Raw genomic sequence first — 45223 nt, 5'->3', positions numbered from 1 at the left:
CTATTTCCTTGTCCACGATGATTGTTTCCTGTTCCCTGAACGTTGCGGAGCGGTCGATTGGGACCATAAAAAGACCGCTCCAAAAATGAAGCGGTCCCGCGAGTTAAAAAAATTGATAACCCTCTGGAAAACTTGTGGGATAAGAGTGCAATTGCTTTTCTCAAAAAGTAAAACAGCACCGAATAGCGTATTTCCTAAAAATTAAGAACTTGATTTTTAACTGCTAAAAGGATATTGTTATCTTTGCCGAGCTTTTTAAAAGGAAATCAGGCAAATGGCACATAAATCAGGATTTGTAAACATCATTGGAAACCCGAATGTCGGGAAGTCAACCATCATGAATTCGCTGGTTGGCGAGCGGTTATCGATCATTACTAAGAAGATGCAAACGACTCGTCACCGAATAAAGGGGATTGTGAGTGGAGAGGATTTTCAAATCGTATATTCAGACACTCCAGGCATTTTGAAGCCCAATTACAAGCTTCAGGAATCGATGATGAAGTTTGTAAACACGGCATTGTCTGACGCTGACGTGATCATATACGTGACAGATGTGGTTGAGAAACCCGATAAAAATGCGGAGTATCTGGAAAAAGTTCGCAAGTCGAACGCCCCGGTAATTGTTTTGGTCAACAAAATTGATTTGTCGAACCAAGGTGATGTCATGAAGTTGTATGAATACTGGAAAGATCTTTTGCCGGCTGCTGATGTGTTTGCTGTTTCGGCTACCGAGCGTTTCAACATCGGACCTATTTTTGACCGCATTATTGAGTTGTTGCCCGAAGCACCTCCGTATTTCCCAAAAGATGAGTTGACGGATCGGAATGATCGGTTTTTTGTCTCTGAAATTATTCGGGAGAAAATACTGTTGTACTATCAAAAGGAAGTTCCCTATTCGGTTGAAATTGAGGTGGAAGAGTTTAAGGAAGAAGAGAAATTACTGCGCTTACGATGTGTGATTAATGTTGCACGCGACAGCCAAAAAGGTATTCTTATTGGGCACAAGGGAGCTGCCTTGAAGAAAGTAGGTACGCAGGCTCGGAAAGACATGGAAGAGTTTTTCCAGAAAAAAGTATTTATGGAGTTGTATGTTAAAGTATCTAAAGACTGGCGGGATAAAGATCGTATGTTGGGTAACTTTGGATATGATTTTCAGTAAAGAAGGAAGAGTGAAGCTGAAAGTGGAAACTCACCAAGGTAGGGTACTTGGAATTTGAAATTTATAAATGGAACAAAAGGAAGAATGGGCAATATAGTCGCTATAGTAGGAAGACCGAATGTCGGTAAATCAACCTTGTTTAATCGGTTGGTTGAAAGTAGGAAAGCCATTGTTGATGGTATTTCGGGTGTTACCCGCGACCGCAACTACGGTAAGGCGGTATGGAATGGTAAAGAGTTTTCGGTGATTGACACAGGCGGTTACGTTATTAACTCAGAAGATGTTTTTGAAGAAGAAATTCGCAAGCAAGTACACCTGGCAATTGATGAGGCTGATGTGATTTTATTTGCTGTTGATGTAGAAGGAGGAATTACCGATCTGGATCAGAATGTGGCTCATCTATTGCGTCGTTCTAAAAAGCCGGTTTTCCTTGCTGTCAACAAAGTTGATAACCACGAACGTATTATCGATTCGCACGAATTTTATGGCCTGGGCTTAGGCGAACTGTATTGTATTTCGGCCATGACTGGTAGCGGAACCGGCGAGCTGTTGGATGCCGTGGTAAATAGCTTTGTCAAAAAAGAGCCCTTGCCCGATGAGGAAGGCGTTCCGCGTTTTGCTGTTGTTGGCCGTCCTAACGTGGGGAAATCGTCATTCATTAATGCATTGACTGGCGTTGACCGGAATATTGTAACTGATGTTGCGGGAACAACACGAGATGCGATTAACACCCGCTACACAAAATATGGACACGATTTTTACCTGGTAGATACCGCAGGGCTTCGAAAGAAAGCTAAAGTTCACGAGGATTTGGAGTTTTATTCGGTGCTTCGGTCGGTTCGTTCTATCGAAGATTCTGATGTTTGTATGTTGTTAATTGATGCCACCCGTGGCGTCGAAGGTCAGGATTTGAGCATTTTCAACCTGATGATTAAAAACCGAAAAGGAGTAGTCATTTTGGTAAACAAATGGGATTTGGTTGAAAAGGACAATGCTTCGGTGAAGAAGTTTACCGAACAAATCCACGAACGCATTGCCCCGTTTGTCGATGTGCCAATCGTTTTTATGTCGGCATTAACCAAACAGCGTATTTTTAAAGCACTGGAACTGGCGATTGAAGTGTATGAGAACCGCCAACAAAAGTTGAAAACTTCAAAATTGAATGAAATCCTTTTAGAAGCTGTTGAAAAATACCCACCTCCATCAGTTAAAGGGAAATACATTAAAATTAAGTATGTGACTCAGTTGCCAAGTCCAACGCCTTCGTTTGCCTTGTTTGCCAACTTGCCACAATACATCAAGGATCCGTATCGTCGGTATATCGAAAACAAGATTCGCGACAGTTTTAACTTTAGCGGTGTGCCTTTGCAAATCTTTTTCAGGAAGAAATAGAGTCTGTAAACCGAACGCTTCATTTTACATTAAGGCATCATTAACAGATTGTCAAAGGACATGCTGTAGAGCATAGTTCAAGATTTAAAGTCTATTTTTGCGCGCTGACAAAGTATACGCGTATGAAGTTGAAGTATGATTTTAAGTTTATTGACAAGAAGCAGGGAACTGTTAAAGATGATATTCTCTCAGGATTAACCGTTTCATTAGCCTTGGTGCCAGAGGCCGTAGCATTTGCCTTTGTGGCAGGTGTCTCTCCTGTTATTGGTTTGTATGGAGCTTTTATGATGGGGCTTATAACTTCTATGATAGGAGGTCGTCCGGGAATGATTTCCGGAGCAACAGGAGCTATGGCCGTTGTAATGGTCAGTCTGGTGAAAGACGGAACTGCCATGGGAGGAGCCGGCGAAATGATGGGCTTACAGTATTTGTTTGCCACCCTTGTTTTAGTTGGGATAATACAAATGACGGTTGGATTTTTGCGATTGGGTAAGTTTATTCGATTGGTGCCTCACTCAGTAATGATGGGTTTTGTAAACGGACTGGCTATTGTTATCTTTCTTTCTCAACTCAATATGTTTAAAGTAGGCGGAGAATGGTTGAGTGGTGCGCCGCTTTTCACGATGCTCGGTTTGGTGGGTGGTACCATGCTTATTATGACTTTTCTACCTAAAATTAGCAAAGCGATACCAGCAGCCTTAGTTGGTATTTTGGTGATTTCGGCAATTGTGATATTTGGAGGAATTGAAACGGAAACCGTGAAAAGCTTTATTCAAGCTCGCGGAGGAACAGGTATAAAGGCAGGATTGCCGAGCTTTAATGTTCCAATGATTCCGTTGAATTTTGAAACCTTGAAATTTATTTTCCCATATGCGATAATTTTGGCTGCTGTTGGTTTGATTGAATCGCTGATGACCTTGAGTCTGGTTGATGAGCTGACCGAAACACGGGGGAGCGGAAACCGGGAATGTGCTGCACAGGGTGCTGCGAATCTGGTCAATGGTTTCTTTGGTGGTATGGGTGGATGTGCCATGATTGGTCAAAGTATTATCAATATAAAATCAGGTGGACGAAACAGATTATCCGGTATTGTGGCAGCCTTGTCATTGCTGGCGTTTATTTTGTTTGCTTCTGATTATATTGAAATGGTGCCAATTGCCGCTTTAGTTGGGGTGATGTTTATGGTGGTAATCGGAACATTTGCCTGGAGTACATTCAACGTCATTAATAAAATTCCGGTGGCAGACTTGATTGTTATCGTTTTGGTAACAGCATTGACTGTCATTTTTGATTTAGCCATTGCCGTGTTGGCAGGAGTTATTGTATCCGCGTTGGTGTTTGCCTGGGAAAATGCAGTTCGTATTCGTGCCAATACAAAGATTGATGAGCATGGAATCAAGCATTACGAGATTGTTGGTCCTCTTTTTTTCGGCTCTACAACTTTTTTTAACGGTAGGTTCGATGTGCAAAATGATCCTCAGGAAGTAGTTATTGACTTTAGAGAATCGCGAATTATGGATCAATCGGCTATTGAAGCAATCAACAAGCTGGATGAACGGTATCAAAAAGAAGGAAAAACCATTCACTTACGCCACTTGAGCAAAGACTGTATCAAGTTGATTAAAAGAGCCGAAAAGATTTGCGATGTGAATATTGTTGAAGATCCGAACTATCGTGTAGCGATTGATAACTATCGAAAACATTTAGAAACAACGTCATAAACAAAATAACAGATAACAAAAAAGCCGGTTTAAACCGGCTTTTTTGTTATCTGTATTGGTTAGTCTTGCAAAAACTGATTTAGTAAACCTCCGGATTCTTTCCGTTGGTTTCCACCTCTTGGTGATAGTTGGGCAATCAGTTTTCGGATTGGCATGGATTGCAACCAAACTTTCCCGGTTCCACGGAGGGAGGCCAGGAATATTCCTTCACCACCAAATACCATGGAGCGCAAACCGCCCGATTGTTCTACACTAAAATCAACAGTAGGTTCGTAAGCCACAATGCAGCCGGTGTCAACGCGTAAAACTTCGTTATTCAACTGCCGCTCAATGACTGTTCCGCCGGCATGAACGAAAGCGCTTCCATCACCGATAAGCTCTTGCATAATAAAACCTTCGCCGCCAAAAAAACCGGCTCCCAATCGTTTGTTAAAGGTGATCGAGATTTTGGTGCCCAACGCAGCACAAAGGAATGCGTCTTTTTGAACAATGATTCGGCCTCCCATGGATGCTAAATTAAGCGGGATGATTGTACCGGGATAAGGGGCAGAAAAGGCGACATGCTTTTTACCCCAGCCTTGATTGGCAAAGTGTGTCAGAAAAAGCGATTCGCCTGTAATAATGCGGGACCCGGCCGATAAAATTTTGTCGAAAAAGCCTGCTCTCGGATTGGAACCATCGCCTAACTTAGCTTCAAAGCTAATCCCGTCTTCCATGTAAATCATGGCACCAGCTTCCGCAATGACAGTTTCTCCCGGGTCGAGTTCCACTTCCACCAATTGGACATCGTGCCCGATAATTTTGTAATCAATTTCGTGTGATTGCATATCTGTTCAATTTTGAATTTATTTCTGAATCTAAATTTACAAATCGTTTTGCTTGATGAGTTAGATTTTCGACGAAATGATGATTTTTGGAGGTAAACTTAGTCTTCCTGCGCTTGTTGATGAGCTTCGTTTATGCTGGCGTTGAGCTCAAATCCAACTAGCAAAATTAATGACATTAAATAAAAAAGAAGTAGGATAACCAGCAGAGTTCCGATGGAACCGTAAAGTTTGTTGTACTGCCCAAAGTTGGTGATGTAATAGCTGAAGCCTATCATCACGAAAATACTTAAAAAAGTGGCTAGTGTTCCTCCAGGAGAAATGAAACGCCACTCGGTTTTCTTGGCCGGAGCAAAATAGTACAGAAAAGCAAAGGCAAAGAAAAACAAGGTGACGGTAATAATCCACTTTCCGATGGTGAGCAAATAGTAGGTGAACTTATCATTCAATAAACCCACTTTTAGCATGTAATCAATGGCAAATTGTCCTCCTGTAATTAGGGCAATGGAAAGCGTAATTAAAATGGAGAGAATAAATAAAAGCACCACTGCTGTTATCCGTTGACTTAGCCAACTCCTTCTTTTAAAGGTGTGTAGCGAGCCGTCAAAGGCACTCATCATGCTAGCCAGGCCATTGGTTGAAAAAATAAGAGCCATGAAAAAACCAAGTGAGAGTAAGTCTCCCCGCTGACGGGTTAAAATATCCTGAATGGTTTCTTCCACGGTCGAAAATGCATCGGGAGGAAGAAATTCCTGAATCAGTAAAAATAATTCCTGCTGAAAATTCTTGATTGGGATGTATGGAATTAGGGTAAACAGGAAAATAATGGCCGGAAAAAGTGCCAGAAAAAAACTAAAAGCAATTGCCGAAGCTCTGGTGGTGATGGATCCGTTGACAATACTGTGCCAAAAAAAGAGCCCAACATCATAAAGCGCAATATCATCAAAACCAGGCAAACTCGCCTTTCGGGCCCAAATTAAAAGCCGTTGAAAGAAACGCTTAATTTTATGCCTCCGTTTGCTGATGTTCATTCAGCTACTGTTTTTCAATTCGTAATTGGTGAATATATACTTGTGATCCTTTTTCTTTCAGTAAAAAATACACTCTGTAAACGCCGGATTGGGTTGTCAGGTTTCCAATGGCGTAACGCGCACCTTCTTTTCCTCCTTGGTGAATAATTGCAAAACGCTGTGCAGTGTTGGTTGAAAAGAAGTTGGCAACAATTTGTTTTGCCTGATCTTTGCTGTAAACATCATCTTTTTCGAGAACCACTAACTCAATATTGTCGTTGAAATAGTCTGACAAGGTTGAGGCATTTCCTGTTTTCAGGCTTAATATCACTTCGTCAGGAACTTGAGCAAAGCTAACAACAGTCGCAATTGTAAAAATAAGTCCCAGTATGATTGTTTTAATGCTTTGATTTTCCATCGTTTATCAAATTTAATGCGTTGTTTGTATGCATAAATTGTACCAAAATAAGAGTATGCATAGAACACGGTATATAACTTTGTAAAGTTAACAAATTTAAGATTGTATCTATCAAGAGATGGCCTGCTTGATTTTTTGTTGTCGTAATGATACAAACTTTTCAGGAAGAATGCTGATATTTATAGATTACATTTTTAGAGTGAAAAAAGCAGAACGTTGTTTTAAAAGAGAATAGAGTGAAGATTAAATTGATTGTAATTGGAAAAACTGACCAACCTTATTTGCAAAATGGAATTGAAATTTATCATCAGCGAATCCCTCATTACCTCCCGTTCGATTATGTGGTGATTCCGGATATAAAAAATACGAGAAAGTTGTCGGAAGATCAGCAAAAAGAAAAGGAGGGGAGCTTAATTCTCGATCAATTGAAGGCTGGCGATGAGTTGATTTTGCTTGATGAAAAGGGGAAGACTTTTCGGTCAACTGAATTTGCACGATTTTTGGAGAAGAAGATGCTTGGTGGAATTAAGAACCTTGTTTTTGTCATTGGAGGACCTTATGGATTCTCAGATACCGTATATCAAAAAGCCACTGGTAAAGTAAGCTTGTCAAAAATGACCTTTTCTCATCAGTTGATTCGATTGATTTTTAGCGAGCAACTGTACCGAGGGTTAACGATTTTGAAAGGCGAGCCTTACCATCACGAATAGTTGCATTGAAACTGATTTATGAGATACAACACAAAATATAATTACCTGTTTTTTTCGCTTTTGTTATTTGTCGGGGCCTTTTTGTTGGAACACCATGTGTTGTATCATAATCCGGAGGTCAAGTTGGTGCAGACTTTTGAAAAGAAACTGCATGATCAAAAAGATATTTTAAATGCTCAGTTGGATGAAATTGAGCAAACGCTGAACAACCCTGATTTTGATGGCCATTTTCAGAATGCATTTATCGATTATTCAACCATTTTCCATGATCAAGGACTTGGGTTCGTTATTTTGAAAGGCGACCAGTTGCTGTATTGGTCGCATAATCATTTTGCATTTACCAGCCGCTATTCAAGCAAAATGAAAGATCAGCAGTTGCTGGCTTTACCAAATGGCACCTATCTGGGGCTTAACCGTAAAGTGGATTCTTTGAATGTTGTTGGACTAATTCAAATCAAGGATGTGTTCAGCATTGAAAATCAATTTATAAACAATCAATTCGTCAAACCATTTGATTTGCCTGATGGGTTTGTAATTCAGCGTGAAAAGTCAGATTACAACCTGCCTGTTCGCGATGAGAATGGGAATTACCTGTTTTCGATTATGCCGACAGGGAAAATAAAATGCAGTGTTGATCAACTTTATTTCCCGGCCTTGGTCTTTGTGCTGGCTTTTATATTTCTACTGATTTTTGTTCGAAGGTTTTTTAAACTGTTTCGGCACGAGAATTTTGTAGCTCGTGTTATTGTTCTGGCCTTATCGCTTATCGGATTCTATTGGATTCATATTTTGTTTCGTATTCCCGAGTTTTTGTACGCGTTCGATTTATTTGGACCATCGCTGTACGCTTATTCTTTTTGGCTTCCGTCTTTGGGCGATTTACTCCTTTTTGCCATGCTATTTTTCTTTTGGAGCATGAATTTTGTGAAAGATTTTTCGTACTCAAAAAATGCCAAATGGACTGAGCTTCTTACGGTATATTCGTTTAGTTTGCTTGTTTACCTTTTTGCCAATTACCTGATTGAAAACCTGATTGAAAACAGTAGTATTTCGTTTCAGCTGAACCAAATTGACGATATTAACCTGGATAGCATTATCGGATATTTCATTGTAGCGCTACTTTTCTTTTCTGCTTTTTTAATCAATTTAAAGATCGTAGAACTAAGTGGTCGATATATTTCTAAAAAACGATTTTTACAGATTCATCTGCTGCTAATTATCATTAGTGTTAGCTCGGCTATTGTTGCAGGAAATGGTTACGTGTACATGGTTAGTTTGTTTTTGCTGACCAATTTTTCGGTCTTTGCCTTGCAGAATACCCAGTTTGAGCGGTATTCACTTTCTTATCTGATTTATTTTGTTTCGCTTTTTGCATTTTTCACCTTGATTACCATCCAGCATTACAGCGAGATTCGCCGGATTGAAAGCCAGAAGTTGATGAGCATAACACTTAACTCGGAGCATGATCCGGCGGCTGAGATCTTTTTAACAGAGATTTACGAAGAGTTGAGTGTTGATTCGGTCATTCCGTATCTATTGTCGACGACTTATCAAGAGCTGGAGAGTTATATTGAACGTCAGTATTTTGGTGGTTATTTTCGAAAATATGACGTGGATATTATTCTATGTCGTGGCTCGGATAGCTTACTGGTAGAACCCGATAATCAATGGGTTCCCTGTTTTCCGTTTTTCGAAAATATGATTGATGAATCAGGTATTCAGATTCCGGGTACAAATTTTTACTTTATGGATAATCTGAATGGTCGGATTTCCTATTTGGGAAAGATTTTCTATCCACTATCTGCCGATTCGTTGGGTACGTCTATCTTCTTTGAACTTAATTCGCGTTTGCTTCCTGAAGGCGCGGGGTTTCCTGAGCTCTTGCTGGATCATTCAATGACCAAGCCAGACCGCTATCGACATTTTTCATATTCAAAATATTTCGACAAGGAGCTGGTGCATTTAAGTGGCGACTACCAGTATAATTACTATATCGATAGTTACGATATTGAGAACGATGGTGGAGAGTTTACGCTCAAAAAATGGGATGGTTACGATCATCTGATTCATAATCTGGGAAATAAGAACTACATCATTGTCAGCGGTAAATCATTCGAATTACTGGATTACTTAATTTCGTTCCCATACCTTTTTGTTTTTTACTTTCTGTTCATTTTGGTGGTGGTGTTTGGTGGCAATCCGTCGTACCGAAAAAAGGCAATGATTTACGACCTGAAGTTTAAAATACAGGCTTCCATCATTACTGTTGTGTTGGTTTCGTTGATGGTTGTTGCAGGGGGGACAATTTTTTATAACATTCAGCAATATGAAGAAAAGCATCAGGATGACCTGAACGAAAAGATGAAATCAATTGCTGAAGAGATTGATATGCGATTGAATAATGTGGATGAGATATCGCCGGAACTGGTCGATTGGCTATGGCGGGAACTGAATAAACTGTCCATCGTTTTTCGAACCGACATCAATATTTTTGGGATGAATGGAGAATTAATTGCTTCTTCGCGGCCCGAGATTTATTTGCGAGGCATTATTTCGAACCGGATTAATACAGAGGCTTTTTATGAATTGATTGAGAATTACCAGGTCAACTATTCGCAGCCTGAAAAGATTGGCAAGTTGTCTTATTTGTCAGTTTATGAGCCAATAATAAATAATCGTGGCGACTACCTCGGTTTTATCAATCTGCCCTATTTTTCGCGGGGCGATGAGTTAAAGCAAGAGATTTCTACGTTTATTGTGGCATTCATTAACCTGTATGTTTTACTGTTTTTGGCAAGTGTGATTGTTGCGGTATTGCTGGCCAACCAAATTACTCGTCCATTGAGTCTGGTTCGCGAAAAACTCAAAGGAATTCAGCTGGTTAAAAAGAACGAACAAATCAGCTATAATCGCGATGATGAAATTGGAGCCCTGATTAAGGAATACAATCGTAAAGTGGAAGAATTAGCAGAAAGTGCAGATTTACTGGCCCGGAGCGAGCGTGAGTTGGCTTGGCGTGAAATGGCGAAGCAAATTGCACATGAAATTAAAAACCCGCTAACTCCAATGAAGCTGAATATTCAATATTTACAGCGAGCTAAAGATAGTAAGGGCGAGCATTTTGACGACTATTTTAACCGGGTAACACGCACGCTGATCGAGCAAATTGATACGTTGTCGGATATTGCCACCGAGTTCTCAAACTTTGCTAAAATGCCAAAAGCCAGGAATGAAGCGTTCGATTTAGTCAATCAATTAATCAATGTTACCGAGTTGTTTCAATCGAATACAGAGATTGATTTCTCAATGGAGTTTGAGGAAAAAGGACAGTTTCTTGTTTATGCTGATCATGAGCAGATTTCGAGAGCGGTCGTCAACCTGATTAAGAATGCCATTCAGTCAATTCCAACCAAACGTCGGGGGGAGGTGAAAGTGGTACTTTCCAAACAAAAAAAGAACGCTGTAATTGCTGTTGAGGACAACGGGTGTGGTATTCCTGAAAATATTCGCCAACAAATGTTTCAGCCCAATTTTACAACTAAAAGTAGCGGAATGGGCTTAGGGTTGGCGATTGTCAAAAAAATTATAGAAAATGCGAAAGGAACCATTTGGTTTGAAACCGAATTGGATGAAGGCACCACTTTTTATATTGAACTGCCACTTTTTGAAGAAGACTAACAATTTGTAAGACTGATTTTTTGCCATTTATTGTTGTGCTACCAGTCGACCAGAATGAGTGTGCTTTAAGAAAAGGAGACGACAGTTGAACTCAATTGCTTTCGGTGGTGTCTTCTTGTTTCTACAATCAACTTACTTTAATACCATAATGCGTTTGACTTTTTCAGAGGCTGCCAAACCATTGGGGTTGCACCCTGGCTGTCCTTCCGGAATGTCGATTCCCAGCTGTTGATAATAGGATACCCAGGTTGGTGCAAATCTTCCGGTTTCAGGATTTTTAAAAGTCATCGGGTTTAGCTCAAAAATGGAATCTTGAGCAAAAGCCAGGTAGATAAATTCGGAGCAATAATGGCTGGTGTCCGATAATAGATAGCTGAAGTTGTATGGTTTTCCAAGCAAGCTCATGGCTTTGTCGATTGCTGCGGGAATCGCTTTTTGATAAGCTGTTTTTAGCCGATAAATAGTCACTTGCGTTGAATCACCTTCGGGATGGGAGAACTCATCCAGACTCACTTTGCAGGTGCCCCCAAGAGGACTGGCGTGAAGCACGTTGACCGAGTCTTTTTCAACAACAGCCAATCCAATGTGCGAAAAGTGCGTATGTTTTTCGGTTTGCGTTACTTTGTCAATGGCTTTCGACAAGCCGCTCGATATTGTTTCACGAAATAGCAAGTCTCCGGTTCTGATAATTTCCGGGGAATGGTCTTGAGCTTTGGATGTCACTCCTGTGGTTAGGATTAGCATTGCTATTAATTGTGTTTTAATCGATTTTAAGAGCATGTTGAACGAATATTTAAGGTTCAATTTTTCCACGCCATTTTTTCTTCTCGCCGGTTTGTTTTTTCTTGTTGATGCGTTTTTCAATCGATGACCGGGTAGGCTTGGTGGCTTTCCGTTTTTTAACCGGGCGCAGTGCTTTTTGTAAGGTTGAATAAAATTTTTCAGTTGCGATTTCCTTGTTTCGAAGTTGTGAACGATCTTGCTGGCTGACGATGATTAGGTCACCATCGTTGGTAAGTTTTTTGCTTAATTTCTTAAGCAAAATTTCCTTTTGCCGTTCACGCAATAGTTGCGAGTTGCTAATATTGAAACGTAATTCAACACGAGTATCGACCTTGTTAACATGCTGTCCTCCGGGGCCACTGCTTCTAGAGGTGCGAAACAATAGCTCGCTACTCAAGTCGGGAATATATGTGGAGTAAGTGGTCATAAAAGCATAAGTTGGCCGAAAAGCTGGTGTTGAAAAACGAAGCTTATTTCCCCATTTTAAACAGCAGTTCTTTTTCTTCTTTTGTTAGCGAATCGTAACCTGATTTACTGATTTTTTCCAATACGTGGTTGATCTCTTTCTGATTCAGGTTTCGCTGGCGATTGTATTCAATATCGTCGGTGGGTTTACCTTTGTAGGTTACTTTTATCTTTTGTTTTTGAGTGAAAATTTTGGCTCCTTTATCGACAACTGAGGAGACGATGTTTGTGAGGTCTTTGTTTTTTCGATATTGTAAAACAAAAATCACACCCAGCAAAGCGCCTCCGATGTGAGCAATATTTCCACCTGAGTTTGACGAGGCTATTCCGATCACATACATGGCAATAGAAACCAGTGCCACATATTTCATTTTAACCGGACCAATAAACATCAGGTTGATCGTATGGTTCGGAGCCCACATGGCGACTGCAATAACAATGGCAATCACAGAAGCTGACGCCCCAAGCAATCGAGAAAATACAACGATATCAGCAAAGGCCGGGAACAAGTTGTAGGCAGCCAGAAAAAAGAGCCCCCCGGCTAAACCACCCAAAATATAAACCCCTAATAATTGCTTTTCGGTAAAATAAAATAGAAAAATTTTGCCAAGCCAATACAGCCAGAGAACATTAAATAGAATATGGAAGAAATCGAAGTGAAGGAACATGTAGGTAACCAAGGTCCAGGGTTTGTACGCCAATTGATGGATGTCGGCCGGTAAAGCCAGCCAGCTGATCAACGAAAAATCCTGATTCAGTAAAAAGAAAAACACGTTAATGATCCGAATGAACAAGAAAACGGCAATATTCACATAGATCAGGCGCGTTAGTATTGACCCTTTTTTAAATGATTCTTTTATTTCATCTACAATACTCATGGCTCGGACTAATAGAAGTTATTACTGTTTTTATTCCAGTAGCGAATAAGCAGATACCCAAAAAGCATTCCTCCCAAATGGGCAAAGTGAGCAACATTACTTCCCGGGCGAGATAGTCCAAGGTATAGCTCAATCAAACCATAACCAATCACAAAATACTTTGCTTTGATCGGGATAGGAGGAAAAAGTAACATCAACTGGGTATTGGGGAATAGCATTCCAAAGCCAAGCAGGACGCCAAATACTGCACCAGATGCACCAACAGTCGGAACGTTCAGCAGTAGATTGAGTTTACCCATCAGTGGGTCAGTGTAGTTTTTCCCTTGCATCCAAATATCGCCTCCGTTCTGTATGACAAGGTCAATATTTTCCGGTGTCATTTGTGAAATCACTGACTGATATTCAATCCAATTGACAAAGGTGTGCAAAACAGCGGCACCCAATCCGGTCGCAAAATAGTAAATGAAAAATCGTTTCGGTCCCCAAACACTTTCCAAAATTCGACCAAACATCCAAAGTGCAAACATATTAAACAAGAGGTGTGTAAAACCTCCGTGCATAAACATGTGGGTAACAATCTGGTACGGTTCGAACTTGGGTGAAGCAATGTAGTGCAGGCCGAGTATGCCTGACAGATTAATGCCTCGCATGCTCATGATGTAGGTTGCCAAAAGCATTAGCGCATTGATGATGATCAGGTTTTTAACAACCGGAGGTATGGAGCTTAAATTGGGTCTGAAATTCTGCATATCTGAAAAATTTAGATGGTGACTGCAAGAGCCACGCCAAACATTGTTTTCAATACAAAGTAACAATACTAAGGACAAATTGTCACTTCAAAAGTTTTTCAAAATGTTCCAACGGCATAATTGTTAACACTTGTTTGCCTGTTGGTGAAAAATTTGGTGTTGAGCAGGCGAATAATTGGTCGATCAACTGATTGATTTCTTCCTGTTTCATGGTGTAGCCATACGAAACCGCAGAAGCACCAGCTAAAGATGCTGCAACTTTTTCCCGGGCTTTTTCTTTAAAGTTGGTCGCCGAACTTTTTATATCTTCCAACAGGCTCTCAATAATCTCCAAAGGCGACGAATTATTAAGCATGCCTGGTGTGCCATTGATAATGAAACTGTTATTGCCAAAGTCACGGATATCGAACCCCAGTGCTTTCAGATCATCTAATACGGAGCGAAGCATTTCAGCATCAGCTGCATTTAAATCAAACGTATGGGGAAAAAGTTGTTGCTGACTAACAGTTTCTTCACTTTCAAGAATCGCCATAAAGTTCTCAAAAAGAATCCGTTCGTGAGCACGCTTTTGGTCAATAACCATTAATCCTGATTTGACAGGTGTTAAAATGTATTTATTTTTAAACTGGATGAACGTTTTTCCACTGTACTGTTCTTCATGTTTGATTTCCAGTGTCCTGCTTGCTTGTTCTTCTGGCTGAGTGATCGGAAAATTGGATGACTCGTCCTCTTGCTCATCGGTATTAAAATCGCGGTATAGTTTTTCCCAATGCTGCGACTGGCTTTTCTGATTGGTTGAGCCTGAAGAAAATGAAGACCCTCCGGAAAATTTCTTTTCCTCTTCAAACGGATTATAAGTAGGATTGATCTCAATTTTAGGAGGTTCAACCGACTCGGAGCTTTTTCGTGCAATTGGAATATCAATGCTTCCGGCCTGATCAAAATCTATTGATGGCACCACATTGTATTTTCCTAGTGATTCACGAACCGTTGCTTTAATCATCTGCCAAATTGCCGATTCACTTTCAAACTTTATTTCCGTTTTCGTTGGATGAATGTTGATGTCAATGTCTTCCGGCTTCACTTCAAAAAATAAAAAGTAAGAAGGAATTCCGTCTGGTGGTAATATTTTTTCGTAAGCCTGCATTACTGCCCGGTGAAAAAACGGATGGCGCATGTAACGCTTGTTGACAAAGAAGAACTGTTCTCCAAAGGTTTTTCGGGCGTGCTTGGGTTGTCCAATGTAGCCGGAAATTTTCACTAAGCTGGTGTCGGTGTTTACCGGGATTAGGTTTTGAACGCTGTTTTTTCCAAATAAAGCAACAATGCGTTTTTTGATGTTGCCTTGTCCCAGCTCATAAACCGTTTGCTGATTGTGAATCAACGAAAAAGATATTTCGGGACTGGCTAAGGCCACCCGTTGAATTTCATTGATAATGTGTTTGAGCTCTGTGGCATTCGATTTCAGGAATTTGCGTCGTGCAGGAACATTGAAAAATAAGTTTTTCACCATAAAATTTGTTCCGCAGCTGCAACGCGTGGCTTCTTGCTTAATTACTTTTGACCCATTGATGTGAATCAAGGTGCCAATTTCTTGATCGTGCTGTTGTGTGTGCAGTTCAACATCGGCAATTGCTGCAATGGAGGCCAATGCTTCACCACGAAAACCCATCGTGCGGATGGCAAACAAATCGTTGGCTTCTTTAATTTTAGATGTGGCGTGACGCTCAAACGCCATACGGGCATCAGTGTCCGACATTCCGCAGCCATTATCGCTTACCTGAATTAAGGTGCGGCCGGCATCTTTTAAGTTGATTTTGATTTGCGATGCTCCGGCATCAATCGCGTTTTCGACCAATTCCTTGACTACTGATGCAGGACGTTGAATAACCTCTCCTGCGGCGATTTGGTTGGCAACTGAATCGGGGAGTAGTTGAATGATATCTGACACAGAAAAGTATTAAAATTTAAAAAACAGGTATACGGCAATCGATAAAACAATAACAAACGTAATTAAACGGGTATTGTAATTGCGGCGAGCATCTGATGACGTTTTTGATGATTGACCCATTGCTCTTCTGAATTGTCCGCGAATGTTTGCCCGGTAGTTCGGGTCAAATTCTTTTTTCTCATGAATCCCCATTTCTTTCTTGATTCTGTCTTCACGTTCTTGCATCTCTTCTTTTTCCGGATCGTAATACCGATATGGTATGCTGAAACGGCGGTGGTTGGGCATATGAAAAAATTTCCCGATCATGGCTTGTCAAATATTGATTGATCTACAAAAATACAAAAACCAAGCCAGATGGTGAAAGGGAAATCGTTAAAAGTCCTAAATGAAACTAAACTCATTTTTTTGGTTTGTGTCTAGTTTAGTTTACCACCGCATTTTTTACAAAATACAGCATCTGACTCATGCTTGTCATGCAGACAATGCGGACAAACCTGAGTGTTGGAACTCTTGGTTGGTTTCATCATTTCAGCTGTAACAATGCCTGTTGGTACTGCGATAATGGCATAGCCGACAATCATGACAGCGCTTGCCAGGAACTGGCCAAGTGGCGTTTGGGGTGAAATGTCGCGCCATAACCAACAGTGGTCATGGTGACAATGGCCCAGTAGATACTCGATGGAATACTTATGCTTCTTAACCTTGAGTATTCGCAGGATATATTCAATTGAAAAGATAATTGTAATGACCCATTCCAAAATGCGTAGCAAACTTCGGTGTTGACTATTGATTGGTGGAACACTTTCGATTATAACCAGTGCAATGCTGATTAAAATGGTAAACAGTAAAGCCACATCAAAAAAGCTTTCCTTTGGGGGTGTCGGCTTCAAAGATAATTTCGTAAATTTTATTTCTGATACTGTTTTTCATAGGTTTCCTGAATGAATTCTAAAGATAGAGATTTTGCGAAATATCTGATAGCAGCAAAATGACAATTTTTTTTTTTAATCATCAGCTTGTTAATTCACAGATATCTTTGAATTTTAGTATATTGGTTGCTTCTCAGCGTTTTGAAAATGCTGTGTGCGTCGAAATTTAACGACTTCAAATTTGTTATAAACGAAGAGACTAGAAATGGAAGATGTGATCTTCGTATCTACTGGAGACGTGAAAGTGTGTGACATCAATCACCATTTAAAGTCAACAGCAATTGGCTCATGCATCGTGGTAACTGCCTGGGATTCATCTCAGAAAATAGGAGGAATGGCTCATGTAATGTTGCCGGGAGTTGCGCCCAAAGGAAAAAAGGAATATGCAACAAGGTATGCTGCGAACGCCATTGATAAACTGCTTGATCAGCTATCGCAACTTGGCACGAAAAAGGAAAAACTGGAAGTGTGCTTAATTGGCGGAGCCAATGTTCTGAAAAGAGAGAACGATACGATTGGTGAGGATAATCTCAGGTCGACAGAGGGGATTCTTGCTGACAAAGGATTTTTGATTAAATCAAAGGCGGTGGGCGGCACCTTGAGAAGATCTGCTTTTCTGAATGTTTCCAGTGGTTTTGTTTATTATACCGAAGGAGATTCGGATGAAAGATTACTTTCGAATACGACCAAACTCTCAACGTAAGATTGTATCTTTAATTGAAAAGAAACAAAGCATCCGCTAAAATGAAAGAAAAGCAGCAGAAAGTTACAGCACTTGAGAATGAACTGGGAAAGCAGCAGAATATTGAGCGAGAGCTTCGGGCGGCCAATCAACAGTTAGATGCTGCCAACCAACAACTTCAGGCCTCTGAGCAGCAGCTAAAAGCACTAACGGAGCAATTAACTGCAAGTGAACGTGATTTAATTGAGAAAGAAGAGATTGCCCGGTTCTCCCGCGACTACGCTGAGAATATTATTGCAACGATACGCGAACCTTTGATCGTTCTGGATAGGAGTCTTCGTGTTGTGTCTGCAAGTCGCTCTTTTTACGCCACATTTAAAGCTGTTCCCCAAAAGACGGAAGGCAAGCTATTTTATGAGCTTGATCACGGCCAGTGGAATATTCCTGCTCTCAAGATGCTGTTGAACGAAGTGCTTTCTGAAAAATCAACGATGGATGATTATGAGGTGGAACACGACTTTAAAAGAATTGGGAAAAAAATCATGCTTATTAATGCTCGGGAGTTATTGCAGGAACGGGCGAAAGACAGGTTGATTTTGTTATCGATTCAAGATATCACCGAAAGAAGAAAGGCAGAGCGGGAGTTGCTGAGATTGAATTCAGAATTAGAAGCAAAAACGAATGAATTGCAACAAATTCTTTACATTACAACACACGATTTACGCTCTCCACTTGTGAATATACAGGGCTTTAACAGAGAGCTGGAAGCATCGTTAAATGAGCTTACAGGACTCCTTAAGAATGTAGAATTACCCAACTCTTTAAAGCTTAGTTATAACCAAGTTATGAATGAGGAAATACCGGAAGCTATGCACTTTATTACATCAAGTGCCGATAAGATGGACGGCTTACTCACAGGACTTCTGTCCCTGTCGCGCTTAGGGCGGCAAAAGATCATTTTTAGTCATTTAGATATGAATAAGTTGATGCATGATGTTATTGAAAATTACGAATATAAAATCAATGAAAGTCAGGTTGAAATTGATGTTTCAGATTTGCCCCAATGTCAAGGAGATGAACTTCAAATTAATCAGTTATTCTCCAACCTGATTGACAATGCCATGAAATTTTTTGATCCAAAAAGGCCAGGTAAAATCAAGATTTCAGGAGAACAGGAAAATGAATTTATAAAATATACAGTCGAAGACAATGGGATTGGAATTCATCCCGAGCATCAAGAAAAGGTTTTCGAATTGTTTCAGAAGCTCAACCCTGAAAAGTCAGGCATTGGCCTGGGGATGAATATTGTGAAGCAAGTTGTTGAAAAGCATAACGGCAAAATTATACTCGAATCGACAACAGGTATTGGAACAAAATTTATTATCTTACTTCCGAAAGTTTAAATAAACCAAATGTTTTAAGCGAAATTCACCTTAACAACACGATGAAAAAGGAACTAACAATTATTCTTGCCGAGGACGATATGGGTCATGCTACGCTAATTCGACGAAATTTGAAGCGAGCAGGCTTAATGAACAAAATTATTCATTTTAAAGATGGAGAGGAAACGCTTGACTACCTGTTTCAAACCAAAGAGAAAAAGAATGGAATTCCCTCGCTATTATTATTAGATATCAACATGCCTAAAATTGATGGTGTGGAGGTATTGCGCCGTGTTAAAGAGGATCCGGGCTTAAAAAGGATGCCGGTAATAATGATCACAACTACTGATGATCCGAGAGAAATTACTAAATGTCATGAGCTGGGATGCAGTAATTATATTAGTAAGCCAATCGATTATGACAAATTTGTTGATGCCATCCGAAAGCTGGGTTTGTTTTTGCTCATTGTTGAAATACCCGATGTTAATAAGTCGGTGGATTAATTTGAATTTAGTTATTATCGGTTCTTCAATGTAAGGTGAAATATTAAATAAGGAGTATCAAAACATATAATATATGCGAACATGGCTAAAGCGGGGAACGATGGAGGAGTTATAGATAGTGACGGTTGGAGATTATTCAAAATCATTGTTATTGAAGACGATGAAGGGTTGAATCATTTAATACAAAAAAGACTCAAGCGAGAAGGTTTTCAAACAGGTTTTGCTCGTAGTGGAAAGGAAGCTATTGATAAAATAACCGGAGCCGAAAATGAATTGTTGCTTATTGATTATAAGTTGCCGGACATGAACGGAATGCAGCTTGTTGAACGTTTAAAACAAAAGTTGCCGCAAATCCCCGATTTTATTGCGATGACCGGTTACGGCGATGAGCGGATTGCGGTTGACATGATGAAGTTAGGAGCTCGTGAGTACCTGATAAAAGAAGCTGATTTTATTACCATTCTACCCGAAAAAATCAAACGTATTTGCATTGACATCGAAACGGACAGGAGGCTCTCTGAAACGGAAAAAGAACTAACCCAAAGCCTGGATTATTTAAATGAAATTGGAAAAATTGCACGGGTTGGCGGATGGGAGCTAGACATCGCTACGAACAGAGTTCATTGGAATGAGGTTACCAAAGAGATTTATGAGGTTCCGAGTGACTATTTACCGACACTGGAAGAAGCACTTAACTTCTTTTCCACAGAGTCTCGTCGTATAATTGAAAAGTCTGTTCGTACTGCAATTGATGAAAGAGTGGGTTATGAACTGGAGATTCCGATGGTCACAGCAAAAAAAAGGCAGATCTGGACCCACACGATATGTAAGCCGGTAATAGAGGCGGGGAAATGTGTTCGTTTACGAGGTACTTTTCAGGATATTACAGCGCGAAAAATTGCCGAAGAAGAGATTAAAAAAAGCGAGTCAAGGCTGAAGAGAACCGAGGAACTTGCGAAAATTGGTAGTTGGGACTGGGATGTCGCGACTGATACGGTTAACTGGTCTGATGAATTGTTTCGTATTTTTCAAATTGATCCCCCAAAAGGAGCACCATCATTTGCGGAACATTCCAAAATGTATTCGAAAGAAAGCTTAAAACTGCATAGCAAGGCAGTCGAAAAAGCTGTTGCGGAAGGAATATCTTATCATCTGGATCTTGTTATTATTCGTAGCAATGGAGAGAAGCTAAATTGCGCAGTTAAAGGATATGCGAAGAAAGATATATCTGGAAAGGTAATTGGACTTTATGGATCGTTTCAAGACATTACCGAACGAAAGAAACATGAAAAGAAATTGGTTAAATTAAACGATCAACTTTCTCTGGCACAAAATATCGGCAAGTTGGGCTACTGGAGTTTTGATGTTAAAAGTCAGATACCCAGCTGGACCGATGAGGTTTTTGAGATGTATGCTGTACCTAAAGAAAATGGAGAGCCAAACTACTTGGAGCAAAAGAAATTTGTCCACCCTGATGACTGGGTGTATTTTGACAATGCGGTACAAAAGTTAATAGAAGAGGAAGTTCCTTATGATATTCAAATCAGAATTGTACATCGTGATAATAAAATAGTTTGGATTAGGATTAAAGGATTTTGTAGAAAAGATGAGCATGGAGAAGTTAGTGAATTGTATGGGGTTGTTCAGGATATAACAGACTATAAGAGTGTTGAAGCCCAACTAAATGATCAGAAGTTGCTTTTTGAAACCATGTTTAATGCCATTCAGGATGGTATCATTGTCACCGATACCTCGAGAAAAATAATACTTGCAAACGATGGAATGAAAACAACCTTTGGCTATGCCCCGGAAGAAATAATTGGGAAAACCACCAAAATACTTTATGCCGATGAGCAAAAATATGAGGAGACCGGGCTGATGGTTTTTGGAAAAAATGCGAAAAGTCAGGATCAATTCTTTGTCACCGACTTCAAAGACAAAAACAATCATATCTTTCCAGGAGAAGCTTTTGGAAGAAAACTATATAATGCAGAGAGGAAATGGATCGGGAATTTGGGAATGATGCGTAATATTACTGAAAGGCAAAATTTCATTCTTGAGTTAAATAGGGCAAAAGAGAAGGCAGAAGAATCTGATCGTTTAAAATCTGCATTTTTGGCAAACATGAGCCACGAAATCCGAACACCGATGAATGGTATTTTGGGTTTCACAAGCTTACTTCAGGATCCGGAGTTGTCGGATGAAGACCAAAAGCAATTCCTGGATATTATTATGAAAAGTGGAAGTAGGCTACTTGAAACAGTTAATGATTTGATGGATATTGCGAAAATTGAAACCGGGCTGATGGATGTGTCGCTTGAGGAAATGAACGTCAAAAACGAAATCAATCAATTAATTGATTTCTTTACCGAGGAAGCAGACCGAAAAGGATTAAAGCTGATGTATACTTGTCTGCTGAGCAGCGATGAGGAAATTATCGAAACGGACATCAAAAAGTTTATTTCAATAATTACCAACCTCGTAAAGAATGCCATTAAATATACGAAAGCGGGATTCATCGAAATTAAAATTGAAAGAAAGGATGGAAAGCTATTGTGCCAGGTGAAAGATACGGGTATTGGTATTCCATTTGAAAAACAACAAGCTATTTTTGAGCGTTTTATCCAGGGCGATATTGCAACCAAAAGAGCGTATGAGGGATCTGGTTTAGGCTTGTCTATCGCAAAGGCATATGTACAGATGTTGAATGGAGAAATTGGAGTAAAGTCGGAGGAAGAGAAAGGCTCAACCTTTTATTTTTCAATCCCACTAAAAAATTCTAAAACAAAAAATTCTAAAACAAAAGACAGTACGTTGGTAGCAATGTCAGGAGTGGATAACAAAAACTTGAAAATTCTCATTGCTGAAGATGATCTTGCGAGCAGTCAATATCTGAGCATTTTATTAAAGAGTTTTTCAACGGAAATTATCCATGCCACGAATGGTGTTCAAACGATTGAGCTCGTAAAGAATAATCCCGATGTTGATCTGATTATGATGGATATTCAGATGCCTGAAAAAAACGGATATGAAGCCACAAGGGCAATCAGAGAATTCAATAAAGACGTAGTCATTGTTGCGCAAACAGCATTTGCGATGGAGGGAGATCGAGAAAAGGCTCTTGCTGCGGGATGTAATGATTACATCTCCAAGCCCATTAAAAGAGATCTGCTGGTTGATTTAATTCATCAACTCTTCTAATACTTAGTCCTTGATAAACGGCCAACTTGGACAATATTGTATTTTCTACCCTTGCAATTTTTTGATTAACCAGAAACAACTTCGCTTAAATGTTTTACAATTCACAACTTTTCGTTAAATTTAGTTGTGTAAACTAAAAACATTCTATCTCCATGATGATTAAAACCTTTGCATCCGCTGTTCATGGCATCGATGCGACAACCATTACCATTGAAACGGACGTATCACAGGGAATAAAATTTTTTCTTGTCGGACTGCCGGACAGTGCAGTAAAAGAGAGCCAGCAGCGGATTGAATCGGCCCTGCGTCTGAATGATTTTAAATGGCCTCGCAAAAAGATTGTCATCAATATGGCTCCGGCAGATATTCGCAAAGAGGGTTCAGCCTACGATCTGCCATTGGCGATTGCTGTTTTAGCAGCCTCGGAGCAGGTTGCCCCAGAGAAACTTGAGCACTTTTTAATGATGGGCGAACTTTCGTTGGATGGCACTCTGCAGCCAATAAAAGGGGCATTACCCATTGCCATCAAAGCTCGGGAAGAAGGTTTTGAGGGATTTATCCTGCCCCGCGAAAATGCCAAAGAAGCGGCTGTTGTTGACCAGCTAAAAGTTTATGGGGTTGATAACCTGAATCAAGTAGTCGATTTCTTTAACGATCGGGAGGAGCTGGAACAAACCGTTGTGAATACAAGAGAAGAATTTTATAAAAAATTGAACGCAACAGATCTGGATTTTTCAGATGTAAAAGGTCAGGAGAATGTCAAACGGGCATTGGAAATCTCGGCAGCTGGTGGTCATAATGTGATTATGATTGGACCTCCCGGAGCTGGCAAAACGATGCTTGCCAAACGAATACCAACTATTCTGCCCCCGTTTACTTTGTACGAAGCCTTGGAAACCACTAAAATTCATTCGGTGGTTGGAAGGATTGATAAAGATACTTCGTTGATGACTGAGCGCCCGTTTCGCAGCCCTCACCATACGATTAGCGATGTGGCACTAGTCGGAGGAGGAACTTATCCGCAGCCGGGAGAGATTTCACTGGCTCACAACGGCGTATTGTTTTTGGATGAACTTCCCGAATTTAAACGCACGGTTTTGGAAGTGATGCGCCAACCTTTAGAGGATCGGAAGATCACAATTTCTCGTGCGAAATTCTCAGTGGACTATCCGGCTAGTTTGATGTTGGTTGCTTCCATGAACCCCTGTCCATGCGGCTATTATAACCATCCTACCAAAGAGTGTGTTTGTGCACCGGGAATGGTTCCCAAATATTTAAATAAAATTTCTGGTCCACTGCTCGACCGCATTGATATTCATTTAGAGGTTGTTCCGGTTCCGTTTAAAAAACTCTCGGAGTTGAAAGAAACGGAAGGGAGTTTAACCATTCGCGAACGTGTCATTAAAGCCCGCGAAATTCAATCCGCTCGCTACAAGGAGATCGAAGGAGTTTTTTGCAATGCGCAAATGTCGTCACGCCAAATTCGGGACTATGTTGAGTTGGACGATGCCAGCAATAACCTGCTTAAAAATGCCATGGAAAAACTTGGGCTTTCAGCCAGAGCGTACGATCGAATTCTACGTGTTGCGCGTACGATTGCCGACCTGGAATTGTCTGCGAAAGTTGAGGCAGCCCATATTTCTGAAGCGATTCAGTACCGAAGTTTAGATCGGGAAAACTGGGGAGCGTAAATCGTTAAACTAATAAATCGAATACCCCGACATCAGCGTTGAAAGCTGTTTGGGCTTGTAATAGATCTTCCGCTTATACTTTTTGTACTTCTCTGAAACTTTGGGTTCTCTAAGTACATATTCCGAAAATTCCCGAACTTGGTGTCCTAGTCCGTGGGCAATGGTAATTTCGTCAACTTTGTGTTCCAATTTTTTACGAAATGGATGGAACAAATAACCCAAGCCTGTCAGAACAATACCCATTCCTGTTTTTTCTTTGTAATCAACGATATGTCCCAACTCGTGGCCAATGATACCAATCTGGGCGTTAAAAGGAACATCACTCAATAACAAACCTTTTTCTCCTTTCACACTCGTGTCAATATAAATTCGGTATTTCCGTTTCCCCTTTTTCTTGAAAATAGATCCAAGAGTTGGTCGGGATGCCATCGTAGTTTTCAGGTCTTTCCGCACAAACTCAATTTCTGTTCCTTTCAGCTCTGGGTAATAGCTCATCGCAATCTGAGCCTGATTCTGATAACTATCGTCCAGTTGTTTATGGACATAGCTGTCCATCTGTAATTCCGCTCGGTGTATACTGGCCGAGTCACTATAGAATTGTTGAACGGGGTCGGGGAGGATTGCCTCTGAATTAAAAACGATTAAACTCAATACCACACAAATCACATACTTCATAGAGGTTGAAACTAATAAAATAGATAAATTCTACAAAATGTTGAATAACAGTAGCCGGGTCTGATAACTTTTAAATAATATCTCGGGTGGGCTTAATAGTCCTATTTTTGTGCAAAATGTGCGATTTTCAAAAACTTTTTTCAAAAACTTAGGTTAATTAGTATTGATTCTTGATAAATAGAGAAACTATGGTAGATAAATTGTCTGATCCCATCGGGCGGCTGATGGGACTTCGTTATAAATCCCACCCTTGGCACGGAATTTATATTGGTAAAAATGCTCCTGAAAAAGTAACTGCTTTTATTGAAGTTGTTCCTACGGACACGGTAAAGTACGAAATTGATAAAGATAGCGGCTACTTGCGAATTGATCGTCCGCAAAAGTATTCAAATGTTGTTCCGGCATTGTATGGGTTTATACCTCAAACATTTTGTGGTGATGAAGTTGGTAAATATTGCATGGAAAAAACAGGGCGGGAAAACATAAAAGGAGATGGCGACCCTATCGATATTTGTGTGCTGACCGAGAAAGATATTACACACGGTGATATTTTGGTTCATGCCAGACCCATTGGCGGTTTTCGGATGATAGATGGTAACGAGGCTGACGACAAAATCATTGCTGTTTTGAACAACGATGTTGTTTACGAAGGATATAAAGATGTTTCAGATCTACCTCCCATTGTAATAGAACGTTTAAAACACTACTTCCTGACTTACAAAGATATGCCGGGAAAAGATAATGACACGGAAATTACGCATACGTACGAGGTTGAGGAAGCGTATGAGGTGATTCAGCGATCGATAACCGACTATCAGAAACGATTTGACAACTTAGGAAAGTTGCTCTATTAAAATGAAAGTCCGGGTTTTGACCGGATTTTTTGTTGTTCGTTCTTGTGTATTCGAAAGCTAAACTTGTTTGATTACTTTATCTATAACTCATCTGAGCGAGTTGTGTATTTGTTTTGTAGAACTTGAAAACAGCTCATTTTGAGGTTTTCGAAAGAGGTCAACTACCAACTATTTTTAGAAAAGCAAAACGAAAGTAGAAGTTCTCCCAAAAAAGTAGAAAGATGAGTTTAGGCTAAAAAGAAAATCCCGCCGTTAAGCAGGATTTTTCTTTTTATTTATGAAGTAGCTTTCGCTAGCTTTTCTTTTAACAAACCAGGAATTTCGGATGGTTCTTTCGCGACCGGTACGTTAGCTTTGGCAAAGGCTTTAATCTTTTCTTCGGCAGTACCTGCACCGCTAGAGATGATTGCTCCGGCGTGTCCCATTCGTTTTCCGGGAGGTGCCGTTTGTCCGGCAATAAACGAAACGACCGGCTTGGTCATATGTTTGGCAATGTATTCGGCTGCCTGCTCTTCCGCATCGCCACCAATTTCACCAATTAAAACAACGGCTTCTGTTTCCGGGTCGTTTTCGTACATTTCCAGTATTTCCTGGTAGTATAGCCCGGCAACCGGGTCACCACCAATTCCTACAACAGTACTTTGTCCCAGACCGTTCATGGTGAGCATGTTGACAACCTCGTAGGTGAGTGTTCCACTACGCGACATCAATCCGATATTTCCTTTTTTGAAGATCAGGCCCGGCAAAATACCAACCAGTGCTTCATCCGGGGTAATTAATCCCGGACAGTTGGGGCCAATTAACTTGGTGCCATTTTGTTTGATTATTGAATTCACCCGGATCATATCCTGAATAGGAACGCCTTCCGAAATTGCAATGACCAAATCAATTCCGGCATAGGAAGCTTCAAGAATTGCATCCGCCGCAAAGGCAGCTGGTACAAAAATAATAGAGGTGTTAGCTCCTGTTTTTTTTACCGCTTCTGATACCGTATCGAAAACGGGAATTCCATTCACTTCTTGCCCTCCTTTTCCAGGAGAGGTTCCGGCAACAATGTTTGTACCGTATTCTTTCATGCGTCCGGCATGAAATTTTCCATCTCGGCCAGTGATTCCCTGCACCAGCAGTTTTGTATCTTTATTTACTAAAATGCTCATTTGTTTGGTTTTTATGATTTCTGACCTTGGCTTAACTCGATTGCTTTTTTTGCTGCTTCACTCATGGTTTCTACGGTCGGTAGTCCTGTCTCTTTTAGCAGTGCTAAACCTTCTTCAGCATTCGTTCCTGATAGTCGAACTACAATAGGAATGTCTGATTTGATAATATCCAGAGCTTTAATCAGTCCGCGGGCAACATCATCGCAACGGGTAATACCACCAAAAATATTAATCATGACAGCGTTTACATTCTTATCTGAAATGAGAATATTCATGGCATCAACTACTTTCTGGGGGTTCGAACTTCCACCAATATCCAGGAAGTTTGCGGGTTCACCACCATACAATTTTATCATGTCCATGGTAGCCATTGCCAAACCTGCACCATTCACCATACAGCCAATGTTTCCATCGAGTTTTACATACGAGAGACCTTTTTCGTGAGCATCAATTTCTTTCAACTCATCTTCGTCTGCTTCTCGCATCGCTTCAATTTCAGCTTGACGATAAAGTGCATTGTCATCAAAATTCATCTTTCCATCGATAGCCCAAATCTTATGATCGGGGGTTAACACCAATGGATTGATTTCAGCAATTGTAGAATCAGTTTCAACAAAAAGCTGATACAGTTTTTGCATGATGACAGCTGCTTTTCGGGCTAACTTTACATCGCCAAATAATTTCATGGCAACCTCGCGGGCTTGAAAATCCAGTAGGCCTACCAGCGGATCGATCGGAAGTTTGTGAATTAGCTCAGGTGTTTTTTTCGCTACTTCTTCAATTTCAACTCCCCCTTCGGCACTTGCCATCAGCGTAACAGTTTTGGTATTTCGGTCGTTAATCAGACCAATATAAAACTCCTTTTCGATGTCGACAGCTTCGGTCACCAATACCTTTTCAACGGTGAGGCCTTTAATGTCCATGCCCAAAATTTTACGGGCTGCACTTACGGCTTCTTCTTTTGTTTTTGCGAGTTTAACACCGCCTGCCTTGCCTCTTCCTCCAACAAGTACCTGAGCTTTTACAACGACCATGTCGTCAAACTTTGCCATTGCTTTTTCTACTTCCTCAACCGAATGGCAAAGTACATCGTTCGGTACCGGAAGGCCGTATTTCCTGAAGATGTTTCTGGAATGAAATTCGTGTATCTTCATAAATTTATATATTTTTTAAAAGGTTAGAGAATTCTTATTCCTCATAAAAGTATCAAAATATCGAATGGGCAAGAAGAAATTCTGGTACTCACTTCGCTATTTTAAAACATATTAACAGCGGGTTTCCTGAATTGTTTGGTTGAAAAGTCAAAAGAATACAATCGATTGCATTGTGTGATAATTGAACTATGAAGTCGCATGGCAGAAGCTTTTTTGGGGTTATTCTGATTTTTAGTAATTCGCAGCAAAAATGTCGCATGCAATAAAGAATAAATGTTTATCGTTGAATCTTCCATAAATTCGCTTAGCTATTCTTACTAAAAAATCGGGGTGGATTGGTTCGAGCTAAAAATTAAGTATTTTTGTATCCTTTAAATTTCATCATCAAAACCTATTTGTCCTGAGGAATTATTTTGGGGAAATAGTGACACTACACTTTAGTTATGAAAGAAGAAGTAATTAAGCTTATCAAGCAGGAAGCGGAAGCGATATCAGCGATCCCGGTTACTGATGAATATGAGAAAGCGGTTCAGATTATTAAGAACAAGGTGCATAAACTGAACGGCAAATTGGTTGCCAGTGGTATGGGCAAGGCCGGACAAATAGCACTAAATATTGCAACAACGTTTAGTTCGACAGGCACGCCTGCGGTTTTTATACATCCGAGCGATGCACAGCATGGAGACCTTGGGGTAATTCAGCCCAATGATGTCTTGCTGTTAATCTCGAATTCAGGAAAAACGCGGGAAATTTTGGAGCTGGTTAATCTGGTCGATAATCTGTATAAAGACATACCAATTTTGGTGATTACAGGAAATCCGGATAGCGATTTGGCCAAAATTGCAGACGCTGTTCTTTTTACCGGAAACCCGGCCGAGGTGTGTACATTGGGATTAACGCCAAGTACCTCGACAACGACAATGACTGTAATTGGAGACGTGCTGGTTGTGCTGATGATGAAAGAAATTGGATTTACAAATGAAGAATATGCCAAACGTCACCACGGAGGGTATTTGGGTGATAAGTCACGCACACAGGCACTTCTTCTTCAAATTAATAAATAAGTTATGCGTATTACCAGAGAGAACACTGTAGGGTTGGTCGTTGATATTCAGGAACGCTTGGTTCCGGCAATGGCAGAAAAGGAAACCTTTGTGAATAACACTAAAACCCTCATTGAAGGGTTACAAACCTTAAACCTTAATTTGTTGGTTACCCAACAATATACCAAAGGTTTGGGAGATACAATTCCTGAAATCAGTTCATTGATTAAAGACTTTCGTCCGATTGAAAAGCGCGATTTTAGTTGTTGTGATGAAGCGATGGTTGCAGATGAATTAAAAATGAATGGAGCTCACAATATTATCATTTGTGGAATTGAAAGCCATGTTTGCGTGATGCAAACTGCTATTGATTTAAAAGAGTCAGGCTATAACCCGATTGTCGTGATGGATTGTGTTTCATCGCGCACGTTGAAAAGCGTAGAATTGGCTGCCGACCGATTCCGCTTTGAAGGAATTATGATGACCTCCTACGAATCCATTTTGTTCGAACTTACCCGTTCGGCTGCAGCGTCTGAATTCAAATCAATTTCTAAATTGGTTAAATAGCAGATATAAAAAGGAGTAGGCCGACTACTCCTTTTCTATTTTCGTTTTGTTCCTTTCTTTTTTTTTCAGAGAAATCGTACACGTTTCATGCTATAAATCCGAAAAACTAGGCTAATTTTAAGCGAACCAGAATTCAGTGCTGATGAAGTTAAACAGAATAGCTCATTTTATTCGATCCAGGATATCTTCGATATTTGCAATTCTTTTTTTTCTGCTGTTATTGTCAATCTCCTATTACTATATTTCTTACAAAAGAGGACAGTGGGAGAAAGATATACGAGCCAATTTGCTGGAAATCCTGATTGGGAAAAAATCGAAGCTAGAAAAAGCACTGTCTTCTCGGATTTATTATACCAAGGGAGTTGCCGCGTTTGTGTCGGTCAACCCTAACCTTACCAACGAAGACTTTTATCAGTTGGCGAAAGAGTTGATAAAAGAAGATTCGGTGATCAGTACCATCTCAATTTCTCCGGATTGTATATTAAGTGCGATTTATCCTCAGGAAGGCCACATGGCAGCCATTGGCCTGAACTTGCTGGAGCACCCTGCCCGAAAAGAGATTGTTGAAAAAACGATTGAAACACATAAAACCTTCGTTGCCGGCCCTGTTGAACTCGTAGAGGGCGGTGTCGCGTTTATCAGCTACACGCCAGTTTTTAATCGATTGTCAGCACGTGATGGCGATTTTTGGGGAATAACCGATATTGTTATTTACAAAGATAAACTTTTAGATGAGGCGGAATTAGCGCCGGTTGATAACGGATTTCGATATTCGTTGAAGGGAGCGGATGGCAAGGGTGAAAATGGAAATGTCTTTTGGGGTGACGCTTCAGTTTTTCAAGAAGAGCCAGTAAAAATCATTGTCGACTTGCCTGATGGAAGTTGGATTTTGGGAGCCAGCCCGGTAAAAGGGTGGAGCCACTATCTTGATCAGGATAAAACGCTCAGTATTTTACTCATTGTGAGTTCGATCATCATCAGCTTCTTATTTTGGTTGGTTGTTCGGGCACATCAAAAAATAAGGAGAAATGCTCGGGAGTTGAGTGCAATTTTTAAATCGATGCACAACCTGATTGTGGAATACAATCGAAAGGGCGAATATGTGAAAATCGCTCCCACCAATAAAAGTTTACTTTTTAAACCCGAGGAAGAACTCATCGGAAAATCTGTTCACGAAGTATTTGATACTGACCGTGCGAACCTAATTCTTCATGCTATTCAAGAGTGCATCCGTTCAAAATCTTTAGTTGTTATTGAGTATCCGTTAGAAGTCAGTGGTGAGCCTCGCTGGTTTACAGCCCGCCTTTCATATAAATCAGAAGATTCCGTGATTTTCAATGCTTACGATGTTACTGAAAAAAAGAAAGACGAAGAAAACATTCGGCAATCAGAAAAGAAACTCAAAGAGCTGAATGTGACAAAAGATAAATTTTTCTCCATCATTGCTCATGATCTCCGTAATCCATTATCTAATTTTCAAAGTATCTCCGAATTGTTGCATCAGGAATATGATCATTATAATGACGAGCAAAAGAAGCAATTGATTCAATCGATGCTGTCTTCATCAATTAGTTTGAACGAATTGTTGGAGAATTTATTAAAATGGTCTTTGTCGCATCGTAACGAGCTCTTTTTGAAACCAGCCAAAATCCTTCTTCAACCACTTGTAAAAGAGGCGATCGGTGGTGTTGAGCATATTGCCAATAAAAAGCAGGTTGTTGTTGAAAGCAGCATACAGGAGGAGGCGACTATTTTCGCAGATAAAAACGCGACTCATACGATTTTACGTAATCTGATTTCGAATGCCCTAAAATTCAGTCGAACCAACGGAGTGATAACCATTTTAGCCAACGAGAGATCTATTGATGGTGAAAATTATCAGGTGGTTCAAGTGGTTGACAAAGGAATCGGTATTTCGAAGGAGCGCCTGTCCAATATTTTCAATGTTGGCGTTCAATCGTCTACTGTTGGGACAAGTCAGGAGAAAGGAAGTGGCCTTGGCTTAATTCTGTGTCAGGAGCTGACTGAAAAGCAAGGCGGCCGCATTTGGATCGAAAGCGAAGAAGGAAAAGGTACGACGGTCTTTTTCAGCTTGCCAAAATCAACGAAGTAGCGAGATCGTTATTCTTTTATTCTTCATATTCCACTTTTATATTCTGAGATTTATGCTTTGATAGCAGGTCAATCTTTAAATCAGATCGTATTTCTGCATCTTCAATTGTTGCCTGCTGAACGTCGTCAAGGACAAACGCCGGGCGAACTTCGTGGGAACCTGTTTTCAAGCGGACATTCTCAAAAACGATATTTTTAACGTGTCTGACATAAAAACCTGAGGCAGGTAAAATATCGCCAAACATAGCAGCGGTTGGATAGCCTGCATCTTTTTCAGGGACTATCGTCGCTTTGTCCTCTGCGGTTCCGTTACTTAAGTTGGTGATCAGAATATTCCCCAAAAAAATACGCTCGGCGTAAGAACCTGCAATTCCGGTAATGTTGGATGTTGTTTTGGAAGTCGTCGTTGCCGTGATATTGGTGATGGAGACATTTTTCAGCTCACCAATTTGAGGTTGAGGAGCATCAGGAGCATGCTTTCTGGCACGGTTTCCTAAACGCACAAATATGGGACATCCTGTTTCTATAATCGAAATACGATCAATACTCACCTGATCTAAAACACCACCGTCGACCATTTCTACAGAGATGGCCGATTGACCAATTGCCGTGCCATAGTAGGTTGTTTCTTTCTCACTCGGACTAACCACACAGTTCGTGATTTGTATGTTTTGAAATCCGCCGGTTGTTTCGGTTCCTAATTTTAGCGAGTTGCAGTGTGAGTGAATCACACAGTTATTAATCGTCACATTTTTGCAGGAACGTGGGCTGGTACTTTTCAAGCAAATCCCATCGTCGTCTGAATCCACAATGCAGTCTGAAATCACAACATCATGGCAGCCGTCAATATCAATCCCATCGTTATTGTAGTTGCAATGATTGTATACCCTGATACCCCGAATTTGCAAATTGTCGCACGCCAGATAGTGCTGCATCCATGCTCCTGAATTGGTCATGAACACACCTTCTATTTTTACATTTTTGCAATTGATTAGCTGAATGCCATGCGGTCGTCTGATTCCTTCATCGTTTCCTATTCGAATAAATACGTCCCCTTGTCCATCAATTGTTCCGTTACCAACAATGCCAATATCATGCTGTCCCTCGGCAAAAATAAGTTGTTTGGTTTCCTTCAAGGTTCTCAGCGCAACATAGTCGGGTTGTATGCTGAGGTAGTCTTCAATATTGGTGCTTCCAAGCAATATGGCTCCGTGTTTGAGATGAAGATGGACACCGCTTTTTAAGATAATTGAACCAGTCAGGTATTTTCCTGCAGGAAAAATTACTTCACCACCACCGCTTTCGGAACATTGGTCGATGGCTTTTTGAATAATGACAGTATTTAAGGTTTTGCCATCAGCAGTTGCTCCTGCCTCTAAAATATTAATGTCTTTGGCTTGGATCGCGATAGTAGTCAGGAGAAGCAGGAGGATTATCGTTAGGTTTTTCATGTTTGATGATCGGTTAAATTGATTATGATAGTGCCTGTCAATATAAAAAAAACTATTCAATATGAATATTTTAAGCGAGCATAATTTAGCAAATGGAAGTTTGTAGCCCTACCTAACGAGATAAAAACTCGCAAAAAAAAGGTCATCCCAAACGGAATGACCTTCAATCATATATTTTTTATAATGTGTTAGTCGATCATGTCAAACCCGCAATAAGGAACTAATACATCCGGCACTTTAATTCCGTCTGCTGTTTGGTAGTTTTCGAGCAGTGCGGCAACAATCCGAGGTAAAGCCAAAGCACTTCCATTTAGCGTGTGAGCAATCTGTGGTTTCTTTTGTCCTTCCTCGCGGAAACGAAGTTTCAGTCGATTGGCCTGAAATGATTCGAAATTGGAAACAGAACTTACTTCCAACCATTTTTCCTGAGCGGCTGAGAACACTTCAAAATCGTAGGTCAGTGCTGCGGTGAAACTCATATCGCCACCACAAAGTCGGAGGATGCGATAAGGAAGGCCAAGTTTAGTAACCAAGCTCTCTACGTGTGCCACCATCTGATCCAGAATGTCATAGCTTTTCTCAGGGTGGGCAACTTGCACGACTTCAACTTTGTCGAATTGGTGCAAGCGGTTTAATCCACGAACATCTTTTCCATACGATCCGGCTTCGCGACGGAAGCATGCACTGTAAGCCGTGTTTTTTACAGGCAATTGTTTGGCGTCCAAAATCACATCGCGGTACAAATTGGTTACCGGAACCTCTGCTGTTGGAATCAGGTACAGGTTGTCTTCGGTCACATGGTACATCTGTCCTTCTTTGTCAGGCAATTGGCCGGTGCCAAAACCACTGTCTTCATTCACCACCAACGGCGGTTGAATTTCCAGGTAGCCGGCATCACGAGCTTCGTCTAAAAAGAAGTTGATTAAAGCACGTTGCAATCGAGCGCCTTTCCCTTTGTATACCGGGAATCCTGCTCCTGTTAATTTTACACCCAACTCAAAATCTATCAGATCGTATTTTTCAGCCAATTCCCAGTGAGGTAACTTGTTGTCTCCCAATACTGGCATTTCGCCGGCAGCTTTCACCTCTTCATTATCTTCGGGGGTTTTTCCTGCCGGAACAATATCGGCTGGTAAATTAGGGAGTTGCACCTGCAAGTCAAAAACCTGCTCGTCAATTTTGGCGAATTCCTCATCCAGATTCTTGATATTTTCTTTCAGTTCCGAAGTTCTGGCTTTTGCGTGATTGGCTTCTTCTTGTTTGCCTTCGCGAAACAATTGTCCAATTTCTTTCGAAAGCTTATTCATTTCCGACTTGTATTGGTCGGCCTGAACCTGCGTTTCGTTTTTCTTTTTATACAAATCGTTGATTTGTTCAACGATGGCAGAAGCATCAAAATTCTTCTTTTTAAGCTTTTCAATAACCAACTCCGGGTTTTCCTGGATGAATCTTAAATTGAGCATTTTTGAACGGGTTTTTAATTTGGTCGGGCAAAGTTATAAAATAAAAAATCTCCTGCCTCAGTAAAGACAGGAGATTCTTAAAACATATCGTTAAAATCGCTTAGTTTACTGCAGTAACAGGTTCTACAGAAACATACGATCTGTTGTCTCTTTTCTTTCTGAAAACAACAGTACCATCAATCAGGGCGAATAATGTATGATCTTTTCCCATACCAACATTTTCACCAGGATGATGAGACGTTCCACGCTGACGAATGATAATATTCCCAGCTTTGCAAATTTGACCTCCGTATATTTTTACACCAAGTCGTTTACTTTCCGATTCGCGTCCGTTTTTCGAACTACCGACACCTTTCTTATGAGCCATGGTCTAATGTTTTTAAGGGTTATCCAATAATATCTTCAATTTGAATCTGAGTCATGTACTGACGGTGACCGTTTTTCTTTTTGTAACCTTTTCTTCTTTTCTTTTTGAAGACGATTACTTTGTCACCTTTCAAGTGTTCCAATACTTTGGCACTTACTTTAACTCCTTCAACTTTTGGTGTTCCTACTTTCACACCAGCTTCATCTTCCACTAAAAGAACGTTATCAAACTCAATGCTTGATCCTTCTTCTTCCTGAAGACGATGAACAAAAATCTTTTTGTCCTTTTCTACTTTAAATTGCTGTCCGGCAATTTCTACAATAGCGTACATTTTCTATCTTTTATAATTTCCTCCGGCAGGCGGGAAAACCAATTGATCATCCACTTCTAGAGCCTACTCGAAAACTTCGGTCTGCAAAAGTAGATATTTTTTACTCAGAAGCAAAAAAATAGAGTCCTTTTTTAGCTGAGCCTGATTGGATTAGAAATGGGAGGTGAAATGCTGGTCATTTTAGGAACTAAGAAACACCTCCTGTTTTTAATGAAACACTAAAAGTATTGTTATATTTGTTTGAATACATTGGTGATGTTCTATATTCTATGCAGAAAAAAAAGCTAAATATTCTCGGACTCTCAGTTAGTCAAACTCAATCAGGCGCTTACGCCTTAGTCTTAGCCGAAGAAAATGGTGACCGACGAATTCCGATTATCATAGGACCGGTTGAGGCTCAAGCAATTGCAATTCAGCTGGAAGGCTTGAAGCCGCCACGGCCATTAACACACGATTTATTTAAAAACCTGGCTTTTGCTTTCGATGTTAATGTGTCGGAAGTAATCATTTATAAGTTGGAAGAAGGGATTTTTTACTCTGAATTGGTGTGTGTGATGGGAGAAGACGAAGTTCGGATTGATTCACGCACCTCGGATGCCGTAGCGCTTGCTTTACGTTTTAAGTGCCCGATTTACACAAATGAAGATATTTTGGATAAAGCCGGTATCGTTATGGAAAACGAAGAAGAAGATCCGGTGGAGTTTCAAAGTAGATCTGGTGAGCCGGGCAGCAAGAACGAGTTTGAAAGTTACACCGAGAGTGAGCTCAATGATATGCAGAATGAGGCTGTTAATAATGAAGACTACGAGCGTGCTTCGAGAATCAGAGATGAACTCAATCGACGCAAAAAATAAATTTCAGCGAAACATTTCAGACCATCCCATATCGACGGGAACATAAGTTTCAGGATTAGGAAGGTTGAGCATTGCTGAGCAAAAAAACTTTAAAATACGACGATGAATAGATTGCTGATCCTGCTACTGGCAACATGTTTTTTGGTGTTTTCGCTTCCTTCTCCATCTTATTCCAGCACACAATCGACGGCTGACGATAGCACAACCGTAGTTTCTGAACAGTCGTCCTCAGCATCCAATATTTTAATCGAGCATGCCGAAGAGCGGGATTTTAATTTCACGACCGTGTTGCGTGGCTTACTTGGCATGTTGGTTTTGGTTGGACTTGGTGCTTTGCTATCTCGCGACCGAAAGAATATCCCCTGGAAAACAGTGGCGATTGGCTTAGCCTTCCAGATTGTGCTGGCATTGGGGGTGTTGTATGTTCCATTTATCCGGGGAGGCTTCGATTTTTTCGGCCATATTTTCGTGAAGATTCTAGACTTTACAAAGGCTGGGACTGATTTCTTGTTTGGAACACTGGTTGATACAAGTCAGTTCGGAATGATTTTCGCTTTCCAGATTTTACCAACAATCATCTTTTTTTCGGCATTAACCAGCTTGTTATTTTACTGGGGTATTATTCAAAAGGTTGTTTGGGCACTCGCCTGGGTGTTTACCAAGTTAATGAAATTGTCAGGTGCTGAGTCTCTTTCGGTTGCCGGGAATATTTTTCTCGGACAGACAGAGTCACCATTGATGATTAAGGCTTATTTGCCAAAGATGAATGACTCTGAAATCATGTTGGTAATGACCGGAGGAATGGCAACGCTCGCTGGAGCAGTTTTGGCAGCTTATATCGGCATGCTGGGAGGAAGTGATCCTGTATTGCGGTTGGAGTTTGCTAAACACTTACTAACCGCTTCAGTAATGGCTGCTCCCGGAGCTGTTATTTTTTCGAAGATTATGGTCCCCAATCCCGACGAAGTCAATAAAGATATTGAGGTGAGTAAAGACCGTATTGGTAGCAACGTGTTGGATGCCATCACTAACGGAACTTCCGAAGGCTTAAAACTGGCCGTGAATGTTGGCGCCATGCTGTTAGCCTTTTTAGCTCTGATTGCCATGTTCAACTTTATTTTCGGAAAAGTTGGCTATTGGACCGGCCTTAACGATGTTATTATTCAGGCTACCGACGGAAGATTTCATGAGCTGTCATTGCAATTTTTATTAGGGTATATTTTTGCGCCTATCATGTGGCTTATCGGAGTAAATCCGCAAGACATTTTATTAGTCGGCCGTCTGTTGGGTGAGAAGCTTATTTTGACAGAGTTTATTGGCTACATTAGTCTCTCAGATCTTAAAGCAGCCGGCGCTTTTACCGATCAAAAATCCATTATTATGGCCACTTATATTTTATGTGGGTTTGCCAACTTTGCATCCATTGGGATTCAGATTGGCGGAATTGGAGCATTAGCTCCCAACAAACGAGTTACTTTATCGAAATACGGAATGCCGGCTTTGATTGCCGGAACCCTGGCTTCGCTTATGTCGGCAACAATTATCGGTATGATTTTAGGATAGTGATCGTGACATTCAAAAGGTTACCACTTGCGTCATGCTGTTGAATACTTAACATTAGTGGATAGTTAACGTATGATCATATATATGAATCATTCAAAAACTTTCCGTTATGAAACACATCAACGTAATTCTCGGATTTTTCTTGTTAACCTTTCTGTTTTCCGGCTGCAATACCAATCCTAAGGTCGGGTTGCTTCTGGACACCGTTGAACGCGAAAGATGGACAAAAGACAGAGACCTGTTTGTAGACAAAGTGGAAGAACTTGGAGGCTCTGTGATCGTAAAAGTTGCCGAATCTGACCCATCGGTTCAGTTTCAGCAAGCGCTTGATTTGATTAATGAGGGGATTGATGTATTGGTTATTGTTCCGGTTGACAAGACCGTGGCTGCCGGTATCGTAACAACCGCGAAAAAATCACACGTCTCGGTAGTAGCGTATGACCGGCTCATCTGGGATTGCGATTTGGATTTCTACATTTCAACCGACAACATTCAGATTGGAGAAAAGCAAGCGAACTTCCTTGCAAGGTCGAAGCCAGAGGGAAACTATGTACTTATAGGAGGACCAACCATTGACAACAACTCTGTTCAACTTTATCTGGGGTGGATGAACGTTCTTCAGCCCTTGGTTGATAAAGGTGATATCAATATTGTTTCAAATACGTTTGCAAACGAGTGGAATGTAGAGGATGGATACACGGTTGTTAAAGACTTACTTGACAATGATGTTCAACTAGATGCAATTATTGCAGGGAACGACGCACTGGCAAGCGGTGCTATTCAAGCTCTTCACGAAAATGACCTTGAAGGTAAAGTTTTGGTAGCCGGACAGGATGCCGACATAAATGCCATTCGGAATATTGTTTTTGGAAACCAGACGATTACAGTTTACAAGCCTTTAGAGTCAATGGCATTTAACGCGGCGATTGCAGCTGTGAAAATGGCAAAGGGCAAAAATCCTACTGATAACATGAGCTTTACGGTAAACAATGGTCATCATTTGGTGCCGGCTATTCTTTTGGAAGGGCAAATTGTAAACAAACAAAACGTTAAAATGACCGTCATTTCTGAAGGTTTTATAGCTGAACAGGAAGTATTTGAATGATACCAATACCGGTCATTTTTTGATGAGAGCGTGGAGCTTTTTATCCACGCTCTTTTCGTTTCTACCTTTAATTGTTTATAAAATTGCCTTTCCCTATTCGATCAAAAAGCTTAACTTCCCGCATTCAAAAAAAGAGGAAATTGAACATTAATCGTTGAAGGATAAATCATGAGGCAATATCTTGACTTACTGGAACATGTCACCAAGAATGGTGTGAAAAAAGATGACCGTACAGGAACGGGAACAGTCAGTGTTTTTGGCCACCAAATGCGCTTTAATCTTGCTGAAGGATTTCCTGTGCTAACCACCAAGAAGCTTCACTTAAAATCAATTATTCATGAGCTTTTATGGTTTCTGGATGGCGACACCAATAACAATACGTTAAAAGAAAAAGGTGTTCGTATCTGGAACGAGTGGGCGAATGAAGATGGTGACCTGGGACATATCTATGGTTACCAATGGCGTTCGTGGCCTACTCCCGACGGAAAGCAGATCGATCAGATTTCAGAAGTTGTTGATTCAATTAAAAACAATCCGAACTCACGGCGACTTATTGTGAGTGCCTGGAATGTTGGCGAGCTGGATAAAATGAATTTGCCGCCGTGCCATTTGTTATTTCAGTTTTATGTGGCTGATGGTAAGTTAAGTTGCCAGCTTTATCAACGCAGTTGCGATGTTTTTTTGGGCGTGCCTTTTAATGTGGCTTCGTATGCGCTGCTCACCATGATGATGGCACAAGTAACCGGATTGGAGCCCGGCGAATTTGTTTGGACCGGTGGTGATGTGCATATTTATTCCAATCACCTGGAACAGGTTGAATTGCAATTAACACGTCTTCCGAAGAAATTACCCACGATGAAAATCAATCCGGGTGTGCAATCAATTTTTGATTTTAAATTTGAAGATTTTGAATTGGAAAATTACGAAGCTCATCCGCATATTCCCGGGAAAGTTGCTGTTTAAATACAATATTGAATTAAGATTATTAGGAGGTTCACCTCAAAAGAGCTTTTTAATAATACCAAATACACACCGCTTATGATTCACCAAAATATCTCCATCATTGTTGCCATTGCGCAAAACTTTGCCATCGGTAAAAACAACGATTTACTGTTTCATTTACCCAACGATTTAAAGCATTTCAAGGAAATTACCTCCGGACACACGATTATCATGGGGCGTAATACTTTGCTTTCGCTGCCTAAATGGCCCTTGCCTAATCGCCGTCATATTGTGATTAGTGATAAGTTGGACGATTGTTTTGATGGATGTGAAGTGGTCTCTTCTATTGATGAGGCGATTGAGAAAGTGAAGGATGAGAAGGAAGCTTTTGTGATTGGCGGCGGCATGATTTATAAGCAGTTTTACCCTATGGCCGGTAAACTGTATCTGACCTTGGTACATAAAGATTTTGATGCCGATGTTTACTTCCCGACGATAGATTATAAAGAATGGGATGTAGAAAGTCGTGAGGATTTTCATGACGAAAAGAATGGCTTCGACTATTCCTATCTCAATCTTATTCGAGAATAGATTGTAAAAAAAAAATCCTGCACGAAGCAGGATTTCTTAATGTATGTTAGAGTTTCTCGACGTACTCAATAAAGTCAGTCATATTATCAAAACCTTCTTCTTTTTCGCAGGCCGAAGTTACCCAGGTCGAAATGTAATTGGTTGGTTTCGAAATCAACTGATATTCTTTTTCTAACTTTTCCTTTTTTACAAAGTCCGCAGGATCGTACATAATTGCCGCGCCAATATTCAATTGGAAAGCTGCGACATCTTCGGGGTGTAAGCCCCAGGTCGCAATAAACCCTTCACCTTCTTTTGTTTCGGTTCCGCTGTGGTAGTTGACACCGGTTACAAACTGAACAGGTTCCGAGCTAAAAGCAAAAGCTTCCACCTTGGCTTCGCGCATGCCTGAGTAAACAGTTACCCGAACCAACACATCAATGCTGTCGCCTTTATAGGGTACGTTTTCCGACAGCATTTCCATGTACGACGTATTGGCCTCTTTTTTTACACAGGCGGTACGCATTGTAACGGGGTCAAGAAAAACGACTTGTTCACCGTCCCATAAACGAACGCCCCCAAGGCCGACTGTTTGACCAACTTTGTATTGATCGGCACCCCAGCCTTCTTCTTGCTGCTCAGTAGTTGGGTACCATTTGGCTTCCGCCAGTTCCAGCTGAGGTTTTGTTTTGTTGTACACATCGATGGCTACTTTGTGGTCGAAGTAAAGACGCAGACCCATCCATTCGTTTTCAACCGCCGGTCCGTGGTGACCAACTTTTTGATACAAGTCTCCGGTTTCTGACGAAATACAATCAACTTGTTCGTGTTTATCTTTCCAGTATAAACTTTTATCGGTTTTATTTTGGGCTAGTACCGGAAGCCCCATTAATGCGATTAATGCTAACGTGATCAGGTTTTTCATCTCAATCTAATTTAAAATTTTCGACAGTATTTATCTTTCTCAATCATCTAAGGTCACGGACCTGTTTGATATTTTCGGTTTCGCTTCTATCACAAATTGTTAAAGACTCGAAATATCACACTAAATTATTCGCACTACTTACTTTAAAGCTATTCAATAGAATTTTCAAGCATATTTTCATGGAACTTTCTGGGAATAATTGGTGTGGATAAAGACACTTTTCCGATGTCGTTTCTTTACAAATATAGTAAATAAGCTACTTCTGATGAAGAAAGTTGCAGAAAAGCGCAACCGATTGCGCAATAGAAAGCAAAAAAATCCGATTTGCTGGATCGGATCTCTTTTAGAAAATATAGTGTGTGAATTACATCATGCCGGATTGTCCTGAAGCTGCAAATGACTGAAGAACTTCTATTAAGCTGTACATCAGGTATAAACCACCAATGACGAATAAGGTAGTTTGTTTGACTCTGTTTTTTACGGCGAATGCCAATCCAAACGGAACAAATGCCCAAACGATACCCATCAGCATATTGACAAGTTCGTACCAAACCGGTGAATAGTGATTCTCGGAGAATATTGGAACAAGCGCCCAAAACAATCGGGAAAAGGCCATCCAGATAACAATAATCAGAATGACAGAATCTTCGATGGAGGAATCATCAGACGATAATTCAACTGTTTGCATCGAATCTGTTTCTTCATCGTAGTTGTAGCTGATTGTCGGATTCTCGCCATATTTATTTTCGCCCGGAAAACTGGATTTCGCCAGCAGATATATCAAGTAAAGTGTTCCAACAACCGGAATCAGGCCAACAAGGAGCATCAATCCTGTTTTGTTAATGTCGTGCATTCGTCTTACCGAAAGGGCAACACTGGGAACCAGAAGGGCCAGAACAAAAATGCTGTAAAGTATTCCAATTCCTGATTTGCCAAATGCAAGGCCCAGAACATTGTCCAGAATTAAAGCGACCGTCGCAAAAATTAGGTTGAATAAAATAAACATCCAGTATTCGGTTCTACTGGCGCGACCTTTAAAATCAGCATACTGCTTTAAGACTTTTAAATACCAATTCATTTCATAAGTTTTATTTTTCCCTACTCATCAGGCTTTTCGGGGTCGCCCTGTTTTTATTGTGGTTTCTAGCCTCCACATGTTATCCACTCGTTTTCGACGAATTTTGATACAGCTAATTTAAACAATTCTTTGAATTATGCGAGGATTGTTTTTCTGATGATGAATTTCCCACTTATTATGTACATTCAAGATCATCAAAACAGACAGAAAGGAGCAGGGTGATAGTTAGTTTCAAATCCGGTTTAATATCGCTTGTACAGTAGAATGTGGTGATCCGATCTGAATTTGGGAGCTTAGTTAACAGGCTTATTTTCAATCATCATACGGGTTTGTTGCAGGTGGAGATCTGCTTGTACAAGTTGTTTGTGTGTTTCGTTAAAATCCTGAATAAACTGTATGATATAGGCATCTCGGTTATAAATACCGTGAACAATGTACTCGTCAATTTTTTTTATGATTTGATCAAGTTTTGCAGCCACGCTTTTGAATTGCTTTTGCTCTTGCAACGCTCTTTCTGCTATTTTTTCGTTTGAATTCTTTTGGGCGTAGTAAGCTGCGTCAGCACATTTGTACGATGAATTTTTCACATAAAAATAAGTGCTATCTAAATCCTCCCGAGCATAAAGGAAGTACTCCTTGATTTCGGTATTGTCAAAAGCTCCTTGAAAAAAACGCAGATGATCGGCCGATCTTTCTGCTGCCTCCAACGCTTTTTGACTGAATACACGTGCTTTTGATAGTTCTGTTTCGGCATTTTGCTGAGCAAGAGTAACAAGCGGAAATATCAGCAGCAGAAGGATGTAAATTTGGACTCTCATCAGCTTTGTTTTTGTTGGTTTTTCGTTGGGCGTTTGTGTTTCCAGCGTTTATGCGACCAGAGATAAAACTCGGGGCGCTCCTGAATGATCCCTTCAATTTTGCTTACGTACCGATGTAGCACTTCATCGGCAGGAAGTTCTGCGGGGCGTTCTGCCAGCACTTCAAAATGGGTTTGGTAGTAACCGCGTTTCATTTTCTCAATATGCTGGTATAGCACTGTAAAATTGGTGTGCTTTGCCAAAGCTTCGGCTCCGGGGAAAAAGCCGGCATCCTGATTCAAAAAAGTGGTCCAAAAACGAGTGTTGATCTTTGGGCGTTGGTCGGAACATAACCAGGTAAACGTGGATTGCTGTTTCTTTTTGTAGTTCAAAACAGTTTTTACGATCTTTTTGGTTGATATCAACTCCCCTCCAAATCGGCTCCGCATCCGGTTAATGAAACCATCCCAGGTAAGATTTCGAGCCGGATTGTATACCAGTAGACAACGATGTTTCAGGTAGTAAGGCAAAAAGGAATTCCATTCCCAGTTGTTGTAGTGCATGGTTAGCACGAGTACACTTTGTCCTTCGGCAAAGTATTGATTCACCAGTTCGGGATTGCTCACCACCATGCGTTTTGCAAGCTCTTTCTCCGAAATGGTTTTCAGCTTAAACGACTCCACCAACAAGTCGCAAAAATGATGGTAAAATTTACGGGCGATGGTGTTTAGCTCTTCCGATGATTTTTCGGGGAATGCGTTATGCAGATTTTCCAAGACCACCGTTTTCCGATATTTTAAGATTCGGTATACCAGAAAAAACAACAAATCGGACAAGGCATAGAGCAGCCAAAAAGGGAGTAGCGACAGCAAGGTCAGCAACACAAATCCAATATGGCTGGCTAGTTTGCTCATGGGGTATTTTTCGGTAGGCGATCAATCATTTCAACATCGTCGGGACGTTTGTGCTTCCAGCGGCGGTGCGACCACAACCAATACTCGGGTGTTTCGCTGATCACCTCTTCCATTTTATCGATGTAGGTCAGCAAAATGTCCTCCGGCTTTTTTTTGCTCGGCTCGGCAAACAGTTCGATAAAATTAACTTCGTATTTTCCGCGACCAATTTTTTTTGTGTGATGAAAAAAGACCGGCTGATTGGTTTTGTAGGCTATTTTCTCGGGCCCGCTGAAAAAAGGCGTTTCCTGATTTAAAAAGGTCGTCCAGAATTTAGTGGTTTGAAAAGGTGTTTGGTCGGCGGCTAACCACAGGCAACCCGGGCGTTCGGTTTTATCAAACTGAATCGCAAAACGAGCGGACTTGTGCACCGGAACCGAGATTCCTCCAAACCGCCCGCGCATGTCAAGAATGAATCGCTCCATCTCAAAATTATCGCGTACCGGGTTGTAAATCATTAGCAGCTGGTGACTGGCCAGGCGTTGCAGGCTGGCACTCCATTCCCAGTTGTTGTAGTGCATCCCCAACAGGATGATGCTTTTTTGCTGCCTAAAGTATTCTTCTACTTTTTCGATTCCCTTTACCGTTACCCGTTTGTCCAGCTCCCGATCTGAAATACTGTGTAGCTTGATGGCTTCCAGTCCCAGATCGCACAGGTGGCGGTAAAACTTGCGGGCGATAGTATCAATTTCCTGTTCCGTTTTCTCAGGGAACGAGTTGCGAAGGTTGGTATAAACCACTTTCCGGCGGTAACGAAAAACATAAAACACAAGCAGATAGAAGAAGTCTGATTTTAAATACAGAATAGGAAAAGGTATATGCGATAAGGCTTTCAGAAGCCAAACGATCAGATTGTTGAAAATTTTGCCCATGTTTTTTATTTTCGAGACAGGCAAAATTAAGATTTTATTTAGGAAGTCATTCTGAAAACTGAGTTTTACTTGATGTCTGGTTTGCTGTAGTTGGGGGTTCAGCCCAAACCCCGGTTCTTTTTCTCCTGCTAATGAAGTGGTAGACGTAAATGTCCCAATTGAAGACTCGTCTTCCTGAACTTGTTTCAGGATCTGTTGGCGACTTGCACCAGTATTGTCCGAAACAGATTGCTTCGGTCGTTCCTTCCTCTCAATCACGTTTTT

Annotated in this window: 42 protein-coding genes; 20 read left to right on the top strand and 22 right to left on the bottom strand. The window is 40.7% G+C overall.

Going from position 1 to position 45223, the window contains the following annotated elements; genetic code table 11:
• From ACTB00_RS16205 to ACTB00_RS16190, 4 genes are all read left to right on the top strand, one after another.
• Window positions 1–205: hypothetical protein (locus tag ACTB00_RS16205; protein ID WP_463300955.1), on the top strand; the 205-nt coding region annotated here is incomplete at its 5' end.
• 69 nt (window positions 206–274) lie between these two features.
• Entirely contained in the window at window positions 275–1159 is an 885-nt protein-coding gene (gene era, locus ACTB00_RS16200) for a GTPase Era (RefSeq protein ID WP_463300954.1), read from the top strand.
• A gap of 84 nt (window positions 1160–1243) precedes the next feature.
• Window positions 1244–2551, top strand: coding sequence for a ribosome biogenesis GTPase Der (gene der, locus ACTB00_RS16195; protein ID WP_463300953.1), 1308 nt, complete (start codon window positions 1244–1246; stop codon window positions 2549–2551).
• A gap of 122 nt (window positions 2552–2673) precedes the next feature.
• Window positions 2674–4272, top strand: coding sequence for a SulP family inorganic anion transporter (locus ACTB00_RS16190; protein WP_463300952.1), 1599 nt, complete (start codon window positions 2674–2676; stop codon window positions 4270–4272).
• 59 nt (window positions 4273–4331) lie between these two features.
• On the opposite strand, the gene ACTB00_RS16185 is transcribed toward ACTB00_RS16190, so the two are convergent.
• From ACTB00_RS16185 to ACTB00_RS16175, 3 genes are all read right to left on the bottom strand, one after another.
• Complete coding sequence (locus tag ACTB00_RS16185; RefSeq protein WP_463300951.1) at window positions 4332–5099, bottom strand: TIGR00266 family protein; 768 nt, start codon at window positions 5097–5099, stop codon at window positions 4332–4334.
• A 98-nt stretch (window positions 5100–5197) separates the two neighbouring features.
• Window positions 5198–6127 carry a YihY/virulence factor BrkB family protein gene (locus ACTB00_RS16180; protein WP_463300950.1) on the bottom strand — a complete coding sequence of 310 codons (930 nt, stop codon included), beginning with the start codon at window positions 6125–6127 and terminating at the stop codon, window positions 5198–5200.
• Window positions 6128–6131: 4 nt separating this feature from the next.
• Entirely contained in the window at window positions 6132–6524 is a 393-nt protein-coding gene (locus ACTB00_RS16175) for a DUF4783 domain-containing protein (RefSeq protein WP_463300949.1), read from the bottom strand.
• A 236-nt stretch (window positions 6525–6760) separates the two neighbouring features.
• Here ACTB00_RS16175 and rlmH point away from each other — a divergent pair, with 236 nt between their 5' ends.
• Together rlmH and ACTB00_RS16165 are read left to right on the top strand one after the other, a co-directional pair.
• Window positions 6761–7234 (top strand): 23S rRNA (pseudouridine(1915)-N(3))-methyltransferase RlmH, encoded by a 474-nt coding sequence (gene rlmH / locus ACTB00_RS16170; RefSeq protein WP_463300948.1) that lies wholly within the window; start codon window positions 6761–6763, stop codon window positions 7232–7234.
• An 18-nt stretch (window positions 7235–7252) separates the two neighbouring features.
• Window positions 7253–10912 (top strand): sensor histidine kinase, encoded by a 3660-nt coding sequence (locus ACTB00_RS16165; protein ID WP_463300947.1) that lies wholly within the window; start codon window positions 7253–7255, stop codon window positions 10910–10912.
• 132 nt (window positions 10913–11044) lie between these two features.
• On the opposite strand, the gene ACTB00_RS16160 is transcribed toward ACTB00_RS16165, so the two are convergent.
• From ACTB00_RS16160 to ACTB00_RS16130, 7 genes are all read right to left on the bottom strand, one after another.
• Window positions 11045–11692, bottom strand: a complete 648-nt coding sequence (locus tag ACTB00_RS16160) for a YiiX/YebB-like N1pC/P60 family cysteine hydrolase (RefSeq protein WP_463300946.1) — start codon at window positions 11690–11692, stop codon at window positions 11045–11047.
• A 13-nt stretch (window positions 11693–11705) separates the two neighbouring features.
• Window positions 11706–12122, bottom strand: coding sequence for an alternative ribosome rescue aminoacyl-tRNA hydrolase ArfB (gene arfB / locus ACTB00_RS16155; RefSeq protein WP_463300945.1), 417 nt, complete (start codon window positions 12120–12122; stop codon window positions 11706–11708).
• Between the two features lie 43 nt (window positions 12123–12165).
• The gene (locus tag ACTB00_RS16150) at window positions 12166–13038 is read right to left on the bottom strand and encodes a rhomboid family intramembrane serine protease (RefSeq protein ID WP_463300944.1); all 873 of its coding nucleotides are present in this window, start codon (window positions 13036–13038) and stop codon (window positions 12166–12168) included.
• Window positions 13039–13046: 8 nt separating this feature from the next.
• Window positions 13047–13787: a rhomboid family intramembrane serine protease gene (locus ACTB00_RS16145; RefSeq protein ID WP_463300943.1), complete on the bottom strand. Its 741-nt coding sequence runs from the start codon at window positions 13785–13787 to the stop codon at window positions 13047–13049.
• Between the two features lie 82 nt (window positions 13788–13869).
• Window positions 13870–15738, bottom strand: coding sequence for a DNA mismatch repair endonuclease MutL (gene mutL / locus ACTB00_RS16140; protein ID WP_463300942.1), 1869 nt, complete (start codon window positions 15736–15738; stop codon window positions 13870–13872).
• A 9-nt stretch (window positions 15739–15747) separates the two neighbouring features.
• Window positions 15748–16044, bottom strand: a complete 297-nt coding sequence (locus ACTB00_RS16135; protein ID WP_463300941.1) for a hypothetical protein — start codon at window positions 16042–16044, stop codon at window positions 15748–15750.
• Window positions 16045–16154: 110 nt separating this feature from the next.
• On the bottom strand, window positions 16155–16628 hold the full coding sequence (locus ACTB00_RS16130) for an ion transporter (protein WP_463300940.1): 474 nt from the start codon (window positions 16626–16628) through the stop codon (window positions 16155–16157).
• A gap of 244 nt (window positions 16629–16872) precedes the next feature.
• Between ACTB00_RS16130 and ACTB00_RS16125 the strand changes: the two genes are divergently transcribed.
• The 5 genes from ACTB00_RS16125 (at window position 16873) to ACTB00_RS16105 (ending at window position 24126) form a co-directional block, all read left to right on the top strand.
• Entirely contained in the window at window positions 16873–17370 is a 498-nt protein-coding gene (locus tag ACTB00_RS16125) for a chemotaxis protein CheD (RefSeq protein ID WP_463300939.1), read from the top strand.
• 41 nt (window positions 17371–17411) lie between these two features.
• Complete coding sequence (locus ACTB00_RS16120; RefSeq protein ID WP_463300938.1) at window positions 17412–18752, top strand: sensor histidine kinase; 1341 nt, start codon at window positions 17412–17414, stop codon at window positions 18750–18752.
• Window positions 18753–18793: 41 nt separating this feature from the next.
• Window positions 18794–19234 carry a response regulator gene (locus tag ACTB00_RS16115; RefSeq protein WP_463300937.1) on the top strand — a complete coding sequence of 147 codons (441 nt, stop codon included), beginning with the start codon at window positions 18794–18796 and terminating at the stop codon, window positions 19232–19234.
• Between the two features lie 81 nt (window positions 19235–19315).
• Complete coding sequence (locus ACTB00_RS16110; protein ID WP_463300936.1) at window positions 19316–22435, top strand: PAS domain-containing hybrid sensor histidine kinase/response regulator; 3120 nt, start codon at window positions 19316–19318, stop codon at window positions 22433–22435.
• 152 nt (window positions 22436–22587) lie between these two features.
• Window positions 22588–24126, top strand: coding sequence for a YifB family Mg chelatase-like AAA ATPase (locus tag ACTB00_RS16105; RefSeq protein WP_463300935.1), 1539 nt, complete (start codon window positions 22588–22590; stop codon window positions 24124–24126).
• Window positions 24127–24135: 9 nt separating this feature from the next.
• On the opposite strand, the gene ACTB00_RS16100 is transcribed toward ACTB00_RS16105, so the two are convergent.
• Window positions 24136–24801: a hypothetical protein gene (locus tag ACTB00_RS16100; protein WP_463300934.1), complete on the bottom strand. Its 666-nt coding sequence runs from the start codon at window positions 24799–24801 to the stop codon at window positions 24136–24138.
• 188 nt (window positions 24802–24989) lie between these two features.
• On the opposite strand from ACTB00_RS16100, the gene ACTB00_RS16095 reads away from it, so the two are divergent.
• Window positions 24990–25655: an inorganic pyrophosphatase gene (locus tag ACTB00_RS16095; protein ID WP_463300933.1), complete on the top strand. Its 666-nt coding sequence runs from the start codon at window positions 24990–24992 to the stop codon at window positions 25653–25655.
• Window positions 25656–25930: 275 nt separating this feature from the next.
• On the opposite strand, the gene sucD is transcribed toward ACTB00_RS16095, so the two are convergent.
• Both sucD and sucC read right to left on the bottom strand, forming a co-directional pair.
• Window positions 25931–26812: a succinate--CoA ligase subunit alpha gene (gene sucD, locus ACTB00_RS16090; RefSeq protein ID WP_463300932.1), complete on the bottom strand. Its 882-nt coding sequence runs from the start codon at window positions 26810–26812 to the stop codon at window positions 25931–25933.
• An 11-nt stretch (window positions 26813–26823) separates the two neighbouring features.
• The gene (gene sucC / locus ACTB00_RS16085; RefSeq protein ID WP_463300931.1) at window positions 26824–27966 is read right to left on the bottom strand and encodes an ADP-forming succinate--CoA ligase subunit beta; all 1143 of its coding nucleotides are present in this window, start codon (window positions 27964–27966) and stop codon (window positions 26824–26826) included.
• Window positions 27967–28409: 443 nt separating this feature from the next.
• On the opposite strand from sucC, the gene ACTB00_RS16080 reads away from it, so the two are divergent.
• From ACTB00_RS16080 to ACTB00_RS16070, 3 genes are all read left to right on the top strand, one after another.
• Window positions 28410–29030, top strand: coding sequence for an SIS domain-containing protein (locus ACTB00_RS16080; RefSeq protein ID WP_463300930.1), 621 nt, complete (start codon window positions 28410–28412; stop codon window positions 29028–29030).
• A 3-nt stretch (window positions 29031–29033) separates the two neighbouring features.
• A complete protein-coding gene (locus ACTB00_RS16075) occupies window positions 29034–29576 on the top strand; it encodes an isochorismatase family protein (RefSeq protein ID WP_463300929.1) in 543 nt (180 codons plus the stop codon).
• 142 nt (window positions 29577–29718) lie between these two features.
• Window positions 29719–31689 (top strand): ATP-binding protein, encoded by a 1971-nt coding sequence (locus ACTB00_RS16070; protein ID WP_463300928.1) that lies wholly within the window; start codon window positions 29719–29721, stop codon window positions 31687–31689.
• A gap of 16 nt (window positions 31690–31705) precedes the next feature.
• On the opposite strand, the gene ACTB00_RS16065 is transcribed toward ACTB00_RS16070, so the two are convergent.
• From ACTB00_RS16065 to rplU, 4 genes are all read right to left on the bottom strand, one after another.
• Entirely contained in the window at window positions 31706–33139 is a 1434-nt protein-coding gene (locus ACTB00_RS16065) for a glycoside hydrolase family 28 protein (RefSeq protein ID WP_463300927.1), read from the bottom strand.
• Between the two features lie 188 nt (window positions 33140–33327).
• Window positions 33328–34602: a serine--tRNA ligase gene (gene serS, locus ACTB00_RS16060; protein WP_463300926.1), complete on the bottom strand. Its 1275-nt coding sequence runs from the start codon at window positions 34600–34602 to the stop codon at window positions 33328–33330.
• Window positions 34603–34702: 100 nt separating this feature from the next.
• Window positions 34703–34969, bottom strand: a complete 267-nt coding sequence (gene rpmA, locus ACTB00_RS16055) for a 50S ribosomal protein L27 (RefSeq protein ID WP_159522257.1) — start codon at window positions 34967–34969, stop codon at window positions 34703–34705.
• Window positions 34970–34988: 19 nt separating this feature from the next.
• Window positions 34989–35300 (bottom strand): 50S ribosomal protein L21, encoded by a 312-nt coding sequence (rplU, locus tag ACTB00_RS16050; RefSeq protein WP_463300925.1) that lies wholly within the window; start codon window positions 35298–35300, stop codon window positions 34989–34991.
• A gap of 269 nt (window positions 35301–35569) precedes the next feature.
• Here rplU and ACTB00_RS16045 point away from each other — a divergent pair, with 269 nt between their 5' ends.
• The 5 genes from ACTB00_RS16045 (at window position 35570) to ACTB00_RS16025 (ending at window position 40355) form a co-directional block, all read left to right on the top strand.
• Window positions 35570–36154 (top strand): bifunctional nuclease family protein, encoded by a 585-nt coding sequence (locus ACTB00_RS16045; protein WP_463300924.1) that lies wholly within the window; start codon window positions 35570–35572, stop codon window positions 36152–36154.
• A 102-nt stretch (window positions 36155–36256) separates the two neighbouring features.
• Entirely contained in the window at window positions 36257–37717 is a 1461-nt protein-coding gene (locus ACTB00_RS16040; RefSeq protein WP_463300923.1) for a NupC/NupG family nucleoside CNT transporter, read from the top strand.
• A 109-nt stretch (window positions 37718–37826) separates the two neighbouring features.
• Window positions 37827–38822: a substrate-binding domain-containing protein gene (locus ACTB00_RS16035; protein WP_463300922.1), complete on the top strand. Its 996-nt coding sequence runs from the start codon at window positions 37827–37829 to the stop codon at window positions 38820–38822.
• A 168-nt stretch (window positions 38823–38990) separates the two neighbouring features.
• Window positions 38991–39785 carry a thymidylate synthase gene (locus tag ACTB00_RS16030; RefSeq protein ID WP_463300921.1) on the top strand — a complete coding sequence of 265 codons (795 nt, stop codon included), beginning with the start codon at window positions 38991–38993 and terminating at the stop codon, window positions 39783–39785.
• Between the two features lie 75 nt (window positions 39786–39860).
• Entirely contained in the window at window positions 39861–40355 is a 495-nt protein-coding gene (locus ACTB00_RS16025; RefSeq protein WP_463300920.1) for a dihydrofolate reductase, read from the top strand.
• Between the two features lie 46 nt (window positions 40356–40401).
• On the opposite strand, the gene ACTB00_RS16020 is transcribed toward ACTB00_RS16025, so the two are convergent.
• From ACTB00_RS16020 to ACTB00_RS16000, 5 genes are all read right to left on the bottom strand, one after another.
• Complete coding sequence (locus ACTB00_RS16020) at window positions 40402–41259, bottom strand: DUF4861 family protein (RefSeq protein ID WP_463300919.1); 858 nt, start codon at window positions 41257–41259, stop codon at window positions 40402–40404.
• Window positions 41260–41623: 364 nt separating this feature from the next.
• Window positions 41624–42337, bottom strand: coding sequence for a DUF805 domain-containing protein (locus tag ACTB00_RS16015; protein WP_463300918.1), 714 nt, complete (start codon window positions 42335–42337; stop codon window positions 41624–41626).
• A gap of 293 nt (window positions 42338–42630) precedes the next feature.
• Window positions 42631–43155, bottom strand: a complete 525-nt coding sequence (locus ACTB00_RS16010; RefSeq protein ID WP_463300917.1) for a hypothetical protein — start codon at window positions 43153–43155, stop codon at window positions 42631–42633.
• The gene (locus tag ACTB00_RS16005; RefSeq protein ID WP_463300916.1) at window positions 43155–44048 is read right to left on the bottom strand and encodes a lysophospholipid acyltransferase family protein; all 894 of its coding nucleotides are present in this window, start codon (window positions 44046–44048) and stop codon (window positions 43155–43157) included. The genes ACTB00_RS16010 and ACTB00_RS16005 overlap by 1 nt, the downstream gene beginning before the upstream one ends.
• Window positions 44045–45223: lysophospholipid acyltransferase family protein (locus ACTB00_RS16000; RefSeq protein ID WP_463300915.1), on the bottom strand; the 1179-nt coding region annotated here is incomplete at its 5' end. The genes ACTB00_RS16000 and ACTB00_RS16005, both read right to left, overlap by 4 nt.

It is taken from the genome of Sunxiuqinia sp., assembly GCF_055140945.1.
Note: the sequence above shows the minus strand (reverse complement) of the source record. Positions and strands in the feature narration are given on the sequence as shown.

Bases quoted from the DNA above. Each gene is read 5' to 3' on its own strand.
- ACTB00_RS16160 (WP_463300946.1), bottom strand. From the start codon at position 11,692: ATGCTCTTAAAATCGATTAAAACACAATTAATAGCAATGCTAATCCTA.
- ACTB00_RS16075 (WP_463300929.1), top strand. From the start codon at position 29,034: ATGCGTATTACCAGAGAGAACACTGTAGGGTTGGTCGTTGATATTCAG.
- ACTB00_RS16185 (WP_463300951.1), bottom strand. From the start codon at position 5,099: ATGCAATCACACGAAATTGATTACAAAATTATCGGGCACGATGTCCAA.
- ACTB00_RS16120 (WP_463300938.1), top strand. From the start codon at position 17,412: ATGAAAGAAAAGCAGCAGAAAGTTACAGCACTTGAGAATGAACTGGGA.
- ACTB00_RS16025 (WP_463300920.1), top strand. From the start codon at position 39,861: ATGATTCACCAAAATATCTCCATCATTGTTGCCATTGCGCAAAACTTT.
- ACTB00_RS16080 (WP_463300930.1), top strand. From the start codon at position 28,410: ATGAAAGAAGAAGTAATTAAGCTTATCAAGCAGGAAGCGGAAGCGATA.
- ACTB00_RS16020 (WP_463300919.1), bottom strand. From the start codon at position 41,259: ATGAAAAACCTGATCACGTTAGCATTAATCGCATTAATGGGGCTTCCG.
- ACTB00_RS16010 (WP_463300917.1), bottom strand. From the start codon at position 43,155: ATGAGAGTCCAAATTTACATCCTTCTGCTGCTGATATTTCCGCTTGTT.
- der (WP_463300953.1), top strand. From the start codon at position 1,244: ATGGGCAATATAGTCGCTATAGTAGGAAGACCGAATGTCGGTAAATCA.
- rplU (WP_463300925.1), bottom strand. From the start codon at position 35,300: ATGTACGCTATTGTAGAAATTGCCGGACAGCAATTTAAAGTAGAAAAG.
- ACTB00_RS16175 (WP_463300949.1), bottom strand. From the start codon at position 6,524: ATGGAAAATCAAAGCATTAAAACAATCATACTGGGACTTATTTTTACA.
- ACTB00_RS16070 (WP_463300928.1), top strand. From the start codon at position 29,719: ATGAAGTTAAACAGAATAGCTCATTTTATTCGATCCAGGATATCTTCG.
- ACTB00_RS16165 (WP_463300947.1), top strand. From the start codon at position 7,253: ATGAGATACAACACAAAATATAATTACCTGTTTTTTTCGCTTTTGTTA.
- ACTB00_RS16190 (WP_463300952.1), top strand. From the start codon at position 2,674: ATGAAGTTGAAGTATGATTTTAAGTTTATTGACAAGAAGCAGGGAACT.
- ACTB00_RS16135 (WP_463300941.1), bottom strand. From the start codon at position 16,044: ATGATCGGGAAATTTTTTCATATGCCCAACCACCGCCGTTTCAGCATA.
- ACTB00_RS16005 (WP_463300916.1), bottom strand. From the start codon at position 44,048: ATGAGCAAACTAGCCAGCCATATTGGATTTGTGTTGCTGACCTTGCTG.
- sucC (WP_463300931.1), bottom strand. From the start codon at position 27,966: ATGAAGATACACGAATTTCATTCCAGAAACATCTTCAGGAAATACGGC.
- ACTB00_RS16125 (WP_463300939.1), top strand. From the start codon at position 16,873: ATGGAAGATGTGATCTTCGTATCTACTGGAGACGTGAAAGTGTGTGAC.
- ACTB00_RS16100 (WP_463300934.1), bottom strand. From the start codon at position 24,801: ATGAAGTATGTGATTTGTGTGGTATTGAGTTTAATCGTTTTTAATTCA.
- ACTB00_RS16045 (WP_463300924.1), top strand. From the start codon at position 35,570: ATGCAGAAAAAAAAGCTAAATATTCTCGGACTCTCAGTTAGTCAAACT.
- arfB (WP_463300945.1), bottom strand. From the start codon at position 12,122: ATGACCACTTACTCCACATATATTCCCGACTTGAGTAGCGAGCTATTG.
- sucD (WP_463300932.1), bottom strand. From the start codon at position 26,812: ATGAGCATTTTAGTAAATAAAGATACAAAACTGCTGGTGCAGGGAATC.
- ACTB00_RS16035 (WP_463300922.1), top strand. From the start codon at position 37,827: ATGAAACACATCAACGTAATTCTCGGATTTTTCTTGTTAACCTTTCTG.
- ACTB00_RS16105 (WP_463300935.1), top strand. From the start codon at position 22,588: ATGATGATTAAAACCTTTGCATCCGCTGTTCATGGCATCGATGCGACA.
- rpmA (WP_159522257.1), bottom strand. From the start codon at position 34,969: ATGGCTCATAAGAAAGGTGTCGGTAGTTCGAAAAACGGACGCGAATCG.
- ACTB00_RS16030 (WP_463300921.1), top strand. From the start codon at position 38,991: ATGAGGCAATATCTTGACTTACTGGAACATGTCACCAAGAATGGTGTG.
- ACTB00_RS16180 (WP_463300950.1), bottom strand. From the start codon at position 6,127: ATGAACATCAGCAAACGGAGGCATAAAATTAAGCGTTTCTTTCAACGG.
- ACTB00_RS16150 (WP_463300944.1), bottom strand. From the start codon at position 13,038: ATGAGTATTGTAGATGAAATAAAAGAATCATTTAAAAAAGGGTCAATA.
- era (WP_463300954.1), top strand. From the start codon at position 275: ATGGCACATAAATCAGGATTTGTAAACATCATTGGAAACCCGAATGTC.
- ACTB00_RS16115 (WP_463300937.1), top strand. From the start codon at position 18,794: ATGAAAAAGGAACTAACAATTATTCTTGCCGAGGACGATATGGGTCAT.
- ACTB00_RS16145 (WP_463300943.1), bottom strand. From the start codon at position 13,787: ATGCAGAATTTCAGACCCAATTTAAGCTCCATACCTCCGGTTGTTAAA.
- ACTB00_RS16065 (WP_463300927.1), bottom strand. From the start codon at position 33,139: ATGAAAAACCTAACGATAATCCTCCTGCTTCTCCTGACTACTATCGCG.
- ACTB00_RS16095 (WP_463300933.1), top strand. From the start codon at position 24,990: ATGGTAGATAAATTGTCTGATCCCATCGGGCGGCTGATGGGACTTCGT.
- ACTB00_RS16015 (WP_463300918.1), bottom strand. From the start codon at position 42,337: ATGAATTGGTATTTAAAAGTCTTAAAGCAGTATGCTGATTTTAAAGGT.
- ACTB00_RS16110 (WP_463300936.1), top strand. From the start codon at position 19,316: ATGGCTAAAGCGGGGAACGATGGAGGAGTTATAGATAGTGACGGTTGG.
- serS (WP_463300926.1), bottom strand. From the start codon at position 34,602: ATGCTCAATTTAAGATTCATCCAGGAAAACCCGGAGTTGGTTATTGAA.
- ACTB00_RS16040 (WP_463300923.1), top strand. From the start codon at position 36,257: ATGAATAGATTGCTGATCCTGCTACTGGCAACATGTTTTTTGGTGTTT.